Origin of the sequence: Pseudoalteromonas sp. J010 (genome assembly GCF_003934235.1) — a bacterium.
Taxonomy (GTDB): domain Bacteria; phylum Pseudomonadota; class Gammaproteobacteria; order Enterobacterales; family Alteromonadaceae; genus Pseudoalteromonas; species Pseudoalteromonas peptidolytica.
This window is the reverse complement of sequence record NZ_RDBW01000026.1, coordinates 1-57671: the sequence shown is the minus strand read 5'-3', so window position 1 is coordinate 57671 and position 57671 is coordinate 1. Positions and strand designations below refer to the sequence as shown.

The following is a 57671-nucleotide window of genomic DNA, read 5'->3' as shown; positions in this document are numbered from 1 at the left end:
AAAGCTGCTAAAAAAGCAGGTAACATCGCTGCTGAAGGTACTATCATCATCAAGCAAAGCGAAGGCGTTGCTGCACTAGTTGAAGTTAACTGTCAAACTGACTTCGTAGCAAAAGATGCAAGCTTCCTAGGTTTTGCTAATGAAGTTGCTGACGCTGCACTAGCTGAAAAGCTAGACATCGAAGCGCTTAAAGCTAAGTTCGAAGAAACGCGTGTTGCACTAGTTGCTAAAATTGGTGAGAACATGAACATCCGCCGTGTTGAATTCATCGAAGGTGCAAAGTTAGTTGCTTACCGTCACGGTGAGCGCATCGGTGTTGTTGTTGCAGGTGAAGCTGACGAAGAAACACTTAAGCACGTTGCTATGCACGTAGCTGCGTCTAAGCCTGACTACCTAAACCCAGAAGATGTACCGGCTGAAGTAGTTGAAAAAGAAAAAGCGGTTCAAGTTGAAATCGCAATGAACGAAGGCAAGCCAGCTGAAATCGCTGAAAAAATGGTTGTTGGTCGTATGAAGAAGTTCACTGGTGAGATCTCTCTTACTGGTCAAGCTTTCATCATGGAACCTAAGAAATCAGTAGGCGACTACCTTAAAGAGAAGAGTGCATCTGTTTCTTCATTCATTCGCCTAGAAGTAGGTGAAGGTATTGAGAAGAAAGAAGAAGACTTCGCAGCTGAAGTTGCAGCACAAATCGCTGCGGCGAAAGGCGAGTAATCACCAACGGTGATGCCTAATGACGTAAAAGCTGACATTAGCTTTGCGTCATTGCTGAAAATTCTCTAAAATAACCGCGCATTTATGTCTAGCATAAGCGCGGTTATTTTTTACCTCACTTTTAATTGGCCCGGATATTATGACTATCAATAAAAAACCTGTTTTTAGACGCGTTCTTTTAAAGCTTAGTGGTGAAGCTTTAATGGGAGATGAAGGCTTTGGTATTGATCCAAAAGTTTTGGATCGTATGGCACAAGAAATCAAAGAGTTAGTAGAGCTCGACGTAGAAGTGGGTTTGGTTATCGGTGGCGGTAACTTCTTACGTGGTGGTTCACTTGCTGAAGCGGGCATGAACCGTGTTGTTGGCGATCACATGGGAATGCTAGCAACGGTTATGAATGGGCTTGCGATGCGTGATGCGCTGCATCGTGCTTTTGTAAATGCACGTCTGATGTCTGCTATTCCATTAAATGGCGTGTGTGATGCTTACAACTGGGCTGAAGCAATCAGCTTGTTAAAGTCTGGCCGTGTGGTTATTTTCTCTGCAGGTACGGGCAACCCATTCTTCACAACCGACTCGGCTGCATGTTTGCGTGGTATCGAAATTGAAGCTGATACGGTAATTAAGGCCACCAAAGTTGAAGGTGTATTTAGCGACGACCCGGTGAAAAATCCAGAGGCAACGTTATATCGCACGTTGACGTATAACGAAGTTATCGACAAAGAATTGAAAGTGATGGATTTAGCCGCTTTTACATTGGCACGTGACCACAATATGCCAATTAGCGTATTCAACATGAACAAACCAGGTGCATTGAAAAATGTCATCATGGGTGAAGAAGAGGGGACGCTGATCTCTTCTCAGGCTGCAGAATAATCTAACGTCGATTTTGGCAACGCATAGTTTAGATGACGGAGTCTAATTAACCGACGTGAAGGTGAAGTAGCGAATCTCTAAATTGCGAGTATAATCTGGCATAACAAGAACAGACTAGGAAAGTATTGTGATCGAAGATATTAAAAAAGACGCTCAAGAGCGCATGAAAAAAAGTGTGGCAGCCCTTGCAAGCCAACTTTCTAAAATTCGTACGGGTCGTGCACACCCTGCGCTATTAGATGGTATTTCTGTTTCTTACTACGGTGCGGATACACCATTAAACCAAGTAGCAAATGTAACCACAGAGGACTCTCGTACACTGGCTATCAGTGTGTTTGACAAGTCTCTAGCTCAAGCTGTAGAAAAGGCAATTTTATCGTCTGATTTAGGTTTGAACCCAATGTCTGCTGGTACTGTTATTCGTGTTCCGCTTCCTCCACTTACTGAAGAACGTCGTAAAGATCTGATCAAGATCGTACGTGGTGAAGTCGAAGGTGGTCGTGTTGCTGTTCGTAATATCCGTCGCGATGCTAACGGTGATGTAAAGTCTTTACTAAAAGACAAAGAAATCTCGGAAGATGAAGCACGCCAAGCTGAAGATGAAATTCAAAAGTTAACAGATAAGTTCATCAAAGAAATGGATACACAGCTAAGTGCTAAAGAAGCTGAGCTAATGGAAATCTAAGCGTCTTTTACCTAGCAGGTGTGTACAGAGTTCATTAAAACAAAGTAGAAAAATCTGTTTTGTTTCTGAGCAGTTAGCGCATTTTTGCCTAGGTACAAGGACAAATTTATTAGGTTTGAAGCGCCGCCTAGGGTATACTAGGCGGCGTTTTTTTTCACTAAAATTGGAATTATGGTTTTAAAAGCAGAGGTTATTTCTCAGCAGTCACTGCCAAAACATGTTGCGATAATAATGGATGGCAACGGTCGTTGGGCTCAAGCTCGTAGGCGCCCTCGTGCCTTTGGGCATAAAAAGGGTGTGGACTCTGTCCGAAGTGCTGTGCAATTCTGTTCCAAACTGGGTATAGAGTCTTTGACACTATTTGCATTCAGTAGTGAGAACTGGCGTAGGCCAGAAGACGAAGTAAGCACATTGATGGAGCTATTCATTTATGTGCTGTCTAAAGAAGTTAAAAAATTACATAAGAACAACGTAAAGCTAACCATTATTGGCGATCTTTCTCGTTTTCCAGACGCGCTACAGCAGCGAGTTCATGAAGCTCAAACATTGACCCAAAACAATACTGGGCTTAACTTAAACATTGCTGCAAATTACGGTGGGCGTTGGGATATCACACAAGCTGCACAACAACTCGCTCAGCAAGTCGCCTCGGATGAATTGCAAGCCAGCGATATAACCGAAGATGCACTCACCAAGCAAATGACTATGTCTGACCAAGCAAGTCTTGATTTGTTGATCAGAACGGGAGGTGACTTCCGCATTAGCAACTTTTTGCTTTGGCAAGCAGCGTATGCTGAACTCTATTTTACCGACACGCTATGGCCTGATTTTGACGAGCAAGCATTCTCTGAAGCCATTGCTTGTTACGTGTCTAGAGAGCGGCGCTTCGGATGTACGGGAGAGCAAATTAAGCAACTCCTTGCAGAGAAAGACGCAACAAGTTAAGGGTTCAAATTTGTTAAAACAACGCATTTTAACGTCAGCTGTGCTTGCACCTCTGGCACTACTTTTGGTGTTTTATACGCCGTTGGCAATGTTTAGTACCATTGCTGCACTTATCGTTTTACTGGGTGCATGGGAGTGGTCAGCGCTTGCTGGTCTGTGTCAAAAGCGTCAGCGAATTGCTTTTGTAGGCGTCATGGCTGTATTGATACTAGTGCTTAATAGCCATTGGCCGATACAAGAGTTATGGCAACAAGGGCGCTTAGTTGCAGATGCAAATTACGTTTTTACGTTAGCGTTTGCATGGTGGCTAGTCGCAACTTTCTTGGTGGTAAAGTACCCTCGTGCTGCGAGAGCTTGGAACGAAGGTATTATGATGCGTTCAATCGCGGGAGTATTAACATTGATCCCGCTTTGGCTGGCGCTGAATGTAATGCGAAGTGCGGGGTACCAAGAAGGCGAGCATATTGGCTCGGTGCTCATTATGGTCGTACTAGGGATTGTTTGGAGTGCCGATATTGGTGCTTACTTTGCTGGCAAAAACTTGGGCAAGCATAAGCTTATGCCCAAAGTCAGCCCAAACAAAACCATTGAAGGCTTAGTTGGCGGCTTGGTTACCGCTGTGGTATTTGTATTGATTTTCTGCCATTTTGCAGCGATTGATATGAATATGTGGCCGATATATGCGGTCATGACAGTGGTTATTGCACTTTTTTCCGCGGTAGGTGATTTACTAGAAAGCATGTTCAAACGTGAAGTTGGCCTTAAAGACTCTGGTCGTTGCTTACCAGGCCATGGTGGCATTTTAGATCGCATAGACAGTCTTACTGCCGCAGCGCCGATTTTTGCATTTTGCTACGCGTGGACGGTTGTACTATGAATCAACAAAGCTTGGTCGTACTTGGTGCAACAGGCTCCATTGGACTATCAACACTTGATGTTGTGAGCAGAAATGCACATCAGTATCGCGTTTTTGCCTTAGTTGCTGGTCAAAATGTTGAGAAAATGGCAGAGCTTTGTTTAGCATATCAACCACGCTATGCAGTAATGAATTCTGAGCTGGCCGCTCAACAGCTTGCTCAACACTTAGCTCATACTTCTACCGAGGTGCTCAGTGGTGTTAGCGCGATGGCAGATATGGCGCGACATGATGATGTTGATATTGTGATGTCCGCTATCGTCGGTGCAGCGGGTTTACTACCTACCCTAGCGGCGGTTGAAGCAGGTAAAAAGGTCCTGCTTGCAAACAAAGAATCTTTGGTTATGAGTGGTCAGCTATTTATGGATAAAGTAAAAGCGCATGGCGCGACTTTGCTCCCTATAGACAGCGAACATAATGCCATCTACCAATGTTTACCAAACTCAATACAAACTGGGCAAAGCAACACCCTGTGCGAAAGTGGTGTGAGTAAAATCTTATTAACCGGGTCTGGTGGACCATTCTTGCAGCGACCATTAGAGACGCTACCGAATGTTACTGTTGAAGAAGCTGTAGCCCATCCAAACTGGTCTATGGGTCGAAAAATCTCTGTTGATTCAGCAACTATGATGAACAAAGGGCTTGAGTTTATTGAAGCTAAATGGCTCTTTAATTGTTCTGCGGATGATATTGACGTGGTGATCCATCCTCAGAGTATGATCCACTCTATGGTGCAATATCGTGATGGTTCTGTTATTGCACAGATGGGGCAACCTGATATGCGTACACCCATTGCCTACGGGTTGGCATACCCAGAGCGAATTGATGCGGGCGTTGAGCCTTTGGATTTTTCACAAATAGTTGATTTCACTTTCACAAAACCAGACTTTGAACGTTATCCAAATTTGCGATTAGCAATTGATGCTTGTCGTAGTGGTCAAGCTGCGACAACGACGATAAACGCTGCTAATGAAGTAGCGGTCGCAGCCTTTTTAGATAAACAAATAGGCTTTTGTGACATCTACCGAGTGAACGCCTTAACACTTGAGCAAACCGCGCTTGGCGTATTAGAATCCGTTGAGTCTATTATGGAAGCAGACCAAGCCGCACGTTATCGAGCTAAGCAAATTATTACAACATTGAGGTAACTATGTTTGAATTTTTCTGGCACTTAGGTTCATTTATTCTTGCTCTAGGGATTTTAGTTACGGTGCATGAATATGGCCATTTTTGGGTTGCCAGAAAAGCCGGTGTTAAAGTTCTACGATTTTCTATTGGTTTTGGAAAGCCTTTGCTTAAGTGGTATGACAAACACCAAACTGAATATGTCATCGCAGCAATTCCACTGGGCGGCTATGTCAAAATGCTCGATGAGCGTGTTGATGATGTCGCAGAGCAGGAAAAGCACTTAGCTTTCAACAATAAGCCGGTCTTGTCACGTATTGCTGTGGTAGCAGCAGGTCCAATCGCTAACTTTTTATTTGCCATCATCGCATTGGCAGCCATGTACATGATAGGAGTGCAGTCAGCTAAACCCGTCGTAGGTGCCGTCACATCAGCAAGTATCGCCGCAGAAGCGGGGTTTAGATCTGGCGACCAAATCATTGCGCTTAACGACGAGCTAGTACATTCATGGCAAGATGTCACCTTTGAACTGATGGCACATCTCGGTGAACCTAGCTTAGTTGCAAAAGTACAAGATGAAAAAGGTAGCTTGGCAATACGCACATTAGCCTTGTCCAACTGGAAGCTAGATAAACAAGATGAAGCGCCGTTAACGTCAGTTGGTATATCGCCATATCGGCCACCACTAACATTGCAGTTGGGTTACATTGAACAGGGTGCCGCTGCAGATAAAGCCGGTTTTAAGGTACAAGACACCGTTGTTGCAATTAACGGTGAACAGTTAGAGACCTGGCAGCAGCTGGTGAGTCGGGTGCAAAAATCTGCCAATCAGTCATTGGTTGTCGATATTCTTAGAGATGGTCAGACTCAAACCTTAACTGTTATTCCACAAGCAAAAACATCTCCCGATGGTATTGTCCAAGGTTATCTTGGTGTAGTGCCCGTGATGGAAAAATGGCCGAATGGGTATATTGAAACTAGACAATACGGCATTCTAGATAGTATGGTGCTTGGCATTCGTAAAACTTACGATCTCATTGCCCTTAGTTTTGATATGATTGGTAACTTACTAACCGGTCAAGTCTCAGTTAAAAACCTAAGTGGGCCGGTGGGGATCGCGGTAAGCGCTGGAAATAGCGTTAGTTACGGATTAGTTGCATTTTTAGGCTTCTTGGCGCTTATTAGCGTTAACTTAGGGGTTTTTAACTTATTACCGCTCCCTGTCTTAGATGGTGGGCATTTAATGTATTACTTAATTGAACTAATTCGTAGAAAACCAGTCTCTGAAAAGACACAAGAGTTTGGGTTTAAGATAGGAGCTGCGCTTCTGCTTGCCTTAACGTTTTTTGCACTATTTAATGACGTTTCCCGGCTTTAAGCCGTGCGGTGCTAAAAAGCGCACATAACATACAGTTTAAATGTTTGCAGGTTTGGTTAAACATACAACGGAAAACACAATACACAAGCTGTAACGTTTGAATGTTGTGATGTAATGGGCCTTAGCGTATCGCGCCAAAATTGTTGTAAAGGATAAAGATAATAAAATGCCTATAAAAAAACACATTGCAGTAACCAGTTTACTGGGCGCTAGTTTTGCTGCCTTAGGGCAAAACTCCTTTATCGTAGAAGATTTAAAAGTAGAAGGGTTGCAGCGTGTAGCATTAGGTGCTGCATTAACACACATTCCGATCAACGTTGGTGACAATATTGATCAGTTTACGATTTCACGCACAATCAAGGCGCTGTACAAATCAGGGCATTTTGACAACATCGCGGTATTTCGTGATGGCAACCAAATTATCTTTAAAGTCAAAGAGCGTCCTACAATCAGCTCTATTGAGTTTGATGGCAACAAAGACATTAAAGATGAACAGCTCAACGAAAGCTTAGAACAGCAAAACATTCGCCAAGGTGAGCCGTTAGATAAGACGGTGCTTGATAGCATTGAAAAAGGCCTCACAGAGTTTTTCCACAGTATTGGTAAGTACAATGCGAAAGTGGAAGTAAGTATTGTTGAGTTACCTCGTAACCGTGTAAAGCTGAAGCTTAAATTTGAAGAAGGTGATGCCGCGTCTGTACGTCAAATCAACCTTGTTGGTAATGAGCTGTTTTCAGATGAAGAGTTACTTAATCTCATTGAGTCACAACAAGATTTACCTTGGTGGCGCTTTTTATCTAATGACCGTTATCAGAAGCAAACCATTGAAGGTGATTTAGAAAAAATCCGCAGCTACTATCTAGACCGTGGTTATTTGCGCTTTAATATTGACTCGACACAGGTTTCAGTAAGCCCAGAGCGTGAGTCGGTATACGTGACCGCGAATATCACTGAAGGTGAAAAATATACTGTCAAAGGGTTTGACTTTATTGGTGACTTACTTGGGCGTGAAGATCTGATTAAAGAAATCGTGCCTCTGCGTGCCGGTGAGCTTTACAATGGCTCGGTAGTGACCGCAACGGAAGATTTTATTAAGAGCTATCTTGCGCGCTTCGGTTATGCCAATGCGGAAGTTCGCACCGTGCCTGAAATTAACGATGAAGATAAAGAAGTACAATTAACGTTGTCTGTCGACCCTGGCAAGCGAGTATATGTACGTCGCATCGTAGTAAACGGTAACCAAAATACTGCGGATGAAGTACTTCGTCGTGAAATGACTCAGCTAGAAGGTGCTTGGCTTTCTAATCAAAACCTTGAACGCTCTAAATTACAAATACAACGCTTGCCATATATGGAAACGGTTGAGTTTGAAGTTAAGCCAATTCCGGGTGTAGAAGACCAAGTCGATGTTGACTTTACCGTAAAAGAGCAGCCTGCGGGTAGCTTCCAAGCCGGTGTTGCGTATGGCTCCTATGCGGGTCTGCAATTTAACATTGGTGTCAGTGAATCAAACTTCCTTGGCTCTGGTAATCAAGTGGCGTTCAATATCAACACGTCACGTGGCTCTGAGCGTTATAGCGTTTCCTACACAGATCCATACTTTACGCCAGATGGTGTGTCACAAGGTAGTAGTATTTTCTACAGTAAGTTTGACGCCAGTGAGTTTGGTATCGTCGACTATAAATCAACGAGCTATGGTTTAGGTACTAATTTTGGTTTCCCTATCAATGCCATAAACCGTGTTAATTTTGGTATTCGTTGGATAGAAGAAAGCCTATCGCAAATTTCAGACTTTGAGCAAACTCGAGTACTACGTGAAAGCTTCTTAAACGAAAGTGACCCAGATGCTGATTATGACTTTACGAAATATGAGCTAAGTGCCGGTTGGTCACGAGTTACGGTTAACCGTGGTATGTTCCCAACCGCTGGTTCTCGCCAAAGTGTGAATCTAAGTGTGACTACACCAAATTCGGATCTGAACTTCTTTAAGATCAACTATGATTCTCGCTTTTACTGGCCAATTAGTAACGACCACCGCTGGGTATTCTCAGCAAGAGCAGGCTTAGGCTATGGTAATGGTTATGGCGAAACCAATGGTTTTGAACAAGTATTACCATTCCAGGAATTCTTCCGTATTTCTGAACAAGAATTACGCGGTTTTGATCGTAATACTATTTTACCTAGAGCGGTTCAGCGTGCGCCTAAATGTCTACCAGGTACAGCTAAACCAGACGGTAGTGCTGGTAGCTGTATCGGTGCTGATCCTGAGTTCGACACGTTATCTTTAGGTGGCCGTATTGGTGGTAATGCCAAAGCGCTTGCAGGTCTTGAGCTAATTGTGCCAACGCCATTCTTAGATGAAGAAAACACCAGTTCAGTAAGAACCAGCTTCTTTGTTGATGCGGCCAACGTTTGGGACACCGAATTTGATGTAGACCGCTACAACAACTTGACGGAAGATCAATACAAATTACTTTCTGATTTCTCTGATCCAACGAGGTTCAGAGTGTCAACGGGTCTATCGATTCAGTGGATCTCACCAATGGGACCTATGCTGATCAGTTTCGCCTACCCGCTTAAAAAAGAAGAAGAAGACGATACGAAGACGATCAGCTTCAACATCAGTAATACATTCTAAGGAGTTTTATTGTGAAAAAATTTATCAAATCATCAACACTAGCGATGACAGCAGCACTTATGATGGGTGCATCAGGTAGTGCGTTTGCACATAAAGTTGGAGTTGTAGATATGCAAGAAGTGTATAAACAAATTCCACAGATGGCGAAAATTGAGCAAACACTTCAAGCCGAATTTGCTGAGCGTCGTCAAGAGCTTGAAAAAATCCAAGGTGACATTCGTTTTGAAGCAGAAAAGTTCAAGCGTGAGTCAACAACGATGAGCGAAGAGCAAAAAGAAGCGCTACGCGAAAAAATTCAAGGGATGCAGAAAACACTGGCTGAAAAAGGTCGTCCGTTAGAGCAAGAAATTAAAGTTCGTCAGAACCAAGAGCTTGCAAAAGTACAGAAGCTAATTGTAGATGCAATTGAGTCTGTTGCTAAAAAAGGTAAGTTTGACGAAGTTAAAGTAAAAGATACGACAATTTACTTTAATCCTGATAAAGTAGCCGACCTTTCTGATGAAGTGGTAAAAGCGGTTAGCAGCAAGTAATGACAAAACTTTACACCTTATCTCAACTAGCTGAGTCCTTAGGTGCTCAGCTACAGGGTGATGGCGATAAACCAATTAGGAATATTGCCACCTTGGCGATGGCGCAAGAAGACCAAATCGCATTCTTAGCCAATAGTAAGTACCGTAGTCAGCTCGATAGTACAGCTGCTGGTGCCGTGATCCTGAGCGAAAAGGATGCGGAATATTTCTCCGGTAACAAACTTATTATTGCGGATCCCTATGTTGCATATGCAAAGCTGGCGCAAAAGTTAGATTCTACGCCACGCTCGGCAGATGGTATTCATGATTCAGCCATTATTTCAGCTAAAGCAACCCTAGGCAAAAATGTCAGTGTGGGTGCAAATGCTGTTATTGAAGATGGTGCAGTGATTGGTGATGGTGTTGAGATAGGGCCTGGTTGTTTTATTGGTAAATATACCAAAATAGGCACAAGGACTAAACTCTGGGCGAACGTAACCGTCTATCATGAGGTTCAGATTGGTGAAGATTGCTTATTCCAATCTGGTTCTGTTATCGGAAGTGATGGCTTCGGCTACGCAAACGAAAAAGGCGAGTGGGTTAAAATTCCACAAGTTGGCACAGTAATTATAGGTGACCGCGTTGAAGTTGGTGCAAGCACCTCTATAGATAGAGGGGCACTTGAAGATACCATCATCCACAGCAATGTTATTTTAGATAACCAAATTCAGATTGCTCACAATGTTGAGGTCGGTTATGGCACGGCAATAGCTGGCTGCACGGTACTTGCAGGTAGTGTAAAAATCGGCAAATACTGTCAGATAGGTGGTATGTCAGCGATAAACGGCCACAATGAGGTCTGTGATGGTGTTGTTATTACCGGTATGAGTATGGTGACCAAAAGCATTACGCAGCCTGGGATCTACTCTTCTGGTTTGCCTCACCAAACGAATAAAGAGTGGCGTAAGTCGATTGCACACTTACGCAATTTATCTGACTTTAAGTCGCGTCTGAAGGCACTTGAGTTGCTAACAGCACAGCTTAAAGATACTGATGTAGAATAAGGAAGCTATTTTGGCTAACGAATTAAACAGCTTTGATATCCAAGAGATTTTAAAACTTCTTCCACACCGTTATCCCATGTTATTGGTTGATAAGGTGGTGGACTATAAACCGGGTGAGCATCTTCATGCGATTAAAAATGTGACCATCAATGAACCTATTTTCACCGGTCACTTCCCAGAGCAGCCTATTTTTCCTGGAGTACTGATCCTAGAAGCAATGGCACAAGCGACGGGCTTACTTGGTTTTAAAACTGTCGAGAATCGCAGTGAAAATGAACTATACTTATTTGCAGCGATCGACAATGCACGTTTTAAACAGCCAGTACTTCCTGGCGATACAATGCATTTGCACGTTAATTTTGTAAAAGAACGCCGTAATATCTGGAAGTTTAGTGCTGAGGCTAGAGTTGAAGGTAACATCGTGTGCTCAGCTGAAATCATGTGTGCTAGAAGAGAGTTTTAATGTCTATTCATCCTACCGCAATTATCGAGTCAGGCGCGCGTTTAGGCGAAAATGTATCCGTAGGTCCTTATAGTTACATTGGCAACGATGTTGTCATCGGTGATAACTGTAAAATTGAATCACATGTTGTGATTAAAGGGCCATCTGAGATTGGTTCAGGTAACCACATTTTCCAATTCGCGTCAGTAGGGGAAGCCTGCCAAGATAAAAAGTACAAGGATGAACCAACCAAGCTGATCATTGGTGATAATAACGTTATTCGCGAGTGCGCCACGATTCACCGTGGCACAATCCAAGATGAAGGGATCACCAAAATCGGCAGTAACAACTTATTCATGGCCTACACTCACGTAGCTCATGATGCTGTAATTGGCAGTAATGTTATTTTTGCCAATAATGCCAGTGTGGCAGGGCATGTACATATTGGTGACTGGGTTATCTTAGCTGGTAATTCAGGGGTGCATCAATTTTGTAAAGTAGGATCACATGCTTTTGTTGGTATGTACTCTGGCGTTAATCAAGATGTCCCGCCTTTTGTCACAACCACAGGCACGCCAGCGAGACCTGTTGCGATTAATACTGAAGGTTTAAAACGTCGTGGTTTTGAGTCAGATGAAATAATGGCTACTCGACGCGCTTATAAAACGTTATTCCGTAAAGGTTTGCGCCTAGAAGATGCGCTAGAAGCTTTAAAAGAAGAAGCTTCACAGTTCTCAGCCGTACAGCAAATGATTGACTTTATTGCGACCTCTAACCGTGGCTTGATCCGCTAAACTTGAACCGCAATAAGAGTTATACTTACGCCATACAAATTGTATGGCGTTTTTTTATACTGAAAGACAATAATGGCTAACGAAAAAAACATTACCATTGGCGTGGTTGCAGGGGAATTATCAGGCGATATACTCGGCGCAGGCCTTATTAATGCTCTAAGAGTTCATTACCCCAACGCTCGATTTGTGGGCATTGGCGGACCTAAGATGCAACAAGCAGGATGCAACAGTCTATTCGATATGGATGAATTAGCGGTCATGGGGCTAGTCGAGGTACTTGGTCGCTTACCTCGGCTGCTAAAAATCAAAAAGCAATTGGTGAATTATTTCATCGATAATCCACCTGATGTATTCATAGGTATTGATGCTCCAGACTTTAACCTTAGAGTTGAAAAGCCATTAAAAGCCGCTGGGATAAAAACCATTCAATATGTAAGCCCTAGTGTTTGGGCGTGGCGTCAAAAGCGTATTCACAAGATCGCTGAAGCGACTAACCTAGTGCTCTCCCTGTTGCCTTTTGAAAAAGCCTTTTACGACAAACATGAAGTACCTTGTACATTCGTAGGCCATACGCTGGCGGATGAGATCCCTCTTGAACCGGATACCGAAGGTGCAAGGGCGCAGCTACATATCAGCCCTGACGATACAGTATTGGCTTTACTGCCTGGAAGTCGTGGCTCGGAAGTGGGATTATTAAGTCGTACTTATCTTGCAACGGCAAAAAAATTAGTTGATAAAATTCCCAATTTAAAAATAGTTGTGCCACTGGTAAATGAAAAGCGCAAAGCACAGTTCTTAGATGCGCTGCAAGAAGTCGCACCAGAGCTTAATCCAATTATGCTAGATGGCCAGTCTGCATTGGCGATGCAAGCGGCTGATACCGTTTTATTGGCGTCAGGCACAGCGACACTAGAAGCGATGCTCTATAAAAAACCTATGGTTGTGGGCTATAAACTAAATCCGAAGAGCTATTGGATATTTAATACCTTTTTTACCTTTAATATCAAATACTTTGCTTTGCCAAATCTACTAGCCGATGCGCCGCTCGTGCCGGAGTTTTTGCAGGCAGAATGTAACCCAGATGCGCTTGCTGATGCACTGTTTCCGATGTTAAAAGGTGATAACAGCAAACTTATTAGAAAATTTTACGAAATACACGAAAACATACGCTTAGATGCCAGCAAGCAAGCGGCTCAAGCAGTGATGGAGTTAATAGATGCAAATTGAACGTCCTGATGTGCAGTATATTGCAGGCGTTGACGAAGTCGGGCGCGGCCCATTAGTGGGCGACGTTGTGACAGCAGCCGTTATTTTAGATCCAAATAAGCCGATTGCGGGTTTGACTGACTCTAAGAAATTGTCAGAAAAAAAACGCATCGCATTGGCACAAGAAATAAAAGAAAAAGCGCTGTGCTACCATATTGCCAGAGCAACGGTTGCCGAAATCGATGAGCTAAATATTCTCCATGCAACCATGTTGGCGATGACTCGAGCGGTGGAAGGCTTGGAAGTTCAGCCTCAGCATGTATTTGTAGATGGTAATCGATTGCCCAAATTGAATGTTGCAGCGACCGCAGTGGTCAAAGGTGATAGCCTTGTGGCGGAAATTAGTGCAGCTTCTATCTTGGCGAAAGTGACTCGAGACAACGAGATGTTAGCACTGGATGCTGAATATCCTGAGTTTGGTTTTGCAGGCCATAAAGGCTATCCGACGAAAGCCCACTTTGCTGCGCTTGAAGCACATGGGGTAACACCCCATCATCGCACAAGCTTTAAGCCTGTGCAGCGCATCATAGCTGGGAAGGAGTAAGTATGCCAGCCCCGCAGTTTGTCCACTTACGTGTACACAGTGATTTTTCAATGGTGGATGGCCTAGCCAAGACTAAGCCGATTGTTGCAAGAGCTGAAGAGCTTGAAATGCCAGCCCTGGCCATTACCGATCAAATGAATTTATGTGGTTTGGTACGCTTTTATGGTGGCGCACATGGGGCTGGGATCAAACCAATCATCGGAGCGGATTTTTGGTTGAAGTCAGATCAGTTTCCTGATGAGCCTAGCAGGATCTTAGTGCTAGCTAAAAACAACCAAGGATATAAAAACCTTACCTTACTCATTTCGGACGCCTATCTTCGTGGTCACGTATTTCACCGTCCGGTTATTGATAAAGCGTGGTTAGCAAAATATAAAGAAGGCTTGATCTTGATCTCAGGTGCCAAAGACGGTGACTTGGGAAAAGCCATCTTAAAAGGCAATCCGAAACTTATTGAAGAAACACTCGAATTTTACGAAACACACTTTCCCGATCATTTTTATATCGAGTTACAACGTACCTCCAGAGCACAAGAAGAAGAATATCTCCATAGCGCTGTAGAGCTTGCAGCGGCAAGAAACTTACCGGTTGTAGCGACTAATGAAGTGGTGTTTCTCCACGAAAAAGATTTTGATGCCCATGAAATCCGAGTAGCTATTCATGACGGCTACACATTAGAGRACAAAAATAGACCTAAGCGCTTTTCCAAAGAGCAGTATCTAAAAACGTCTGAACAAATGCAGGCGCTTTTTAGCGATATACCCGAAGCGCTCGAAAATACGGTTGAGATCGCCAAGCGATGTAACGTTACCGTACAACTTGGTACGTATTTCTTACCTGACTATCCAACCGGCGATCTAGCCATTGAAGACTTCTTGGTAAAAGTGTCGCGCGATGGTCTAGAAGAGCGATTACAGTTCTTATTTCCTGAAGAAGACGAACGTAAAGAAAAACGCAGTGAGTACGATGAGCGCTTGCAAATTGAGCTAGACGTTATCAACCAAATGGGATTTCCAGGTTATTTCTTAATCGTAATGGAGTTCATTCAGTGGAGCAAAGATAACGGTATACCTGTAGGCCCGGGTCGTGGTTCTGGTGCTGGCTCTTTGGTCGCTTATGCGCTGAAGATCACTGACCTTGATCCGCTTGAGTTTGATCTGCTATTCGAACGATTCCTCAACCCAGAACGGGTATCTATGCCTGACTTCGACGTCGACTTTTGTATGGATAGGCGCGATGAGGTAATCGATCACGTTGCAAAACTTTATGGCCGTGACGCAGTATCCCAGATCATTACCTTTGGAACTATGGCGGCAAAAGCCGTGATCCGTGATGTTGGCCGTGTACTCGGGCATCCCTATGGCTTTGTAGATAGGATTTCTAAGCTGGTACCGGGTGACCCTGGTATGACCTTGGCAAAAGCGTTTGATGTTGAGCCACGTTTACCTGAAGCGTATGACAGTGATGAGGAAGTTAAAGAGCTAATTGATAAATGTCGTATTCTTGAAGGTTGTACGCGTAATGCCGGTAAACATGCCGGTGGTGTTGTTATCTCGCCTACGACGATCACCGATTTTGCGGCACTGTATTGTGACGAAGAGGGTAAGTTTCCGGTTACTCAGTTTGACAAGAACGATGTAGAGACCGCAGGCCTTGTTAAGTTCGACTTCTTAGGATTGAGAACGCTGACTATTTTGCAGTGGGCGCTCGATATGGCAAATGAACGTTTAGCCAGAGAGAACCGTGAACCCGTTGACATTGCAGCAATCCCTTTAGACGATCCGGCAAGCTTTAATGTACTACTCGATGCCCAAACTACGGCGGTCTTCCAGCTAGAATCTCGCGGGATGAAAGACCTCATTCGCCGCTTAAAACCTGACTGTTTTGAAGACATGATCGCATTGGTTGCGTTATTCCGCCCAGGTCCACTGCAATCGGGAATGGTAGATAACTTTATCGACCGTAAGCATGGTCGAGAGGAAGTCTCTTATCCTGATGCACAATATCAACATGATAGTTTACAACCTATTCTAGAGCCGACTTACGGGATCATCCTGTACCAAGAGCAGGTTATGCAGATTGCACAGGTACTTGCAGGTTATAGTTTGGGTGGCGCTGACTTACTACGTCGCGCAATGGGTAAGAAAAAACCCGAAGAAATGGCAAAACAGCGTGCAACGTTCGAAGATGGTGCCAAAAATAATGGTGTTGATGGCGAACTGGCCATGAAGATCTTCGATTTGGTAGAGAAGTTTGCAGGTTATGGTTTTAACAAATCACACTCTGCTGCTTATGCCTTAGTGTCGTATCAAACGCTGTGGATGAAGACCCACTTTCCGGCTGAATTTATGGCCGCAGTAATGTCCGCCGATATGGATAATACTGACAAAATTGTTACCTTGGTGGATGAATGCGAAAACATGAAGTTGACGCTACTACCACCAGATGTCAATGCCGGAGTTTACAAGTTTACGGTCAATCTTAAAGGTGAGATAGTTTATGGAATTGGCGCCATAAAAGGTGTCGGTGAGGGACCGGTAGAGGCAATTCTTGAAGCGCGTGAAGCAGGTGGTGAATTTAAAGATTTATTTGATTTCTGTGCTCGCGTGGATTTAAAACGTCTTAATAAACGTGTAATTGAAAAACTCATTTATGCAGGCGCGCTCGATAAACTGGGGCCAGATAGAGATCAACCTGGACGTGCGACTTTACTGGCAAGCCTACAAGATGCAATGAAGTCTGCTGAGCAGCATCACAAAGCTGAATCGCTAGGACAAAGTGACTTGTTCGGGTTATTGGCTGTCGAACCCGATGAAGTAGAGCAGGCCTTTATTAAAGCGACGCCACTGAGTGATAAAGAGTGGCTGCATGGTGAAAAAGAAACGCTGGGCCTTTACCTTACTGGTCACCCCATTAACCAGTATCGTAAAGAATTAAAATACTATACCTCTGGTAAGTTGGTTGACTTGCAACCGGGTAATCGTGATACGGTAGCTACCGCAGCAGGATTAGTTATTAATGCACGTACGCTAATAAATAAAAAAGGTGCGCGCTGGGGACTTATCACTTTAGATGACAAAAGTGCCCGAATTGATGTACGCTTATTTCCTGAACAGTTTGAAATGTACCAAGAATTGCTGCAAATTAACCAAATCTTGGTAATATCTGGACAGGTCAGCTTTGATAACTTCTCTGGTGGCATTACAATGACCGCAAGAGAAGTCTCTACCATTGCTCAAGCGCGAGAAAAACGCATTAGTGCAATAAAAATGACGCTAAATATGGCTCAAATTGACGCGAACTTCTTTGATAATTTCAAAAAAGTACTAGAACCATATAAATTTGGAACATGTCCAGTAATCATAAAATATCAGCGTCCTGATGCATTAGCAGAGTTAACATTAGGAACACAATGGTGTGTGACGCCCAGTGATGAACTTTTAACTCGTTTGTCACTGTTGGCGGCGCAAGAATTAGAATTAGAATTTAACTAAACAGGTAGTTTAGAGCATGAGCCTCAATTATCTTGAATTTGAACTTCCAATTGCAGAATTGGAAGCAAAGATCAAAGAATTACAAAACGTTAGCCGTTCGGGTGACTTAGATCTTAGCCTTGAAGAAGAGATCAGCCGCCTAAAAGACAAGAATGTCGAGTTGACCAAGAAAATTTTTGATGACTTGGGTGCATGGCAGGTGTCGCAGTTAGCACGCCATCCGCTTCGTCCATATACTCGCGATTATATCGAACGCATTTTTACCGAGTTTGACGAATTTGCAGGTGACCGCACATTTGCCAATGATCCAGCTATTTTAGGTGGTGTGGCACGGTTAGACGGTAAACCCGTGATGATCATTGGCCAGCAAAAAGGCCGTGATACCGCTGAGAAAATTAAGCGTAACTTTGGCATGCCAAAGCCAGAAGGTTACCGAAAAGCACTGCGCCTTATGGAAATGGCTGAGCGCTTTAAAATGCCAATCATTACTTTTATTGATACTCCGGGAGCATACCCAGGTGTTGGTGCTGAAGAGCGTGGTCAAAGCGAAGCTATCGCACGCAACCTTAAAGTAATGGCTGCACTAAAAGTACCGACTATTTGTACGGTAATTGGTGAAGGCGGCTCGGGTGGTGCATTGGCTATCGGTGTCGGTGACAGAGTAAACATGTTGCAGTACAGCACATACTCAGTTATATCACCAGAAGGATGTGCTTCTATACTATGGAAGAGCGCAGAAAAAGCATCGTTGGCAGCAGAGGCTATGGGTGTATCTGCATCTCGCGTTAAAGAATTAGACTTGATTAATAACATCATCGAGGAGCCACTAGGTGGCGCACATCGCAATTATGATGCGATGGCGAAAAACCTTAAGGCACAGCTAAAGCGTGACCTTGCGGATCTTGAAGCGTTAAGCTCAGAAGAGATGCTCGATCAGCGATACAAGCGTTTGATGTCGTTCGGATATTGTTAATACAAATTGAGTTGTGTATTGATAAGCAACGGGATTTAAGATAAAAAGCCGCTATTAAGCGGTTTTTTTATTGGGGTTATGGCTGAGGATATGAGAAAGAGCCACGTGTACCATCAAGTGCAGCGAAATCTGGAGCAATTTATTGCTACTTCGCCTGGGCTTTGTGTAGCTTTATCTGGTGGCGTAGACTCCGTGGTGTTGCTGCACCTTTGTAAGCTTTATGCAGATAAGCATGGTCTTGCTCTACAAGCTGTGTATGTTAATCATGGGTTATCTGAACATGCTCAAAAGTGGCAGCACTTTTGTCAATCATTATGCCATTCGTTGGCTGTGCCGTTTACTGCTAAATCTGTCTTTATTACCCAAAAAAGCCGCACTAGTTTGGAAGCTCAGGCCCGCGATGCTCGCTACCAAGCATTAGATGAAGCCGCGCAGCCGGAATATATTCTCGTGTTAGGCCAACATGCTGATGATCAGGTTGAGACGTTTTTGCTGCGATTAAAACGCGGCTCAGGTTTATTGGGTTTAGGTGCAATGAAGCCATACACTCAGCTTAAAAGTGGACGAGCGTGTATGCGGCCTTTACTCAACACGACACGGGATGAAATCGAGGCATTCGCCCAGCAGTTTGGCCTTAGCCACATTGATGATGAGTCTAACAAAGATGATGTATTTGATCGTAACTTTCTACGTAATCAAGTTATTCCGTTGTTGAAGTCGAGATTTAATGGTTTTGTTGCCAGTGTGCTGCGAACTGTTGAGATTTTACAAAGCCAGCAAGCTATCATAGATGAAATAAGCGCAGAAGATTTAAAAAAATGTCAGTACCAAAACACATTAGACATTACTTCTTTGTCTCAATTATCGCCGGCGCGGCGAGATAACGTCATACGCCGGTGGCTGGCACATCAGAATGTTGATATGCCTAGTCAAAAGCAACTAGATCAAATAGTGCAGCAGGCGTTTTCAGCAAAGCAAGATAACCAACTAAAAATCGCGCTTTCACAAGGTGCTGTGCGTAGCTATCGAGGCGCTCTACATTGGGTTACACCGGTTAAAAAGAAGCAAGATATCGTTATTGCAGACCACAGTGTACTCAATGAACATAGTCACCCTCTAGCGATGATGTCAGGTAATGGCTGTCGGTTACCATTGTCAGATGAGGTAGTCAGCGTTCGTTATGGTAGGTTAAAAGATAAAATTAGGCCAAAGGGCAAGCCTGGCTCAAACACATTAAAGCATTGGCTAAAAGACCTACGTATCCCAAGCTGGGCGCGTGAATCTATCGCGGTAATTTATTACAATGATACACCGGTTGCAGTAGTCGATTTGTTTGTTAATGCTGAATACGCTGACAACGATGGAATTAATTGGATAATAAATGATGACAGAAAATCTGAAAATAGGTAGACAGCTTGCAAGAAAAGCGCCTTACGCTTTGGCAATCACATTCATTATTTTTGCCTTACTGTTTGTATTTGGTGAAGTAGTGTGGGTGAATCAAGTGTTTGCATCAGCTTCAGGGGTGATGAGCGTAGTTTTTTTATTGCTTTACTGGCATGAGAAAGGTGGTCTTTACTTTATTCTCGGCTTACTGTCGCCTTTATTTGCAGTCGTATTTTCGACACTACCCGACTTCCTTGCATTGGCGTGGGTTGTGAATGGGTTTTTTAATGGAGCTGCTTTCACTTTAATCGCTTATCTGTATGTAGATAAAGACGCTCAGCGCTCGTGATAACGCTGAGCAAAAGGGGAAAGCGTGTTGTTTATACTGCGCGTGCGCAGTTTCGTCCGGCGGCTTTAGCGCGGTAAAGCCCGCTATCGGAACGCGCAAATATATTGTCGGCATTGTCATGGCTTGATGCTAAGGTAAAGCCAATACTTGTCGTTACAGTGTATTTAGCCAACATCGTCGACTTTCTGACGGCATCCATAATTCTTTCTGCGATCACTTTATTAGTGGTAAACGCAGGATCGTCGATTAAGATGGCAAACTCATCACCACCAAACCTAAACACAGCATCTGTCGCTCGCGTTGAAGTTTGTAAAATACGTGAAAATTCGATCAACACCTCATCACCAGCTTTGTGCCCATAAACGTCGTTGACCTGCTTAAAATTGTCTAAGTCCAAAAGCATCAAACTAAAGTTTCTGTGCTGACGACGACAACGCTCAAGCTTTTCTTCAAGGTTGTCTGTAAATTGACTACGATTATACAAGCCCGTTAGTGAATCCTTGGTTGCTAATTGTAATACCCTATTATACATCAAGGCATTACGCATTGGGTAGATTAGGCAAGCATGTAACTTGATCAGTTTGGCTTTAATCGCCTCACTAAAAGGAAACTCACTAAAATATACCAATTGCCCCAAGTGCTCTTTTCCTAGCTCCAAATCAAAGCTATTTGCAGGGTAGTGGCTATCGCTATTTTTCATCTGAAAAACACCGAGATTACAGTGAAACTGAATACCAGCAATTTTCGATATTTTAGCAACGTGTTCTGCATAGATTGTAAGTAACTCTTCTATGTCCAACGTTGTTTGTAGTTTATCTACTAAGCGAGCATATTGCTCACCGTTTTGCTTATTATACTGCTCAGAATTGAACGGCAAATAATCGCCTCTGATCGGCAGTCTTTGTGTCAAAATATGGACGTTTTCCATATTTCTTCCCCCTAAATACAACAATACGCATAGACTATGCGAACTTTATGCCAAAAATCTAAACTGGCTTAAAAACAAACGCTTGCTATATTTAATAGGGAGAAAAATAAATCCACTTAAATTTCCCGTCATTTTTTTGCTCAGGAGGTCGATTGCAAAGTATCTTCGCGCAAGTTTTTGCCTTGTTGTTATGTGCTGTTATTTTAGTCTGGTGCTTTAAGAGGATTGGATTGCCGCCTATTTTGGCATACTTACTAACAGGCGTAATCGCGGGTAGTCATGGTATCGGTTGGATGAGTGATAGCCATGAAATTCACTTTATGGCTGAGCTTGGGATCGTATTTTTGCTGTTTAGTTTAGGTCTTGAATTTTCGGTTCCAAAATTAATGGCAATGCGTAACGTGGTTTTTGGTTTAGGTAGTTTACAAGTCATTCTCACAACGGTAATTGGTATGTTAGTGTTGCGTTTTATGCAACATGATTGGGTTGCCGCGTTTGTTATCGCAAGCTTAATCGCACTTTCCTCAACAGCCGTAGTGGTTAAACTATTGAAAGAGTTGGGGATGCTCAATGCTCGGCACGGCCAATTGGGGATAGGCATGTTACTGTTTCAAGACATTGCCGTCGTGCCGTTATTGATTGCCTTTCCACTCATTTCTTCAGCAAGTAATTCACAACTGGCGTCAGCATTAGTTTTTGCTTTTGCAAAAGGCGCGATTGTTTGCTTTGTTCTATGGGCTGTTGGTAAGTGGTTGCTACCTAAAATATTCAACGAAATTGCGCTTGTTAGAACGGATGAGTTATTCGTATTGTCAACTTTGGTGGTGGCCTTGTGTGCCGGCGCATTGACCTACTCATTTGGGTTATCTATGGCTCTTGGGGCATTTTTGGCCGGTATGATGCTTGGAGAAAGCCAATACCGTCATCAACTCGAAGCGGAGATACGACCCTTTAGGGACATTCTAATGGGGTTGTTCTTTGTCACTGTTGGGATGCAATTAAACATTCCCTATGTGCTTGACCAATTCATCTACATTGTCGCCGCACTTGCTGCTGTGCTGGTAATTAAAGTATTGGTTATTGCTGCTATTGCGCAGCTCATGGGTGAGCGTAAAAAAGACGCGTGGGGAGCTGGTATTTTGATTTGGCAAATGGGTGAGTTTGGATTTGTTTTACTTGCTTTGGCGAGCAAGCACCAACTATTGGCGCAACACGTTGTGTCATTTTTGATTGCGGTAGGTGTTTTATCTATGGCGCTCACTCCTTATCTTATCGGTAAAACGGCACAAATACTTAATATCTTGCGTATAGAAAAAGACTGGCAACCAGAAGTGCCCAGTGGTTATAAAACTTCAGATTTAAAAAACCATGTGGTGATATTTGGCTATGCTAGAGTTGGCCAGACCATTGCCCGCTTCTTACGACCAGAGGCCATCCCATATGTAGCAATTGAGCGTAATCCACAAATAGTTCAGGATGCACAGCTTGCCGGAGAGCCTGTTTTATTTGGTCATGCGGCGCAAAAAACGTTACTAAAATCAGCCCATATAGACAAAGCGCGTTTGGTGATCATCACATTTGACGATTTTGAGCAGACCCAAGTTATCGTGGATGCGATTCGTCGCCGTACAGAAGAGGTCAAAATTTTAGTACGAATGAAAGATGATAATCATATGGAACAGTTAAAAAGTATGGGAGTAGCGGAGGTTGTACCTGAAAGCTTAGAGGCTAGTTTGATGTTGGTTTCCCACGTTCTTTATATGTCGGGCGTGCCGATGCGCAGGATCTTTCGTCGAGTCAGTCAAGAACGAGAAAACCGTTATCCTTATTTACATGGATTTTTTGCAGGTGAAAGTAGTGACTTACATGAAATGAAAGGAGAGCGGTTAGAGTACTTGCATGCGCTAGCACTACCAGACAATGCTTATGCCGTAGATAAGTCGATAGCTGAGCTTGGACTTAGTGGTAAACGTGTCGATATCACCGCGCTCAGGCGAGACGGCGAGGAAATTGAACAGCCTGATGAGCATACTGTACTGCGAGTGAACGACGTTTTACTGCTGCGTGGGAAACCCCGGCGCGTTGAAAGGGCAGAGCAATTCTTGCTCGACGGCCTTCCGTAATGATGTTGCATCAGCGTAATACATGGAGTAGGAGCAAGTTTACCCTTCGATCTTGTGTTTTTTCTGTTTTCACAGTTCGCTGCATAAAGCGTCTCCTACTAAACGGAGTAGGAGCAGGTTTACCCTGCGATCTTGTGTTTTTTCTGTTTTCACAGTTCGCTGCATAAAGCGCCTCTGACAACACGAAGTAGGAGCAAGTTTACCTTGCGATCTTGTGTTTTTCTGTTTTCACAGTTCGCTGCATAAAGCGTCTCCTACAACATGGAGTAGGAACAACTTTACACTGCGATCTTGTGTTTTTCTGTTTTCACAGTTCGGCGCATAAAGCGCCTCCTACAACACGAAGTAGGAACAGCTTTACCCTGCGATCTTGTGTGCTTTTCTGTTTTCATAGCTCGCCACATAAAGCGCCTCCTACAACACGAAGTAGGAACAGCTTTACCCTGCGATCTTGTGTTTTTCTGTTTTCATGGCTCGGCGCATAAAGCGCCTCCTACCACACGGGGAGGTGCAGGTTTATCCTGCGATCTTGTGTTTTTCTGTTTTCACAGCTCGCCGCATAAAGCGTCTCCTACCACACGGGTAGGAACAGCTTTACCCTGCGATCTTGTGTGCTTTTCTGTTTTCATAGCTCGCCACATAGAGCATCCCCGACAACACGAAGTGGGAGCAGTTTTTCGCCGCGATCTTTATGCTTTTTCGAGTTACTTGTCGAGTTTACTCAATAAATGCTGCTTAACGGTGGGCCATTCTGAGGCGATAATCGAATACACTACGGTGTCTCTTAACTCACCATTTCTACCAATTTGGTGGCTGCGTAAGATACCATCTAGCTTAGCACCAAGGCGCTCAATAGCACTTCGAGAAGCGTGATTAAAAAAGTGGGTTCTAAACTCGACTGCAATGGCATCAAAATCTTCAAAAAGCTGCTGTAACAGCAAAAGTTTACACTCCGTATTTACCGCCGTTCGACGCACTTTATCGCTGTACCAAGTATAGCCCAGCATGGCGCGGCGATTAGCGATATCTGCATTGTAATAGCGGGTGGTTCCTACGATTTCGTTGCTGCTATTTAGCTTCACCGCGTAGGCAAGATTGCCTTCAGGTGCTTGACTTATTGCTGTGTTAACATAGCGTTCCATATCTTGTGGCGTGGGGACATTAGCATACCAAAGCTTCCACGCTTCACCGTCTTGTACAGCCCGTTCCAGCGCATCAATATGTGTTGTTGATAATGGTTCAAGGGTGACATGGTGTCCTATCAGGGGGTTATTAGTTGGCCACATGCGTTACTACTTCCTTATTTTGAGTATTTTGATGGTATCTTGTTTTGCAAGAGGTACAGCTAAGAGATTTGTTTTAGCCATAAAAGCCAAGGCTGATATATTGGCTAAGGGATTGGTCAAATCATCAAAATTTTCGATATGTGTGAGCTTGCCCGTCGCGCTAACGCTAAACACAGCAATGCCAGAGCTACTTTCAGAGGCTGCGTACAATCTTTTGCTATCAGCATCAAGTAAGATGCTAGATACGCCATTTAGAGGCTTGCCTACTTGGCTTGCATCAATGGTTTGGAGCAAATGGTATTGACCGTTTTGTTGACGCTCAAACACTAAAATGCTGCTACTGCCTGCTGCTGCAACATAAAAAATAGTAAAGTTTGGGCTTGATGCCAAGGCTTGTGGTTTACTGAGGGCGCGCAGGTTACTGTCGTTTTTAACGATGCGCTGCTTCATCGCATAAGTGCCGTTGGTTTGATGCCACAGCGTAATGACATCACCTTCGTACCCTGCAACGATAAGCTCATCAACCTTTTTATTTATTAACACATCTACAGGCCCACCCATATCAGTCTGCTCAGCGCCATCGATAGGGCCGAGCCACGTCACTCTGTTTGCTGAGGTTATCTTAAAAGCAGTGACTGTATTACTTTTATAACTTGGGATAAAGGCGTCGTTTTTGTCATCACTTAAGCTAATTTTCCAAGGTGCAAATAAGCCCAGGGTGTCTTGGACAGAGGTGTTCTTGGTCGGATCAAACACCACTTTGTAAGACACTTCATCAGAAAAGCTTTGCACAAGGTTAAACTTACCCGCGTTATCTTTTGCAAACACATTCAAGGCGCCATCGTAAAAGCTAGTGTTAAGAATGAGGTTGCTATTTACAAATACCGCATCAGATGCGCCAGTAAGTAATAGTGGCTGAGTATCGCTCGATTGAAAGTGTTGATCTTGGAACAAGAGCCCATTTTCGTTGAGTGCAAATGTAACCAATGCGTTGTCATCGCCACTGACTGCAACAGCCCGCGTACCTTGAAGGTTGAAACGCAGCGTTCTAGGGTTATCTAAGCCACTAAACCCTGCCGTGTTATTTTGGATGGTCTGAACCACATCGAATGTATTGCTAATCGCGCTAAATGGCATGGCTCCGAGTGCGATAAATGCAAATGCGCTTATTGCAAATTTATACATTTTACTACCTGTTTTTATTATTTTAAATCTTACTGGAGTTCCAAAAATGCTCTGATTTCATCCAAACGATTCATGCCGTCTTCAAACCCAAGCTCAATAAGTTTTTGGGTGTATGTTCTCTCAAAAAGCAAGTAACTGGTTAAACTCGACGGTGAGTGTTTTTTAACCCCCATAGTCCTGAGCAATAGCTTTATGGCCAATGGCATATCATCATAATAATGATCAGCGACTTCGCTAAAGTTGAGCTTAGGGTTGATTATCAGGTGATCGATCCGTTTGAGCTCTTTATGCTTTTCTCGGGCTGGTAACAGGCTCACAGTTCGGTTGACTCGTTCTAGCCGCTCAATATCTGAGTTTAAGGTATCGCTAAATACGCTATCGAGGAGATGACCCGCAACCACAGACATTCCAGGGAAATGCGGCTCGTACCCAAGCGGCTGAGGCAGTTTAGGCTGTTCTACGCCAATCACAAAGATTTTATCTGCCCCCAAGTGAATTGCGGGACTTAATGGAGAAAGTTGGTGAATAGAACCATCGCCATAATAATGGTGTTTAACCCTAACACTTGGGAATACCATAGGTATGGCTGAGCTTGCCATGAGCAGATCTAGAGATATATTGCCAGGCACACCAACTCGTTTTGAGCGTTGCCAAGGAGTGGCATTGTTTGCCTGATAAAACGCTACGGACTTACCAGTTGAATAGCTTGAAACTGTAATTGCGACGGCGTCAAGAAAACGGCGATGTAAATTATGGTCAATGCGATTTAAATCAAGTACATTAGCCAGCAGTTTTCGAAGCGGTGAATTGTTTAGTAAGCTTGCTGGTGGCTGATTAAGATATTGCGCTTGAAAGCTTCGCAACATGTTTACTAATAAGTGACCATACGCACCTGAAAATGAACTTTTATAGACCATATCTGTGCTGAAGTTTTTCCAGATATACTCTACTTTCTTTACGGCTAAATGAAAGCAAGAGGCATAGCATGCAATACCTGCCGAGTTTATCGCACCTGCCGAGGTGCCCGTAATGATGTCAAATGGCAAAGGGGAGGTGCGAGGCATACTTTGTGCTAATGCTTTGAGTACGCCGACTTGATACGCGGCTCTTGCACCACCTCCGGTCAGAAGTAATGCAATTTTTTTATCACTCGTTCTATGCTTTCTCAAAAGAGGCTATCCTGCTGTTCAAATTGGTCTTTTTATGCGTTATTTATCTTTGTTGATGTTGTAATGCGATAGATACAAAGAGTTGATAACTCCAGTAAATACGTTATTTTTAGTAGTAAACTGCCACTGTGTCCTTAAGTCGCCTGTAGATTGTATTATTTATTCTAGTTGAACCAAGCTAAAACCCAAGTTGTCTGAAACACTCGCTCCTAGATTATTATTTTGAAGGTAAAGCACTAAAACGCTAAGGTGGCACAAACAAATTTTAACAAACTAGCGCGTTAATTTGGTCGCTAATTGGCGCGATTTTGTATTTAATGAAGTGGCGATTTAGTTTAACTTCAATGTACTGAACTTAAGTTCGGTGCTCAAGTATTTTTATTCAGATCAAATGTTTGAACAAGGTGTAGTCAGAGTTTGCACCACAACGCATTTTTTTAGGGTTTCAGCGCGCATTAAGTTATTAGTCAAGTATTTGGTGATAGTTTTACATTAACGCGTATCAACAATGACGAAGAGGGAGTCCCCATGTCAGAGAATCATCGAGAAGGCAACAAAAAACCTTCTAACAGCCAATTACTGTTTGCCGCAGTAGTTGTATTAGCATTAATTATTGTGGCTGTTTTTGTGCTCGCACAAAAAGATACTCCGCCATCGGAAAATCAAAAGGTTAAACAGGATATTGTGGTACCAGAACCAGCACAAACGTCAGTTGTGAATACTGCAACAGAAGTCGAACCAGAAGTGCTGGTAGAGCCCGAGGCTGAGCGCGAAATACCAGACACTCGTGAGCCAGAAACACTTGCACCCACCGCAATCGCAGAGCCTGAAGCACTAGTTTTACCGCCGTTATCACAAAGCGATACAGAAATAAAAGCAGCCGTTGCTAATTTTATGTCAAATCAAGCGGTCAAGTTATTAGCTGATGATGATGTAATTCGTCGCACTGTGGTGTATGTGGATAATTTAGCTAAAGGAAAAATTGCAGAAAAACACTCACCAGTAGTAAAACCACAAGATAACTTTAGTGTGATAGATGACGATATAATTATTACAGATCCAAATAGTTATGAGCGTTACACCCCTTACGTTGCAATGTTTGACACGATGAGCACAGCACAGGTTGTAAGATTATATGACCAATACAAACCATTGTTTGAAGAAGCATACGAAGAAATTGGCTATGAAGGGAATGAGTTTAATGGCACCTTAGCGGATGCCATCGACGAGCTACTTGCAACACCTATTCCGGATACTGCCTTACCGCTCATTAAAGAGTCGGTGACCTATAAATATGCCTACGCAGAATGGGAGCAGCTGTCGGCTGCGCAAAAGCAGTTTTTACGAATGGGTCCAGAAAATATGAAAAAAGTGAAAAAGCGCTTGGAAGAAATCAAAAGCGCGTTGAACAAATAATCAAATATCCTCTTAACAAACATAAAAGCGTGGCTAACTGTTTAAACATCACTCAGTTAACCACGCTTTTTGACTTTTCCCTTGCATCCTTTTGTAATCTTCGAGATAATTCACCCCGCGCCAAACAAGGCCCTCAATGGTAGTCTTATTGGTCCTCTCGCAACAATAGTTCGTGAACCTGGTCAGGTCCGGAAGGAAGCAGCCACAGCGGATGACTTGTGTGCCGGGATGTGGCTGGTAAGACTGCCACCCAAATCTCCTCATGTTGTTTGAAGTGTAAGTCTTATTTATAGTACTCAAAAGTATACTAAAACATACTAATTCCTATCTTTTTAAATTTAAAAACTAAATCAAATAAAACACTCATTCTGTGCTCGTTAGATCAATAACACTTTATTAGCGTGTTCCCGTAGATTGGAAAAGTCGTGGGCGCTTTTCAACAGAGTTACGAAAAAAGTGTAACTGCTGTGCAAAAGGTTTGTCGGATGGCGGCGTTGCACGCTTTATTCGACCTACAAATCAACAAAGTAAGTCATATTAATAAACACTTTGTCGCAATCCGCTTCCTCAAGTTTGGCTACTTGTATACCTAAAGACGGAGTTGTGGTCGAAACTCGCGCATACCGAACCTTATTCACGGCAGTTGTTCGTTTAGAAAAGAGCATGAAGGCAATAAGCAAGATCTGACCCTAATAGTTACTACAAGATTGACCCTCTGTCTTAAAGTGTTTACCCATATGGCATCAGCGCCGAATACCAAACGCGATGGGTTTAAGACCCTAATAGAATATAACGTCGACGCTTCATTTGCCGACGCTCTCAAATTGACTATTCTATAGAGCTTCTTTTCATCAGCACTTCTAACGCTTGCGAGAGTGTTTTGGTTGCGTTATCTGTATCGCCATTTACTGCCGCAAAATAAGCGTTATTTTGACTAGGATAAAGCAGGCTACTGACCGAAAATGCGCCCGTAAAACCGGCATGACCAAAAGCCGTTTTATCTGACTTGACATACCAGCCCATCGCATACTCAGAACGGCTGTCTTCAATTTTACTATAAGGCGAGAGCAACATTTTGTAACTCTCTTTATTCACAATATTGTTATCTCCCTGCATTCCCTCTAATACCGAAGAAAAATAAACAGCAAGCTCAGGTAAACTGATATTCACCGTACCGGCAGGACCATATACTTTTGGAGCAACCTTTTTTTCTTCAGTCACCCCATGCCAGTGACCATTTTCGTAAATATGCGCTTTGGGCTGCTTCGCGCGCTCAAAGCTCGGTTCACCAAAACCATAATTAGTGATGCCTAATTGCCCAAAGACTTCTTCGCCAATAAGCCACTCCCAAGTCTGATTGCTGACTCGCTCTAACATATGTCCTGCTATCACGTAACCAACATTGCTATACCAAAACTCGCTTCGGGTTTTCACTGCAGCGGTATTAAGCACGTCTTTTGTTAGCTCATATCTTAATTCGGTTAAAGGCTTGGTATTGTCGTACCACTGCTGATTTTTTACATCTATGTCCCTTTTTAATCCGGATGTCATGCTCAACAGATGCTGTAAAGTAATTGTCTCATGTTCTGGTCGAATTTGGCCTTTCAGTTCAGGAAATATATCTATGACGTTAGTGTCAAAAGTAATGAGGCCTTGTTCAACTAAACGAGCGGCGAGCAAAGCGGTCATAGATTTTGCGACAGAGCCGATCGCCCAACGATCATTATCGCTTACAGGCTCAAGGCTTTATATATCACGATAGCCTGTGCTGGCAATTTCTTACACTAAGCCATCTTTTACTGTCATAGCCGTAATTGCAGGCACATTATATGCCTGTCGAATACTTTCTAAATGCTGCTTTAATGCACCATCTTGTGCAATACCCACTTCTTTAGGGAGCTCAGTTTCATTAACTAAAGGCGAAGTTTGAGTTATATCCGAACCACATGCGCTTAATAGTAAGGTTAATAACGCTAAATGAGCGAATTTAAATGATGATTGTAAGTTTGTTATAAGCAAAGCAAAATCCTTTATTTTGGTTGTTAATGCTCCACTGTAGACTCAAATATTATTGAATTACTCAAAATTAATTTGTTTAAAGATGTATAGTTAGCTAATTTGTGTGGCCTTACTAATCCTACCGTTCACTCCTTGAAAAGAGAATTTAAATAATTTTTAAAATTAATATTTAGGCAAAACACTCAAGGTTTTAGCATGAGGAGGCCTGCGGTCAAGTCGTGTCTTTTTCTAAAAGAAAATAACTGAAACCCATCATTATTAATATCCAAGCTGAGGAAGTGAAGTAAAAAAAGTATAAAAATACTTCAATTATTGAGTACAAAAACGTTTTTCGATAGGCCAATTTTTAGCACTCGAGCGTATCTATTCACTAATAATGGGATATCGCGCACGAAAACGCGCTGCGAATGCAACAGTAAGAAAATTCTAGAATGGAGGATGTGAGTTTTGCTAAGCCAGCAGGCGCTCGCAGTTTGTTAGATTCGTCCGCCGCCGCTTTTGAAGTGCTTCGCAGTAAGTGGTTGTTGTTCGCTATCGGCCAACTGCACCATGAAAATTGCGTAGTAAGTTTTATCCAGTTTCTGGCTCTATATTTAATCGAGAGTGTATGGGTTGTGCTTCGTTGATATAGCCATATTTATCGGCCCGAATACATTGGCCTGTGAGTCCAACCAATTCAATATAGGATTTGAGCTCAAATAGCAGACCCTTATGCAAAAGGCATGACGAACTAGGTTATCTTAGAAACCTTTAAAGAGATATACTCAAGTTTTATGATGTGCAGACTTGGATCAATTCATTAACTGCTCCCCAATGATTTCAGTTATTCAGCTTAGGCAATATGAGTAGTATATTTAGCATATTTTTGTCTAGTCATGGGGGCTTGGAACATGGCTAAAGAAGAGCGCCCATAATAAGTCCCACTTTGATCAATTTGCTTGTGCATATTTATATTTCTGGGTGTTTTTCATGTATCATGGTTGTGCGATAGTCGACACACTTTTACTATTTCTGATTTGGTGACACCTGATTAAGTTATTGTTATGGTTGATAGTAATAGAGTGGGTGTATGAGTAACCGTTGTTATGCAGCGGGGAATACGCTATTGTTATGCGACATTTTTCGTCGATAAAAATGTCAGCCATTGAGGGAGTCAAATGAAGTATAAAATAGTACCTGTAAGATCGGATTTCTTAGATAAAGTTAGAAATGTAGGTATAGACGATCAAAACCAGCCTGTAGAAGTATTGGAAGCTAAAGGTGGTGAACCATGTCGAGATGTGCTTCGTGGTGCAAAGGCTGGTGAGAAACTAATATTGGCCAGTTATTGTCCTTTCACTAAAACAGGCCCGTATAAAGAGTATGGGCCCATTTTTGTGTTGGCTAACTCAAATAGTCAGGAATTTGATGTTAATAAACTGCCATTGCCAAATGGGTCAGCAACCGATTATTTAGGTCACACATTTGTATTAAAAGCATACTGTGAAAACGAGCGTATATTAGACGCAAAATTGACATCACCAGAACATGCAGAAACAGATCTTGAGGAATTTTTAACCAATAAAAAGGTCAGCTTTGTAATTGCAAGATATGCAGCCTATGGTTGTTACAGTTTTAGAGTTGAACGTGTTTAATAGATATTAAGGCGTTAGCTGCCTTTCCATGGTGCTGTTGGTCGAGAGCGAGTACTCATCGCTTATTGTGAAACCCTTAAAAGACGAAGGCGCACAAATCTAGCAAATTGTGAACATTTGCTGGCTTAACCAAATAGATTCTGTAGCGATAACCCTCAAGCTGCGTTAACCACAGTACCTTTATGGTGTGCGACACACTGGCTTTAGTGTCAGGAAGTACTTAAATGCCAGCAAGAACCTTATTTTCTTAAGCACTTTTGATACGAGTAATAAATAATTCTTTGTAATTCTAACGAGAAACTACCATAACTTGGTGAGTAGGTAACAGTGGGTGTCATCGTTGTTCCCTGTGTTATAGGTAAGATTTTCTCGCCTCAAATTTGACCGCTTTATTAAGGTAAATGATATAACACGCGCGCCGAGGGAAGTGAAGGCTGCCTCACAAAAAAGGTACGGCTGATGCCGTACCTAAGGTCGTCAGGAAATAATACATAACTCGCTTAATCTACGGTGGTTATAACCGTATCGATTAAATGCACCACGCCATTGGCGGTGTAAATGTCTTTTTGGATAACGTTGCTACCTTCTATCTGCAAACCAGACGTAGGAAGTGTGACTTGCCACCAAATATTGTTCACTCCATTACCATTGTTTTGACCTTGCTCGGTGTCACCACTAAAAAAGTAAAGCGGACGGCCTAAATACGCTGCTTGCATAGTGCCGTCTTGCCTAGGTATCAAAGATAATCCTGGGATGTTGCTTATTTGTGCCTCGTTGGCGATGACCGGTGGCCAAGACGTGGCACAGCTGTCGTTACACTGACTTTGATCTGCGGTTAGGTCATTGTCGAAAACATACAAAGTGAAGCCAGCTTTGTTTAGTGCTTTACCCGCAACTAGCTTTTGCCCGCTGATGTCGTAGGCAACTGCATCTGATGATGTGTTTGCTGAACCTGCAAAGTCGACCACATTAATATCGAGCATGTTACCTGCTAGCGTTTCCACTTGTTTGCCATTTAGTTTTAACGCCGTGGTTGCCGACGCTTCAATCCCTAGAACGTGCTGTGTAAGTACGTTCGTAAGTGCTGGCACATCTGCAAGCAGTGCGTTTAAGGTGGTTGCTGGGATCTTCTCAAAGGCACGGTTGGTTGGTGCAAATACCGTGAATGTTTTGCTGGTGTCAGATAGCGTATCAACGAGATCGGCAGCCGTTAGCGCAGTCACAAGCGTAGATAAAGTGTCAGTTTCCACTGCAACATCTACTATCGTTTTGGTGGTTTGTGTTTTATCAGCAGGTGGCATGATGACTTTATCTAATACGTGTATAACACCATTATCAGCACTGACATTGGCCGTTCTTATAACAGCGTCATCAATGAATAGCTTGCTGTTTACGGTGCTCAACGCCGCGTTATCTGAATTAGCCATGGTTACCATATTAGTGTCCGAGGAGGCTACGGCAGCCGCTGCATCAGACATAATACTTTGTCCAGTTACGACGTGATATAACAAGATATCAGAAAGCTTTTGTGGATCTGCGGCGAGCGCATCCAGAGTTTCCTGCCCAAGTGCCGCAAACGCTGCATCTGTTGGTGCGAATACAGTAAACTTAGTGGTGGGATCCGCAAGCGTCTGATCCAGTCCTGTAGTGCCAAGTAAGCTTACCAGTGTGTTGAACGACCCTGCGTTTTGTGCAACTACGGGGATCAATCCAAGAGACTCTGGAACAGCAATATCTGCGACCACAACGGCGTCCAATACATGGATCACACCGTTTGACGCCTTGATGTCTGTTTGCGTAACGGTTACATCTGCATATTTGAGCGTATCACTAGCAGCGTCTATGGTTACAAGTAGCTGGTTGTTTAACAGTGTTGTTGCACGCTCGCCGTTAAGTGACATTGCCGTGACTGAATCAACACTGCCAGGGAGGATATGCTGCTTTAAAATGTCACCAAGCACCTCTGGATTTGCCAACAGCGTGTTTATCGTATCTGTGCCAAGGGCTGCAAATGCTGCGTCTGTTGGTGCAAAAACAGTAAGCGGGTCAGAGCCGGTTAGTGCACTGGTGAGCCCTGCGGTTTCAACTGCTTTAAGTAAAGTTGTGAAAGTTCCCGCATTGGTAGCAATCTCAGCAATATTTTGAGTTGATGCCATGTCAGCTGGTGGCATTAGTACGGCATCAATCACGTGAATAATCCCGTTATCGGTTATTATGTCTGTTTGCGTAACCGTTGCTGTATTCACTAATAACGTATCCCCGCTGAGTGAGAGCGCTATTTTGGCACCATTTACAGTTTCAGCTGTTTGGCCGGCCAGCGACAGTGCAGCTTCAGCATTCACCTCTGCGCCTATCACATGATACGTCAAAATGCCGCTTAGCGTGTCAGTATCTGCCAGTAAACCGTTGATGGTTTCCGCTCCGAGCACGTCAAAAGCGGCGTCGGTTGGTGCAAACACAGTGTATTTATTATCAGTATTGTCTAGTGTCGCATCAAGGCCTGTTGCTTCTAATGCTGCTACTAATGTAGTAAATGAGCCTGCTGCTTTTGCAGCGTCATAGATTGAAGTTTCGGTAGGTTCTGGTGCGGGGGTTATAACAGGGTCATCGTCACTAGAACATGCCACGAGTGTGCTAAACGAAGCCACAAGAGCGAGCTTTACAATGATATTCACGGTCATCTCCGTTGGGTGGTTAGTTTTTCGGCAATACGCTGAGGGGGAAAGTTAAGATCAAAGATTTTTTAATAGCACGTTTATGAACTGTTACGGTAATAACGCTGAAGCAACCTCAACTTGTTCATGCTTAATACCAATTTGACTTAATACTTGCTCAATTTGAAGGAGTAAATCTGACGCTAACAGTGTTAAAAATTTCTCATTTAGAACAACTAAATAGCAAAATTTTTGCCTAGTTATCGACAAGGTTTTCTCGCCTCAAAATAGACCACTTAATTAAGCAAATTGGTATAAGTTGTCTGAGTAAGCCAAGTACTAACTGTGATAACCGCTTTTTGTGTGTCTGAAAATCATGCAATAAAGTCGCCAATAGGACGGTATATTATCATTGGTTAATATATACTTTGGTCGGCTAATAGGGTGAGTAAAAGAGATGATCAGCTGCGACAAACATGATTATATAGAAATGGTTTGTGTATTTAATTACATGGTAAAACTGACGTTGAAGACGGGAGAAGTGATAGAAGGTCAAGCCATTGATACTGCGAGAAACACGGCTGGTGAAGAGTGTATAAAACTACATGTAGGAAATGAGCCGCTATTGGTATGTTTAGAGCTAGTAAACAGATTAGAGGCTATAACTAAAAACCCTCATTTTAATGAAGTGTATTTAAGCGAATGACCCTGCAATTTTGATTCAGTAATCACTCAACCGCAATAGTACTTTTTCAACAATCGAGCGAACAAGCAAAAAAACGAGGATGTGATGACACTATCATTTCAAACTATGCGGCTAGAAGTTAATGAGATTGACAATTCGGCTTCAACAGCGCAAATACAACAACTGATAGCAAAGATACCCTATATTTTGACCGCTGATGTAGTAACACACCTGCCTGCTTATTTTCATCATATTGACTCGGCAAGTAAGGCTGAACAATGGTTAACTAGGATGTGCTCTGAAAGTCGTTTGTTGCAAATTACGTTAAAAGATAAAGAAACCATTGGATTTTTGTTCACTAATACTGAAAATGAAATTAACACGCATATTGGTTATGTGATAGCACAGCAGCATTGGGGTAAAGGTTATGCCAGTGAATTACTTCAAGGTTTTATTCATACCGCAAATACAATAGGCTCTTGGCACAAGCTCATTGCGGGTGTAGACAAATCAAACTTTGCTTCTGTTCATTTATTAAAAAAGCAAGGGTTTTCAGAGCAAGGCTGTGCAAACGGCAATATGTACTTTTTTGAATATGCACTGTCCAAAGCCGATTAGCCTTAATACTTGCTCAATTTGAAGGAGCAAATCTGACGCTAACTGCGTTAAAAGTTTTTTATTTAGAGCAACTCAACTAAATAGCAAAATTTTTGCCTTGCCTACATGTCGACTCAAAATCACAAGCGTGACGACAAGGTATTATCACAAATAGTCTTACTGGAAGCTTTATAGCAGTAGGTGTGGGGAAGTGCTCAAAGCGTATGACTCCAAGCACTGTTCTTAGCAAATAGGGGGGAGCTTGGCTGCGGGTTCTCTTTTCATGTGTAAAATTGGGAATGGTTTGCCCATATCATCGGTTGGTGAGCGCGATATAATGTTAAAACCTAAATGCTGATAAAAGCCAACAGCCAACGGGTTTTGTTCATTAACATCCACTTGAGTCGCCCCCAGCTGTTCAATGGCATACATGAGCAAAGCTGTGCCGATACCTTGCCCTCTCGCTTTGTCCAAAACAAATAGCATTTCAACTTTACCTTCATGGACACCAATAAACCCCTGAATAGCACCACGTCTGTCTTTCACACAGTGTAATGTCACGTTTGGAAAAGCTTGCTCTAGTATGATGGGCTTAAAAAATGCGATGTCGTCTTCTGTGATGAAGTCATGTGTCGCGCGAACTGAGTTTTCCCAAACCTCCAATAGTGCTTGGTGCTCCTCTGGAATTACATGTTCAACATTCATTTTATTTCCTTATATTTATGAGTCGCGACTTGGAGTCCGTCGCTAGATTACAGCTTAAAAATTTAGCAGCTTGAGTTTACCACATACGGCTACAAATGGTCAGAGTGCACGGCGCTATATGCTACCGAAAGCTGGATTTAATAAAGGGTCACGATGCAACTGAATAACTGTAATGAGTTGTAATTCTTTTATCTAGGTTGCTTTGCTATCTTTTGTAATTAAAGGTTTATTTAATGTGAATTTACTGGTTTTGAGACTGCTCCTAATTTCAGCGCTAGCTTGCATTAATTACATTATGGAGGCTGTAAGCAATTTTGAACCCTTGCCACTAAATAAATCTAGAACTCGCTTATAGCTAGGGAAATGACAAATATTTTCACGACTTTATAACCATCTTAAATGGTGAATAGAGCGCAATACAATCCTAAATTAGGGCGCTAGGCGATCACCCCAAAGCCGTAGACTGAATATAAATGAGAGCTACTTAAATGAAAATGATGATTATATCCACCGCATTGGCCTTAGGGCTAACCTCACATTATGCCGCTGCTACTCCTGCCAAGGGGAGTTTTATCGCAAGCCAGTCATGTGATATGTACCAGTCTAAGCGTAAAGGAACCAACCCCGGTTCACTGGAATCAAGTCCAGGAGAAACGTACCCTATTATTGAAGTCGATGCCCAAGAGGCGCATCAAGTAAATTGGGTAAGAGTGAAGACAACATATAACCCTTCACCTGATCGCTGGGTGTCGGCCAGTTGTGGAGATTTAAGTAATTTAGTCGTAGATAGCCGAGGAGGGGGGCGTCAAGGTGGCGATCCACAGTGTCATTACCCGGGTATTTTTGACTCACATGTATTGGCCATTAGTTGGCAACCAGCATTTTGTGAGTTTACCGGTCGTAATAAACCTGAGTGTAAGTCATTGACACCAAATCGATGGGATGCGTCTCATTTTACTTTGCACGGTTATTGGCCTAATAAAAAGTCATGTGGCAGAAACTATGGTAGCTGTGGCCGAGTGAAAACCAAGCCCGCTACATTCTGTGATTATCCAGCGCTGGATTTGGCAGCCGATGTTAGAGCGAGATTAGGCAAGGTGATGCCCAGCGAAGCCAGCGGTACTTGTTTGCAACGACACGAGTGGTGGAAACATGGTACTTGCTCTGGATTAAGTGAGGATAATTACTTTACGTTGGCGATGAATTTATTGCAGCAGGTGAATGAGTCGGGCTTTGTGAGTGACTATATTGATCAAAACATTGGCAAGCAAACTGACCGTAGTGCCTTTCAAGCCGCGTTTGATAAAGAGTTTGGTGAAGGTAGTTATCACCGCGTAGCACTACAATGTAAACAAGGTATTTTAACTGAACTACAAATTGCATTACCCAAAGACGTTACTGACACAGATAAAATGAAAGATCTACTGTCTGCGCCAGGCGTAGTTGGTAATGGTCAAGGGAATTGTCCTGATACTTTCGGAATTGACGCTGTAAACTAAATTGATCATTTTACGTGTAACCTTATACAGCAAGGTTACACGTTTGCTCCCTTCATAACTGAGCAAGCGAACTATTTTAGGGCAGGTGTTAAATTTAGTGAGCATGCGTTTTCAACTTATTATACCCACAGTCAAAAAATCAACTGAAATAATTCGAGATAGCCATCTAGAGAGTTGAATTTTATTTAACTTGATTTGTTTTTAAGATAGTGTGTTTGCATTTTAATTGTCATTTTTAATTTTATAATGTTAATTTTTATGGTTTTGTTTTTATGTCTTTATAATTTAATTTATTTCAAATTAACGGGTTGGGTGAAATTTAGAAACAGGGGGAGCCCCCTGTTTCTAAATTATAATTGATATAAATAAACTAATCGTTCGTTAGTACACCGTTGTGTAGCTTACCAATACATCTGCTTCTTTATACACAATGATCTCTTGATTGTAGTTTATATCTATTTTAACTGTCGCATAATCAGTCTGAAGTGAAAAGTCACCACCTGAGCGCATTGAGTACAAGCACTCAGCTTGCGCATATCTATATTCTGCTTGTGTTGGCGGTGCAAAATAGTTAATAACTTGTGTATTGCACTCGTGGAAGCGATAACCAGCATCTAACAGCTGGGTATCGACCGCTTGATACTTTCGACCATATTCCAACACTTCTTGCACACTTGCATAGCCCGGCTCTGAAGGGAGTGGTTCAGCTGAGACATTTGCAATTGTAGCAGTAGCAATAAGTGTGAATAATACGCCAATTTTCATGATTATTTTCCTTTTCTATAGAATAAATAGCCTTTTAGGCTGTTGATGAAATATTTATCTTTTACCGTGCAAATACCAACTTCACCAATCATTTAACTAATTAACAGATTGCTTTTACTTTTTGAGTAAATTTCTAAACTGGAGATGAAAAATTACTTTCTTACCAGTTTTACCTAGTTAATTTGGTTTTATAATTGATGCTGTTGATATGGTTCCTTCACAGCGCTGAGAACGATAATCTATCTGCTCTCTGCTTGGCTATTATTTAACGACTTTATTAAAGGAAAATTTATGATTTAGGTCAAAAATATTAAAGTTATATTTTTAATTAGGCCTGTGTTGTTTTGGATATAAAAACTTTCTGTTTAAAATTTGCTCTGATATGTTTTTTAATAATTTCATTTACCAGCAAAGTGTGTAAGAAAAAGAACAGTAAAAAAGTGGGTAATGTAGCATTTGCGCCTGAAGTACTCTGAATAATATATTTGGAGCTTTGCTCTGCATTGTGCTGAAGATTGCTCTGAGCAGATATGAGTAAATTAGATGATAATACACTTACCGAAGCTAAGTTATTAAACGTTCAGTCTCATTTAATCGGGCTTTTTGATGAAGCCCAGCCAACACAAAGCGCTTGATGTGTATAAATTCAGGTTTAGATGTAGCATCTTGAGCCGAAAGGTGTTGATTTTACTGTTGTTATTTTTGGTACTAAAAACTCCAACGCTCTTGTTTTTTTGATATAAATTGCTTTTTATCACTGCGTTTTTGTATATAATCAGCAAAATTGTGTTGTTTTTTTAAACGTCTGAGTGGTGTATAGACAGATAAAGAATTTGCAAATATCGAGAATGACAGAGGAGGGCCCCAGTAGCGGGTAATTTAGTGTGTTTTTCCTTTTCAAAGACTTCAAGGTTTGTCCACGCTTGATGCATAAACAGTACTCACACTGAGATAAGTACCAATCTTACGTTAGGTTTAGCTTTCGACAGCTATTAGCCAGGCTGCTTGCCGTCCGCGTACTGAGACAGTGGGGCGAACTGTGGTGGGCGAATATCAAAAAAGCTTGGTTTTGTTACAGCGCCAGCAAGTAACTTCGATTGTCAGATAGCCAAAATTCACCAACTTATTTTATCTCATGTTTACAACACTTTAATATTTTTTAGGCTGATGTGGTCAGTGTTATCGGCCTTGTATTTATTTTATTATTGTCAATAGGTAATTTGATGTCTCTGAAAAGTGAAAGTATCAAGAAAAAAACTAAGATAACTCAGCATATCCAAGCGATATTGCTAGGTGGCGTGGCACTACAAGCTGGTTTTCAGGCCAATGCCAGCAACGAGGTTTTTGCATCCGAAAATTCTGATGCTGTCACAGTGCGCAGTATGTCAGATACGATGCCAGTATTAACATCATCTAATAATATTACGGTAGAAGAAGGTCACTGGAGTCCTTATATTGGACCTTACGAGTTTGCAACGCCAAACCCAAATGATAACGAATACTTTGACTATGTGGTAAGCGGAGGTGCAGATAAAGGAGTTTTTAATTTTATACCTGATAGCACTGGATATTACGTATATGTAGATAAACAGCTTGATTTTGAAGACCCTTTTGATAATAACAAAGATAATGTTTACGAGTTTACTATTACGGTAAAGAATACAAGTACCAATGAGTCTAGTTCACACAATATAACGTTTACGGTACAAGATGTTGGTGAGTTGGCACCTTTACTTTCCTTTGGGTCAATATTTGCGGATGAAGGTAAGGCGTTTCAATTTAAGCCAGAGCATATTCAATTTAGTGGTACGACCGATTTACTCAACGCAATACAATTTAACGTTGCAATGAACGCATCTTTCCAAGCGTATCACGACGCTAATACAGATGGCCAGCTAACTGAAGATGAAAAAATTACCCAAGTTACCAATGTGTCTTATCAACAACTGACAGCGGGAAATTATTACTTTTTACACAATGGCGATGAAACTACAACGGAAGCAAGCTTCACTATCACGACCCGCGTTAAAGCTGACAGTGAATTTAGAGACTATTACTCTCGTCAAGAAACTAAAACTGGCAAAATGTTAATTAATCCTACCGATGATGCTTCTGAAGCGAAAGTAGGTTTTATACAAGCAACTTTACCTGTGTTGGCTGATGCAATTGGTAGCACGAATATTGTTTATAACTCGGACGCAAACGGTAAGATGTACGCAGCTTTTTATAAAGCAGGTGCAGTACATCAGTATGCGTTAGTGAACGATGTATGGAATGCAATAGGTACGGCTACGGCAAAAGATACGACTAAGGGTAAAATAAAAATCGCATTTGCCCCAGATAACACGCCATATTTTGCCTATTTGGTTGAAGACAACACTCAAGATACTACCTCCATTGAGGTGTTAAAGTATAACTCAAGCACACAACAAGTTGAGCCATTGCCAGCCCTTGCTGAACAGGGGATAGGGTTTCAGATTATGGCATCTCTTAGTCGCGATTTTGGGTTTGCATTAGATATTAACGGTGTTCCTTATCTGTTTTATCAATCCAAGCAAAACGGCTTAATGCAGCTAGTAAAGTACAGTATTGCCAGTGGCTGGTCGCAGAGATTGGTATATGATGGCAATGTAGCCAAAGCTGTTCATTTTGCAAAGTCAGTTGAGATGATCAGAAATGGTGACAAACTTCACTTTGTATCATCTCATTTAGGAGACACAGGTGTTAATTTGGGTATGCTAACAGGGGGTTACTCACATGGTATTCTGGCAGATGGAGAAGAGCCAAGTTATCAATATGGAGGCTTCACAAGCAGCGGTAACGCTGTGGACTACTATGAATTTGCACTCTCAGGCGCAAGTGAACCAGAGAACTATAATCTGTTCATTACTACCAAGTCTAGTGTTCCGGAATATAACAGTAATTGGTTTAGTTACTATGCAAATAAATCAGGGTCATATCTTGATGGCGGTACGTCAAGTAATATTCGGTTAGCAGAAACATTAAGGTCAGTTGAGGTTGGCAGCACATTACCGTACACCGTTGAAGTTACCGATATTAGCGCAGGGTCAAGTACAGTTCTGGTCAAGAGCATTGTTGAAGGGCAGTGGCAAGAAGCGGCGAGTTATCAGGTGCCGTTTGAAGTTAAAGTCGATCCTGTGTTATCGGTTGATGAGCAAGGTCATTTGCAAGTCTATCTAAGTGGTACGGATGCGCATGATTTTAGAAAAATTAGTAAGCTGAATAAAGACAGTATGTCCCGCGTGGTCACTGAGCCTTGGAATGCGCAACAGCTATTTAGGGCGTTGCGTGTTGAAGACGTGGATTCTGAGCAAGTGACGATAACAATTCGCAACAATACTCCAAACGCGGGTGCGCTAAGTGTTGCAGGTGGCTTTGATAGTTCAGGGCTACATATTACTCAAAACGATACTGCGAATTGGACAGCAACGGGTAGCTTATCAAATATTAACCGCTTGATAGAAAACCTGCGGCTACAATCGACCTGTGACTTTTCTAGTAAGGCTTCGGTGACATTAAGTGTCAAACATTTAGGTGATTTTACTGAACTTGCGACAGTTGAGCTTGATTATACCGACGCACAAAACGCTTCACAGATCTGCCTAGCTAGTTCATTGCTAGTAGACCAAGGTAACAGCAGTACGATTTTAACCACTAACTTAAATGCAGTTGAAGCCAGTACAAATGCTGAGCAACTCATCTATACAATCAATGCGGCACCACAGTTTGGTACATTATTTTTAGACCTAAACCTTGATGGCACCCTAGAAGATAGCGAAAAACTTACAGCTGGTAGTCCATTCTCACAGGCTGCGGTTAATAGTGGACAGCTAGTATATCAACATGATTCTAGCAAAAACGCCTCTGATGCTATCAATTTAAGCTTGCAAAATAGTTTAAGTAACATGCAGTTGGCAAAAGAAATTATGCTCCCAATTAGCATAACGCTTGCTAATGAAGCGCCAGTTGCTACGGCACAAACGGTCTTTGCTAATGAAGATAGTTCTGTGCTGGTCACGCTTACTGCGATCGACATTAACAGCGACGGGCTAACATACCAAATTTCACAAGACGCGAGTTCGGGTTCATTGGAAGCACAAAGCGGTGATACTTGGTTGTATACACCAAACGCTAACTTTAACGGTGAAGATAGCTTCTTGTTTGTGGCATCTGACGGTCAGTTACCTTCGGAGCCTGCTGAAGTTAAGGTTACAGTGCGCGCAGTGAATGACGCACCAGAGATCAGCGGCACACCAGTAACACAAATTGATCAAGATAGCGCATATCAATTCACACCAGCGGGAACAGATGTAGACGGCGATACTCTGACCTTTAGCATACTTAACGCACCAAAGTGGGCTAAATTTGATAAGACTACTGGAACATTATCAGGTACGCCTCGTGGGAGTGATGTGGGTCGTTACGAGAACATTGTGATCAGTGTCTCTGACGGTAATAGCGTTAGCGCTTTATCTGCGTTCTCAATTGCAGTGAATGCTGTGGCTCCGGTGAATACAGCCCCTACAGCCAGCACAGTCAATACTTCCGTCGATGAAGATGCGACAGTAAGCTTTGGCGCATCGGCTTCAGACCCAGATGGTGACAGCCTTAGCTTATCTGTGACCACACAGCCTGCCAATGGCACAGTCAGTGTTCAAGGTGATTTATTCCGTTACACACCAAATAAAGATTTTAATGGTGTCGATAGCTTCAGTTACCGAGTGAGTGATGGTGAGCTTAGCTCCGCAGAAGCAAGAGTAAATATTACAGTCAATGCGGTGAATGATGCGCCTGTTGCTAGGGCGATAAGTACTTTAGTGGAGGAAGACGCATCAGTCAGTATTACTGGGGTTGGATCAGACCTAGACGGTGATAAACTGAGCTTCTCCGTTACCCAGCAACCTGCAAATGGCACGCTCAACTTGCAAGGCAATGTATTTAATTACACGCCAAATGCAGACTTTTTTGGTGCCGATAGTTTTAGCTATGTGGTGAATGATGGTGAGCTGAACTCGGCTGAGGCGCAAGTGAGTATCACTGTGAAGCCAGTGAATGATGCACCAGTGGCACAAGATGACGAGTATACCTTTACAGATGCAGCTGGCCGCTATGTGTTAGATGTACTAGCGAACGACAGCGATGTTGATACAAATGATACGCTCACACTTGTGGCAGCGAATACAACGCTCGGTAGTGTAAGTATCGAGAACAACCAGTTGATATACCAGCCTCAAGCAAATGTACAAGACGCTGCGGTTATCAGTTATATGCTAACAGATAGCCAAGGCATGCGTGCGCAAGCGACAGCAAAAGTAACCATGAGTGCTGCACAAAGTGGCGCACCAGAGATAAGCGTACCAGAAGATAAAACAGTCAATGCAACAGGGCTGTTCACTAAAGTGGACTTGGGTAATGCAACGGCAACAGATGTCAGTGGTAATCCACTGGCAGTATCTTTGGTAGATGGAACCACAGTATTTGCACCGGGTATTCATGAAGTATTTTGGACAGCCACAGATAGTAATGGTGAGTCTGCGGTGAAACAACAAACGGTGACTGTGCACCCGTTAATTTCACTAAGCAAAGACAGCCAGATAGCAGAAGAGCAGCGCCATACGGTAAAAGTCTTCTTAAATGGTACCTCGCCAACTTATCCTGTGACGGTACCTTACTCAGTAAGCGGTACGGCTGATGGTAATGACCATGATTTAGTAGCAGGTGAAGTGGTAATTGAATCAGGGGTTGAAGGTAGTATTACCTTTAATGTGTTTGGTGATGGCGAAGTAGAAGGCTCTGAGAGCATTGTCATCACGCTTGACGATACGCTCAACCGTGGTGCAAAACAAACTTCAACCGTTACCATAGTGGAAGATAACGTAGCACCAGCATTAGCAGTAAAAGCAATACAAAGCGGCCAAGTACGCACATTGATTGGCCAAGATGGTGGTGTGGTTTCGGTGGTGGCAGAAGCAACCGATGCTAACCCACAAGATAGCGTGACGTTAAATTGGAGAGCTGAGGGGGTAGAAAATACCAGTACAGAGTCCAGTCGCTTTGAGTTTGACCCAGCAGGGTTAGAGGTGGGCACTTATAAACTGAGCGTTACCGCCAGTGACAACGGAACGCCCAGCTTATCATCAATGCAAGATATGTATCTTGAAGTGGTGGTAAGTTTGCCAGCGCTCAGTAATCAAGACAGCGATGGCGACCTTATCCCTGATAACCAAGAAGGTTATACCGATGCAGACAATGATGGTATTCCAGATTATTTAGATGCCAACAACGAGTGTAATGTGATCCCTGGCCAAGTTAAGGATGTAAGTCAATATTTGGTTGAGGGTGAGCCGGGCGTGTGCTTACGTAAAGGCGCTACGGTTTCACAAAATAGCACAGGCGGTGCGCAGCTATTAGAAAGTGAACTGCCAACGGATAGTGAAGCAACCAACATAGGTGGCGTGTTTGACTTTATTGCCACAGGTTTACCGAAAGCTGGCGATGTTTACGGTATTGTGATTCCGCAGCGAAAGCCTATCCCTGTCAATGCGATTTATCGTAAGTTCAGAGATGGAGAGTGGACAAACTTTGTGACAACAGACGGTAACAAGATATTGTCGGCAGTGGGTGAGCCGGGTTACTGTCCACCGCCGGGCAGTACGCAGTGGCGTGACGGCTTGAATGCGGGTGATTGGTGTGTGCAACTGCAAATTGTAGATGGTGGTGCAAATGATGATGACGGGATTGCTAACCGTAGCGTTATCGATCCCGGCGGGATTGCAGTAATGAAAACCACTAACACCCAACCACAAGCTCAAGCCGATGCAATAACCAGTGCTGTTGCGCAGCCAGTGTTCATTGATGTGCTGAGTAATGATACGGATGCTGATGGTGATACATTAACCATCACTGGAGCAAGTGCAGATTTTGGTGTGGTAGAGGTAGTTGATAACCAATTACGTTTAACACCACCGCTTGATTACATTGGTATAGTCCAAATCACGTATGGTATAGCAGATGGTCAAGGTGGGACGTCAAGTGCTGAGGTGACGGTTGAGTTGGTTGTAAATGGTGCCCCAGTAACTCAAGCAGATACCGCAAAAACCAACGACAAAACCAGTGTTGTGATAGATGTACTTGTCAATGACAGTGACCCAGATGGCGATGCGTTGAGTTTAGTAAGTGCAGCAGCAGAGCATGGTCAGGTGAGTATTACTACTGAGGGCACGCTACGTTATGAACCTAAACCCGGGTTTAGTGGTGAGGACAGCGTAGTGTATCAGGTTAAAGATACAAAAGGAGCGGTGAGTGAGGGAGTGGTTAAAATTACCGTTAGTCTTGCGACCGTGGTTGAGCCAGAAAAGCCCGGCACGCCAGACATTAAGCCTGAAACGCGGTCATCTGGCAGTGTAGGTGGCATACTGGTGGTGATGGTGTCGGCATTATTATTACGTCGTCGCAAAAAAACACTGCCAAACTATGCAATTGCGACTGCCAGTTGTCTCGCGAGTGCAACAGCAGTGGCACAGTTACCTCACGCTCAAAACGAAGCACATTACGCCAGTTATACGGTAAGTGCGGTGAAGCAGGTTGGGGTGCCTTCATCTTTTGCGACCCTACGCTACCTAGATTTAGGTGAAGGTAGGGTGGCGCTAAACTCATAGTGCAGTAATAAGTAATAGCCCAGCCATTTGGTTGGGCTTTGCTGAGGTAGCTTTATACAACTTACTTAACCTATTGTATCAGCCTTGCTAGGCTAGGTAATAACGGTGTCCTTAATAGATATGTAAATTGAGGGAATAGGTTTGACGTTAATCACGTTAAGCACTTTTCATTTAGGGCCGCTCACTAAATAAGCTTCTCTTGCCTCAAAATAGATGGCAGGGTTAAGCTAATTGGAACCTTAAAGTGTAAAGGATAGCCATGTTCACACCTCGCAAGTTGGCAGAAAATTATCGAGAACTGGTAAGTAGTATCGGTTTTTACCCCTCTTTACTAGCTATTACTTTCTTTATTTTTGCGTTAATTACCACAGCTATTGAGTATGCAGCTCCTATTCGTGACTTCAAGGCGTTTATTGGAATTGTACTGGTCGACAGTGAAGAAAATGCTCGTACAATTTTAAGTACACTCGTTGGTAGTATTATTTCGTTGACGGTATTTAGCTTTTCTATGGTGATGATTGTGCTTAACAATGCTAGCGCAGGGTTGTCACCTAGAGTTTTACCCGGTCTGATCACCAGAAAGTCTCATCAGTTGGTACTGGGGTTTTATCTCGGAAGTATTATTTATGCCATTATCATGCTGATAAATATTCGTGGTATGGGCAATGGTGAAACCGGGATCCCCGCGTTGGGTGTCCTCTTTTCACTGCTTTTTGGTCTGCTCTCTTTAGGCTTTTTTGTGTTTTTTATCCATTCAATATCCCGAGCTATTCAGGTTGATAATGTACTCAATGACTTATTTAAGAATACCAAAAATGAAATGCGGGATATTGTTACCAAACAGCAAGAGCAACCTATTGAGCAATTTCCTGATTTTTCTGGCTGGTATCATTTACCTAGTACAGAGGAGGGATATTTTAAGGGTGTCCACAGCGATAAACTGTGTCAATTATGCGAGCAGCATGAGCTAAAAATATATATTGCAGTGAAGCAGGGGTTTTTTACCGTTAAAGGTTACCCATTTCTCAAGTGCGATAAAGATCTCAGTGCGCAGGAAGCATTACGTAATGCGTTACTTAGCTGCTTTATTTTTTATGTTGAAGAATATATCAGTGACCACTATCGCTATGGTTTAACACAAATCTCAGAGATTGCAGTGAAGGCTATGAGCCCTGGGATTAATGATCCTGGCACGGCGGTAAAGGCGATTGATATGCTGAGTATTTTACTTATCCAACGTTTAGATATTTATGATGTTAATTACTCCTTGAAACACGCTAAACATGAACCACTTTTATATATTCATGAAGCGTCTTTTGATGAGCTACTGCATGACAACTTTACTCCAATAAGAAACTATGCGAAGTCAGACGGCTACGTTATGGTCAACGTATTGGAAGCATTTAAAAATATCCTTTTTCGTTCTAGCGGCAATCGACAAGCAACTGAAAGTTTATTCAAGTACTTAGAGGCCATCGTCGATGATGTCCGAGGTACTATTACCAATCCATTTGATCGACAACGAATCGTTGAAATGCTCGAAGCCATTAAGAAAATCGATGGCGCAAGGGGAGAAGCGCTTATTATCCAGTTTAAACAATAACAAGCGCAAATCAGTTTCGTTAACCTTAGCTGCGGATAATGAATGCCTTTCTAGCAGCCTGCTTTAACGCTAACTGCGTTAATTCACTTCCAATAGCGGGCTATTGGTGTATAAACTCTCCTTGCCGAAAAGGTGTTGGCACCTTAGCGAGAGCAGAATGCGGTGTTTTCCCTAAAATTCTCTGACTAAACAAGGAAAAGGTAAGCTGTGCTTTAGCAACAATAAGTTGGAACATTCTTTGATCCAAACATCAGGTTAGTTAAGCGCAAGCTTAGCAAGACTTGCGGCGATAGCAGAAAGGGAGAGTAATCGTAATAAAATGATAGCGATATCTGAACTGCCACCTGCAGATGTATTGCGATAAACTAAGGGATAGTCGAAAAATACCATTAAGTAGAGTAAGTCGAAAAATCCGATTCTGGTGCCATTGAGCTCTACTTTTGTTCCATCTTTTAATAAGATTTCAGCAAAGCATAAATTGGCTGTGGTTTTGAGTTTCCCACTTTTTTTGTCCTTTAACAATAAATAGTGAAAAACAACCTCGCTAATGTTTTCTCTGGCAATTTTTTGCGTGCCACTTGCTCTTCCTTTAATTGCTTGAGGTGAGATAGTTAACTGTTCTTTTGATACATCCATAACCCATTGAGAGCCAAACCCGAACTTTTTATACAGCATGACTCTTTTGGTAAAAAAGATAATTAAAAATGCAAATAAACATGCTGGAAAAGCAATATAGCGTGGGTATGCTCCATCAACAACCGACGCTGTGATAGCTAAGGCAAAGACTAGTAAGGCAAATAAAAACTCAGCGCGACCACTTAGCATACCCAGAGCAGCTATAGAATTGAGCGACACTTCAGACTTATCAGTCAATTCGTTTTTGTTTTTTAAAGAAACGTATTTGAACCAAACTTTATCCGTCAGTGATAAGTCTAGTGTGTGCTTGGCTAATGACATTTGGCACCTCCTTGATGTTAATAAAAGCAATACTTTTACGTCATTTATATCGTATTTCCATGAAACTTGGAAACTTTTCATATTATCGCGTTGTGTTGAGGACAACAAATTGACAGTTTCTAGACCATCAACTGGTACATGTTTAGGAAAGCGATAGGTATAGTCCAAAAGCTAAAGAATCACGCTTCTGTGATGGCGGGCGAATTTTAATATGTTCCAAATTGCAGAAAAATTGAAGCAGAGTTAGTAAAGGCCTGCAACTTTCCTGCCTTTATCTCGAACCATAAAAGATATAAGTGGTGCGATAAGTCATTTTTATGGATATCTTGAAAATCAAAGCCTTGCCGCTGTCATTGAAGTTACTATTTTTAAAATAATACTCGAAGTAGATAGTCTGACCGTTGACCCCCGTTATTTTCGTATAGGGGTCGCTGGTAAATTGCTGTACTTTGTATAGCAACGTTTGATACCGAAAAGTTATTGTTGAGACAACAACGACAAACGCACATACCATAAAGCTGCACCACCAACATGACTTTGTCGAGTACAAACAAATCTCGAAAATATACTGCGGTTACGCAAAGGGGCAAGTACACGTCACTGCCCCTAGTGTTTCGGTGCAACGTCAACAATCAGTTAAAATACACCTTGATTAGTATCCCCTGATTTTGTCGCTAAACATTCAGTATTAACCAAATGAACAGTACCTTTTTAACTACATTAACCGCATTTGTTTAATAAAGGTGGTAAGGTCATCAGCTATATTTTGATGCTCTGTGGCGGTTGGATGCCAAATACAACCCTCTAAAGGGGTATCAAAGACGTGACTAAACAACATAGACATGTTTTGCTGCTTGAGTCTTGCTATTGCCTCATTCGTTGCTGGAATAATAAAGTTATACGGGTAGGCAGGGCGTGGCATATAAATAATAGGCACAGCAGGGTAGCGGGCTCGTAACTGTTTAGTAAATGCAACCATAGTGTCCACCCATTGTGTTTTAACCTCTGAGATATTCTCCCATGGCTCGTTAGGGGTTGGATCGGTACTAAAGTCATTAGTACCCACTTCAATTACAATGAGTTGAGGAAATTTATCTTCAAAGCTGCTGTTATCAGTAAATACAGCAGACATTTTATCATAGTAGTGTGTCAGCGTATGATGAGGCTGGTTGCCTCCCCAATTTCGGATCAAACCTAGGCCAGAATATGAAACTTGGGTGAAACTTGCATTCAACTGCTGAGCACTTATATAGGGAAATGCGTGGCGCGCGTTACTTAAGTCGACAATTTCACTCCATTCACATTGCCTTTGGGTAGATTCACTACCAAATCCAGCGCTAATTGAATCGCCAATAAACAAAATGTGAGGCTTAGCCGTTTGTATTGGTGTTAATCTTCCCTCTACGTCGACACTTACGATCTGTGCATTATTTGAATAGTTTTCCCAGCGTTTGACCAACTTAATGGTAACGGTTTCTTCTGTGGTACTTTCAAAAAGCGTAAAAGTTTGAGTAGCGCCACTGGGATCCGTCAGTAATTTTTTCGAGAACTCTCCATTGATCAACACGTCAAATTGGTCGCCGAAACCCTTTAGTGCAATATGAAAAGCCCGGCCGGTCAACTTTGTGTGAAGCTGCGTGCCTGGCCAGTTAAAACTGACATGCCCATTTTCATAGTTTTTATTAACACGCCCTTCATAGTGAATAGCGTGGTGTGTTGCGCTGAGCGATGAGGCAACTGCGAGATTTAGGGATGCAATCGCAGCAACAGTCATTAAGGTTTTAAACATGTTGTATTCCTTGTGAAATTATTTGCCTATTACTGTAACTGCTTTGTGTTCATTTTAAGTGGTGAAGAGGTTGAATTTTATTCAACAGAGCTTTGTTTTTTGTACCTAAAACATGGTATAAATCCATCTGTGATTGTAGATTAGCTTGTATTGACACAGATCCGATAAGGAGTTTAGGGTGGTAGGGGGAATATTACTCAATGTATTAGTGACACTGTTGATTGTCACATCACTGGCTTGGACACTTTTCCATTGGAAAGTCGTTTTACTGGGCGTACAAAAAAATAGCAGTAATAGCTTTTATCAGCTGGGTCGAGCAGCGTGGTGGTTTATCATTTTTATCCACCCTGTATTATTAGTTGGCATTTGGTTTTTGGCGCTTAACTTAAGTATATTGATCTTTTGCCTGATAGTGATGCATGGCATGTTTGAACGTATTTTTGCTACTAATATTGACGCGCGTTAACGGCCATGTAACGCTACAAAATTGCACGAGTGATGAGTAATATTAAAAATATCATAGCGCTTCAAATACAGCTACACTAAAACCTATTGGTGTTGTCAGCTTTTTGACAAAGCTGACAGCTCTCAAACACAATATAAAAATAACACAAGCCAAATCATGCCCTAAGGAACGATTATGCCAAACTCGCAACCCGGTACTGTACTAAGTAATGCACAAATAAGAGCGGCAGCCTTAACCACAACAAATACCAATGAAGTACCTGCTACCAAGCAGTTTGCCGTCAATGCTACCGGTAATTTATTTATCGCAAGCACGCTCAATAGCACCGCAGGTGGCAGTGTGTTGCCACAAGAAGCTGAAAGTGCCTTTGGTGAGGTGAGTGTGTTTTTTGCCGCACTCACTAAAGCCATGGCGCAGGCAGGAACTAGCTTGTATGACTATGATGCGCTGAATAAATTGGTGTCAAGCTCGGGGCTGTTTGTCAAAGTGACAGAGAGCAATATCGAGTTTGAAAGCAAGCAAAGCGGTGTAACTTTATCGGGTCAACTTATCCAAACCTTATTGGGGCTCAGTGGTAACCTTGCTTCTATCGGTAAGTCGTTGATGGATATGATAGCGGGTATGGGGCAGGCCTCGGTCAGTATTAGTGCAAACTCAGATAGTCAGGACAAAAAGGTCGGCACCATTATTTTTGTGTGTGAATATTTGCTTGGCGCTATTTCTATCTCACCAATTATTATCTCTGCGAATGCAAGTGATGTTAAATCTATTTGGCAAGCGGGTCCCTGTTTAAAAGGCGGTCATACAGAAATACAATTGACGCTCTGCAAGTCAGTCTATTTATTTGTGCCCCCCGCTTTTGTGAAACAGGCGGCGTCGTTGAATGAAGCAATGTCAGATCCTGAATTTAATAATCTGATTGAGTCTATGCGTAGCGTGATTGCGCCGCCTTCAAAAAGCGCTCCTGTGGACAACGCGGCTAAAAAGGGCAACTAATTTTGGGAGAAAGCAATGTTCTCAAAATGGTTTAGTAAAACAGCGCCGCCGATACAGGCAACACAGCAACCAATTTACACGCCAATCACTAAACATTATGTGTTTAATGAAACGGGTAACATTATGTTATGCGCAACGGCAGATAGCATTCAAAGCTTTGACGTCGACTTAAAGAGTGCGTTTGTTGATATTAGTGTGTTTTTTGCTGCCATGACAAAGGCGGTCACATCAACTATAAATCCAGTGACTCGGAAACCATTTTCGATATTTAACTATCAAGCGGTAAAAAATATCTTGGCCGGATCCGGTTTATTTATAGAGACAAACGTGGAAGAAGGAACCTTCAGCCATGATGGTGTGGGAAACTCTCTTGGAAAAGCCTTGTTCCAGCATATTTTGAATCGAGAGTTTTCTGAAAAACAATTACCCTTTGCGAAGTCGATGTTTAATGGCATGCAGTACCAAAGCGCAAGGGCGGCAGAGCAATCTTCCATGTCTGAAGAGCAGAAAAAATTATGCCGCAGCGGCAGCATTTTTTTTATCGGTGAATTATTAATGGGGGTGCCGCAAACGTCGGCTATTTTGTTGAGCATTGAGCCACAAAGTGTTGCAGACACACCCTCTGACACGCAAAGTGACTGGCAGGATTTGTTTTCATTGGTTGGGCTAGATGAAACAAGGCATCAAGCAAAGCACATTGTACGCCACTGGAAATTTAAAAAACGTACTTACTTGTTTGTCCCACCTCAGTTTATTGCTCACGGTGTGGCAGGGCTTGGAGATCTAGCCAACGCTGATTTTGAAGAGTATAGCCGCACATTAGCACAGAGCATCTCTAAATAATCTGAGCAAAAAAACGAGAGTTAGCCCATTCCTTATCCAAACTTCAGGTTAAATAACCCGAAAAATTGGTATTAAAGTGCTTTGATTATCTCAGTTAAGGCGCTTTTTGCTATATCTATATCAACTTGCTCAGTTTGCCAATTGCTCAAGGCTGCGCGGATCACCTTTTGCCCTTGCCAGCTACCCGGGCTGACAAAAATGCGGCCATCTGCGTTAATTGCTTGGAGTAATCGTTTGGTGGCGCTATCGTCTTGACCTTTAGGTTTGAATAACACCACGTTGAGCTTGCCGTAGTACACCAATTCATAGTCAGGTGAGCATGCAAACCAGTCAGCAAGTTGCTGGGCTTGGTCGATATTCTTACCCACCCATTGGCGAATTCCCTGTTTACCGTAAGCAAGTAACGACATCCACACCGGCAGTGCTCTAAAGCGACGCGAGTTCTCGACTCCCATTGAAAAGAAATCAGGCTCACACTTTGAGGTGACTAAATAAGGTGCTGGCACGTCACAGCTGGCAACTAAATAGTCAAGATGGCGAGTTAAAAACACACCGCAGTCGTATGGGACATTGAGCCACTTATGGGCATCAAGGGTAATGCTGTCAGCCAGCTCAATCCCTTTAGTGCGTCCATTTGCGCCATTGATAATTCGCTCAAAAATACCAAAGGCGGCATCGACGTGGAGCCAAGCTTGATGTTTGTCGCATAAGGCGCGGATTTGTATTAAGTCATCAAAATCCGTTCCTGTCACGGTAGCGGCACTGGCGATCACAATCTTGCTTTTAGCTTGACTGTTGTCTAATGCTAATTCTAGTGCGCGGATGTCGGTGGCTTCATTATTTGGCTGGGTTTTTATACGAATAAGTTGATTGCGCCCAAGTCCTGCAAGGCCTAACGCTTTCAACATGCTGGCATGTGGAGTTGCGCAAAAGACGGCAACATCTAAACCAAACACACCATCTTCTGCGACATTAATATCTTGCTGGTGGCCTGCAAATTGCCTAGCGACAACCGCCCCTAAATAATTGGCAGCAGTTGCTCCTGTGGTAAAAAGGCCATCAAAACTTGAGGGTAGCTCAAATAACTCGGTTAACCAGCGAATGGTTTGCCTTTCAATATTCGTTGCAATTGAGCCATCACCTTTAGACACATTTTGGTCATAGGTCGAGACCAACCAATCGGCAAAAGTGGCAATTGGGGTTGCTCCACCTGTAACAAATCCCCAATATCGCGGTCCTGTACTGACACTTAGGTTCGGGACTATGTGCTCACTAAATTGTTTAACAAGTTGTTCAATTGTCATGCCGGAGTCACTCAGGCAGAGCTCAGGCGGCGCAATATTTTGTCCTACGACGGGGCGATTTTTACTTGATTCAATAAATGCAGTGGCGAGTTCAGAAAATGCAGAGAGTAACTGCGGCAATTCATGCCATGCGTTTGGTGCTGCTTTCATGTGTGTTCCTTGTGTGAAACGGTTACTGGAATTTCAGTGTAACTTACGCAAAAATAAGGTACAGATACAAAAAGGTGAAAGTTAAGGGGTACAGATGGCGAGAAAGTTTATCGCTTTGAGTGAGCAGGTGATTACTGACATCAACAATGGTGTGCGTCAGCAGGGAGAAAAAATGACTTCACTTCGCACGTTTGCAAGTCAACATAAGGTGAGTATGAGTACCGCCATACGAACGTATGAAGAGTTACAGGATAAAGGTTTTTTGGTCGCGCAGGCCAAGTCTGGGTTCTATATATGCAAACCGAGTTACACAAATAATCATATTGATTTTGCTCAATTTAATAGTGAAATCAAGCCGCCCAAACGTATAGATGACAGTGCTTCTCTTACCCTAAATACGATGCTGTCTACCGCACAGGTAACTCCGGAGTTTATGCCAACTCAGCGGCTCACCAAATTCGTGAAACAGGCTTTTGACTCACCGCAACTTCACCACTTTCATTACCCAAATGCAAAAGGGCTTACGGCATTAAAAGACAGTATAGAAAACCACTTTAAGCAAAAAGGCCTGGCAATAAAATCAGAACAACTTGTCGTGACCAGTGGTTGTATTCAAGCTGTCATGGCTGCGCTCAAAGCGGTAACGGTGGCGGGGGATTGTGTGGTGGTATCATCTCCTTGCTATCAAGGTTTGTTGCAATTACTCGGTGCATTGGGACTCAACGTGATTGAAATTCCGTCGACCCCTGAGGGACTAGATCTAGCAGAGCTTGAGCGTGTGGTGAAGGAACTGCCTGTCTCCGCGTGCTTGATCACTGCAAATCATCAAAACCCAACTGGGCATAATCTATCTATTACACAGAAGAAATGGTTGGCACAGTTTGCCAGTGACAATCAGCTTGTCATTATAGAAGATGATGTGTTTGGTGAGCTTAGTCACAACCATACAATGCCATTGCCCATCAAAGCGTGGGACAAAGACGGCTATGTGATCTGGTGCAGCTCGGTATCGAAAACTTTAGCACCGGGTTTGCAGGTAGGGTGGTGTGAAGCTGGGCGTTACAAAAATCAAGTAAGTAGAGTTTTACAAGCATTCCATGGGATCCCAAATCCTTGCTTACAATTAGCGGTGTCACGTTTTATCGAAACCGGACATTATCAACGTCACTTGAGAGAGCTCAATCGAGTGCTTGCATCACAATGCCACGCGTATCGAGACTATCTGAAGTTACATTTACCGAGTACGTGCAAAATCTCATCGCCACGAGGCGGAATGGCGCTTTGGTTAAAATTGCCTAATATTGATTGTGAGCAACTGGTCGTATATATGGCAACACTCGGTGTGGAAATACGCCCTGGTAGCGCTTTTACTAGTCGAGATTTATACCAAGATCATCTTCGTATAAATTGTGGTTGGCCACTGGCGCAGGTAAGACCCTGGTTAGATAAGTTATGTGACTATGTCCTCCATAATTGAGCCAAATTACCGCGTTAGGATATGGCTAAAATTACAAGGAAAAAATACAGATGACACCATTACTTAATGCGAACTCAACTATCACGCAAGCAGTACTTAACGCAATTGCACATATGCCAACTCAAAGTCTTGGAGTATTAATCAATGATGAGTTGGCTCGTAAGTTTGAAGATAGTGATTTTATGCGTATAGCCGTGTTACTCGCACAAAAAAGCTATGATGAGGGGGGATGTCCAATTGGCGCTGTGATTGTTGACAACAATACGAATCAAATTGTTGGTAAAGGACACAACACCTTGGTGCAAGAGAGCCACCCCTACAATCATGGTGAAACCTCAGCGATTAGAGATGCAGGCCGTATGGACTTTAGCAAAACAACCTTGTTTACCAGCCTCAGTCCTTGTGATGTGTGTGCTACTTTACTCTATATGCGTGGCTTCCAACGTGTAGTAGTTGGAGATATTACTAACGCATCAGGCAATGAGCCATTATTAGAAAGTAAAGGCGTGCAGGTGGATATTCTCGAAGATCAGCTGGGGATTGAACTATATGGGCGGTTTCGTGCCGAAAAGCCAAATCAAGATCTAGAAGATTGGCAGGGAGTGGCCGCAGTAAAAAGCGCGAGTTGTGAGTAGTCGCTGATGTTAAAAGGCACCAGTGTGAGGAGGTTGCGCTTTATGCTGGTTGGATGAGCAATGTTAGGGTTCACTCTAAATTGAATTACAAGGTGAATACAGGCACACTGATGATATGATTATTCAGCTTATAGAGATAAAATGACTCGGGTCGCATTATTGCTTATCGCGCTGTTTGTTTCGGCTCAATGTATAGCACAGAATCGTGCTGTGGTTCGTTTTGTGGCGGAAGATTTGCCTCCTTATCATTTTATTAACGCTGAAGGTAAAGCGGATGGTGGTTTAGTTGTCCTTGCTCAAGCACTTGCAGCACAGGCGAATTTAGTTGCTGAAATAGAAATAATGCCGATGGCTAGAGTGCGTCATCAATTTGAAAGTCAGTCAAATGTAGCGCTGTTATCTTGGTTAAAAACCCCCACTCGTGAGATGCACTATAGATTTTTGGGGACTATGTGCCATGCGTCTGCCTCGCTCATAGGACTAAAAAAGTCACCAACACTTATCCAAAACCTGGATGCCGCGAAACGCTACCGAACTGGCACAATTCGGGGCTATTATAGCGAGACATTTCTTAAACAACATGGTTTTACTGAAGGGTATGAATTAGTACTAGTATCGAATTATGAAAGCCTGTGGAACCTTTTGTTTAAAGGGCGAATTGATTTCGTCTTAACGAATACCCTAACGTTAGAAAAAGAGCTGAGCGCCTTAAAGTTGGATCCTTCAGCGATTGAGCATAAGCTTATCTTAGCGCAGTTTCCAAGTGAGCTGGCGCTTGCTGTAAATGCAAAGTTTCCAGATGACTTAGCAAAACGTTTGCAAGACTCGTTGGCAGAGCTTCGTCAAAATGGCCAACAACAGGCTATCCTTGAAAAGTGGAAAATACGTTCAGTAATACCAATTTGACTTAATACTTGCTCAATTTGAAGGAGTAAACCTGACGCTAACAGCGTTAAAAATTTCTCATTTAGAACAACTAAATAGCAAAATTTTTGCCTCGTTATCGAC

At 42.7% G+C, this 57671-nt stretch carries 43 protein-coding genes, 1 other RNA gene and 3 pseudogenes (1 of these 47 running past the window's edge); 34 read left to right on the top strand and 13 right to left on the bottom strand.

Annotated elements, in window-relative coordinates; genetic code table 11:
* The 18 genes from tsf to EAG18_RS14495 all read left to right on the top strand — a co-directional run.
* Window positions 1–714: the 3' portion of a translation elongation factor Ts gene (gene tsf / locus EAG18_RS14580; protein WP_125253110.1), read on the top strand. 138 nt of this gene lie to the left of the window's left edge; the window shows 714 of its 852 coding nt (coding positions 139–852); its start codon lies beyond the left edge, outside the window; it ends in the stop codon at window positions 712–714.
* Window positions 715–853: 139 nt separating this feature from the next.
* Entirely contained in the window at window positions 854–1591 is a 738-nt protein-coding gene (gene pyrH / locus EAG18_RS14575) for a UMP kinase (RefSeq protein WP_125253109.1), read from the top strand.
* Between the two features lie 127 nt (window positions 1592–1718).
* The gene (frr, locus tag EAG18_RS14570) at window positions 1719–2276 is read left to right on the top strand and encodes a ribosome recycling factor (RefSeq protein WP_125253108.1); all 558 of its coding nucleotides are present in this window, start codon (window positions 1719–1721) and stop codon (window positions 2274–2276) included.
* A 171-nt stretch (window positions 2277–2447) separates the two neighbouring features.
* Window positions 2448–3221 carry an isoprenyl transferase gene (locus tag EAG18_RS14565; protein WP_125253107.1) on the top strand — a complete coding sequence of 258 codons (774 nt, stop codon included), beginning with the start codon at window positions 2448–2450 and terminating at the stop codon, window positions 3219–3221.
* Between the two features lie 10 nt (window positions 3222–3231).
* Window positions 3232–4098 carry a phosphatidate cytidylyltransferase gene (locus tag EAG18_RS14560; RefSeq protein WP_125253106.1) on the top strand — a complete coding sequence of 289 codons (867 nt, stop codon included), beginning with the start codon at window positions 3232–3234 and terminating at the stop codon, window positions 4096–4098.
* Window positions 4095–5285 (top strand): 1-deoxy-D-xylulose-5-phosphate reductoisomerase, encoded by a 1191-nt coding sequence (gene ispC / locus EAG18_RS14555; protein ID WP_125253105.1) that lies wholly within the window; start codon window positions 4095–4097, stop codon window positions 5283–5285. Before EAG18_RS14560 ends, ispC begins: the two co-directional genes overlap by 4 nt.
* A 2-nt stretch (window positions 5286–5287) precedes the next feature.
* Window positions 5288–6640, top strand: coding sequence for a sigma E protease regulator RseP (gene rseP, locus EAG18_RS14550; protein ID WP_125253104.1), 1353 nt, complete (start codon window positions 5288–5290; stop codon window positions 6638–6640).
* 166 nt (window positions 6641–6806) lie between these two features.
* The gene (gene bamA / locus EAG18_RS14545) at window positions 6807–9278 is read left to right on the top strand and encodes an outer membrane protein assembly factor BamA (protein WP_125253103.1); all 2472 of its coding nucleotides are present in this window, start codon (window positions 6807–6809) and stop codon (window positions 9276–9278) included.
* Window positions 9279–9289: 11 nt separating this feature from the next.
* A complete protein-coding gene (locus EAG18_RS14540) occupies window positions 9290–9808 on the top strand; it encodes an OmpH family outer membrane protein (RefSeq protein ID WP_125253102.1) in 519 nt (172 codons plus the stop codon).
* Complete coding sequence (gene lpxD, locus EAG18_RS14535) at window positions 9808–10851, top strand: UDP-3-O-(3-hydroxymyristoyl)glucosamine N-acyltransferase (protein WP_125253101.1); 1044 nt, start codon at window positions 9808–9810, stop codon at window positions 10849–10851. The genes EAG18_RS14540 and lpxD overlap by 1 nt, the downstream gene beginning before the upstream one ends.
* Before the next feature lie 10 nt (window positions 10852–10861).
* A complete protein-coding gene (gene fabZ, locus EAG18_RS14530; protein ID WP_125253100.1) occupies window positions 10862–11314 on the top strand; it encodes a 3-hydroxyacyl-ACP dehydratase FabZ in 453 nt (150 codons plus the stop codon).
* Window positions 11314–12087 carry an acyl-ACP--UDP-N-acetylglucosamine O-acyltransferase gene (lpxA, locus tag EAG18_RS14525; RefSeq protein ID WP_125253099.1) on the top strand — a complete coding sequence of 258 codons (774 nt, stop codon included), beginning with the start codon at window positions 11314–11316 and terminating at the stop codon, window positions 12085–12087. Before fabZ ends, lpxA begins: the two co-directional genes overlap by 1 nt.
* Before the next feature lie 72 nt (window positions 12088–12159).
* Complete coding sequence (lpxB, locus tag EAG18_RS14520; RefSeq protein ID WP_125253098.1) at window positions 12160–13314, top strand: lipid-A-disaccharide synthase; 1155 nt, start codon at window positions 12160–12162, stop codon at window positions 13312–13314.
* Entirely contained in the window at window positions 13304–13897 is a 594-nt protein-coding gene (rnhB, locus tag EAG18_RS14515; protein WP_125253097.1) for a ribonuclease HII, read from the top strand. Before lpxB ends, rnhB begins: the two co-directional genes overlap by 11 nt.
* A 2-nt stretch (window positions 13898–13899) precedes the next feature.
* The gene (gene dnaE / locus EAG18_RS14510; protein WP_125253096.1) at window positions 13900–17391 is read left to right on the top strand and encodes a DNA polymerase III subunit alpha; all 3492 of its coding nucleotides are present in this window, start codon (window positions 13900–13902) and stop codon (window positions 17389–17391) included.
* A 16-nt stretch (window positions 17392–17407) separates the two neighbouring features.
* Window positions 17408–18364 carry an acetyl-CoA carboxylase carboxyl transferase subunit alpha gene (accA, locus tag EAG18_RS14505; protein ID WP_125253095.1) on the top strand — a complete coding sequence of 319 codons (957 nt, stop codon included), beginning with the start codon at window positions 17408–17410 and terminating at the stop codon, window positions 18362–18364.
* 90 nt (window positions 18365–18454) lie between these two features.
* Window positions 18455–19774: a tRNA lysidine(34) synthetase TilS gene (tilS, locus tag EAG18_RS14500; protein WP_125253094.1), complete on the top strand. Its 1320-nt coding sequence runs from the start codon at window positions 18455–18457 to the stop codon at window positions 19772–19774.
* A complete protein-coding gene (locus EAG18_RS14495) occupies window positions 19746–20099 on the top strand; it encodes a hypothetical protein (protein ID WP_275557305.1) in 354 nt (117 codons plus the stop codon). The genes tilS and EAG18_RS14495 overlap by 29 nt, the downstream gene beginning before the upstream one ends.
* A gap of 31 nt (window positions 20100–20130) precedes the next feature.
* Here EAG18_RS14495 and EAG18_RS14490 read toward each other — a convergent pair whose 3' ends face one another.
* Entirely contained in the window at window positions 20131–21027 is an 897-nt protein-coding gene (locus EAG18_RS14490; protein ID WP_125253093.1) for a GGDEF domain-containing protein, read from the bottom strand.
* Window positions 21028–21179: 152 nt separating this feature from the next.
* Between EAG18_RS14490 and EAG18_RS14485 the strand changes: the two genes are divergently transcribed.
* The gene (locus tag EAG18_RS14485; protein ID WP_125253092.1) at window positions 21180–23150 is read left to right on the top strand and encodes a monovalent cation:proton antiporter-2 (CPA2) family protein; all 1971 of its coding nucleotides are present in this window, start codon (window positions 21180–21182) and stop codon (window positions 23148–23150) included.
* 704 nt (window positions 23151–23854) lie between these two features.
* Here the strand turns inward: EAG18_RS14485 and EAG18_RS14480 are convergent.
* Genes EAG18_RS14480 through EAG18_RS14470 form a run of 3 tightly spaced genes read right to left on the bottom strand, consistent with a single transcriptional unit; the run spans window position 23855 to window position 26790 of the window.
* On the bottom strand, window positions 23855–24436 hold the full coding sequence (locus EAG18_RS14480) for a GNAT family protein (RefSeq protein WP_125253091.1): 582 nt from the start codon (window positions 24434–24436) through the stop codon (window positions 23855–23857).
* A gap of 6 nt (window positions 24437–24442) precedes the next feature.
* On the bottom strand, window positions 24443–25621 hold the full coding sequence (locus EAG18_RS14475; protein ID WP_125253090.1) for a beta-propeller fold lactonase family protein: 1179 nt from the start codon (window positions 25619–25621) through the stop codon (window positions 24443–24445).
* Between the two features lie 29 nt (window positions 25622–25650).
* Window positions 25651–26790 carry a patatin-like phospholipase family protein gene (locus EAG18_RS14470; RefSeq protein WP_125253089.1) on the bottom strand — a complete coding sequence of 380 codons (1140 nt, stop codon included), beginning with the start codon at window positions 26788–26790 and terminating at the stop codon, window positions 25651–25653.
* 528 nt (window positions 26791–27318) lie between these two features.
* Between EAG18_RS14470 and EAG18_RS14465 the strand changes: the two genes are divergently transcribed.
* Complete coding sequence (locus EAG18_RS14465) at window positions 27319–28206, top strand: DUF3014 domain-containing protein (protein WP_125253088.1); 888 nt, start codon at window positions 27319–27321, stop codon at window positions 28204–28206.
* A gap of 146 nt (window positions 28207–28352) precedes the next feature.
* Window positions 28353–28449: signal recognition particle sRNA small type (gene ffs / locus EAG18_RS14460), an RNA gene on the top strand.
* Between the two features lie 585 nt (window positions 28450–29034).
* Here ffs and EAG18_RS14455 read toward each other — a convergent pair.
* The 3 genes and pseudogenes from EAG18_RS14455 to EAG18_RS22480 all read right to left on the bottom strand — a co-directional run.
* A pseudogene (locus EAG18_RS14455) lies at window positions 29035–29931 on the bottom strand (serine hydrolase domain-containing protein); the annotation flags it as partial.
* Between the two features lie 54 nt (window positions 29932–29985).
* On the bottom strand, window positions 29986–30225 hold the full coding sequence (locus tag EAG18_RS14450; protein ID WP_125253086.1) for a hypothetical protein: 240 nt from the start codon (window positions 30223–30225) through the stop codon (window positions 29986–29988).
* A 450-nt stretch (window positions 30226–30675) separates the two neighbouring features.
* Window positions 30676–30942, bottom strand: a pseudogene (locus EAG18_RS22480) (transposase); the annotation flags it as partial.
* Between the two features lie 440 nt (window positions 30943–31382).
* Here EAG18_RS22480 and EAG18_RS14440 point away from each other — a divergent pair.
* Together EAG18_RS14440 and EAG18_RS22390 are read left to right on the top strand one after the other, a co-directional pair.
* Window positions 31383–31859 carry a DUF1203 domain-containing protein gene (locus EAG18_RS14440; protein WP_125253085.1) on the top strand — a complete coding sequence of 159 codons (477 nt, stop codon included), beginning with the start codon at window positions 31383–31385 and terminating at the stop codon, window positions 31857–31859.
* 24 nt (window positions 31860–31883) lie between these two features.
* Window positions 31884–31988, top strand: a pseudogene (locus EAG18_RS22390) (transposase); the annotation flags it as partial.
* 371 nt (window positions 31989–32359) lie between these two features.
* Here EAG18_RS22390 and EAG18_RS14430 read toward each other — a convergent pair.
* The gene (locus EAG18_RS14430; RefSeq protein ID WP_125253084.1) at window positions 32360–34540 is read right to left on the bottom strand and encodes a fasciclin domain-containing protein; all 2181 of its coding nucleotides are present in this window, start codon (window positions 34538–34540) and stop codon (window positions 32360–32362) included.
* 430 nt (window positions 34541–34970) lie between these two features.
* Between EAG18_RS14430 and EAG18_RS14425 the strand changes: the two genes are divergently transcribed.
* Both EAG18_RS14425 and EAG18_RS14420 read left to right on the top strand, forming a co-directional pair.
* Window positions 34971–35219, top strand: a complete 249-nt coding sequence (locus EAG18_RS14425) for a Rho-binding antiterminator (protein ID WP_125253083.1) — start codon at window positions 34971–34973, stop codon at window positions 35217–35219.
* Between the two features lie 84 nt (window positions 35220–35303).
* Entirely contained in the window at window positions 35304–35816 is a 513-nt protein-coding gene (locus EAG18_RS14420; protein WP_125253082.1) for a GNAT family N-acetyltransferase, read from the top strand.
* Between the two features lie 222 nt (window positions 35817–36038).
* Here EAG18_RS14420 and EAG18_RS14415 read toward each other — a convergent pair whose 3' ends face one another.
* Window positions 36039–36500 carry a GNAT family N-acetyltransferase gene (locus tag EAG18_RS14415; RefSeq protein WP_125253081.1) on the bottom strand — a complete coding sequence of 154 codons (462 nt, stop codon included), beginning with the start codon at window positions 36498–36500 and terminating at the stop codon, window positions 36039–36041.
* A 488-nt stretch (window positions 36501–36988) separates the two neighbouring features.
* On the opposite strand from EAG18_RS14415, the gene EAG18_RS14410 reads away from it, so the two are divergent.
* Window positions 36989–37999, top strand: coding sequence for a ribonuclease T (locus EAG18_RS14410; protein ID WP_125253080.1), 1011 nt, complete (start codon window positions 36989–36991; stop codon window positions 37997–37999).
* 381 nt (window positions 38000–38380) lie between these two features.
* On the opposite strand, the gene EAG18_RS14405 is transcribed toward EAG18_RS14410, so the two are convergent.
* Window positions 38381–38764, bottom strand: coding sequence for a hypothetical protein (locus EAG18_RS14405; RefSeq protein WP_125253079.1), 384 nt, complete (start codon window positions 38762–38764; stop codon window positions 38381–38383).
* A 1223-nt stretch (window positions 38765–39987) separates the two neighbouring features.
* Here EAG18_RS14405 and EAG18_RS14400 point away from each other — a divergent pair.
* Both EAG18_RS14400 and EAG18_RS14395 read left to right on the top strand, forming a co-directional pair.
* Window positions 39988–46443 carry an Ig-like domain-containing protein gene (locus EAG18_RS14400; protein ID WP_125253078.1) on the top strand — a complete coding sequence of 2152 codons (6456 nt, stop codon included), beginning with the start codon at window positions 39988–39990 and terminating at the stop codon, window positions 46441–46443.
* Window positions 46444–46702: 259 nt separating this feature from the next.
* Complete coding sequence (locus EAG18_RS14395; RefSeq protein WP_125253077.1) at window positions 46703–48046, top strand: DUF2254 domain-containing protein; 1344 nt, start codon at window positions 46703–46705, stop codon at window positions 48044–48046.
* A 255-nt stretch (window positions 48047–48301) separates the two neighbouring features.
* On the opposite strand, the gene EAG18_RS14390 is transcribed toward EAG18_RS14395, so the two are convergent.
* Together EAG18_RS14390 and EAG18_RS14385 are read right to left on the bottom strand one after the other, a co-directional pair.
* The gene (locus EAG18_RS14390) at window positions 48302–49003 is read right to left on the bottom strand and encodes a hypothetical protein (protein ID WP_125253076.1); all 702 of its coding nucleotides are present in this window, start codon (window positions 49001–49003) and stop codon (window positions 48302–48304) included.
* Window positions 49004–49718: 715 nt separating this feature from the next.
* Window positions 49719–50792 (bottom strand): SGNH/GDSL hydrolase family protein, encoded by a 1074-nt coding sequence (locus EAG18_RS14385; RefSeq protein WP_125253075.1) that lies wholly within the window; start codon window positions 50790–50792, stop codon window positions 49719–49721.
* Between the two features lie 178 nt (window positions 50793–50970).
* On the opposite strand from EAG18_RS14385, the gene EAG18_RS14380 reads away from it, so the two are divergent.
* From EAG18_RS14380 to EAG18_RS14370, 3 genes are all read left to right on the top strand, one after another.
* Entirely contained in the window at window positions 50971–51258 is a 288-nt protein-coding gene (locus EAG18_RS14380; protein ID WP_125253074.1) for a hypothetical protein, read from the top strand.
* 174 nt (window positions 51259–51432) lie between these two features.
* Complete coding sequence (locus tag EAG18_RS14375; protein WP_125253073.1) at window positions 51433–52254, top strand: hypothetical protein; 822 nt, start codon at window positions 51433–51435, stop codon at window positions 52252–52254.
* A gap of 15 nt (window positions 52255–52269) precedes the next feature.
* Complete coding sequence (locus EAG18_RS14370; protein ID WP_125253072.1) at window positions 52270–53097, top strand: hypothetical protein; 828 nt, start codon at window positions 52270–52272, stop codon at window positions 53095–53097.
* Between the two features lie 71 nt (window positions 53098–53168).
* On the opposite strand, the gene EAG18_RS14365 is transcribed toward EAG18_RS14370, so the two are convergent.
* Window positions 53169–54551 carry an aminotransferase class I/II-fold pyridoxal phosphate-dependent enzyme gene (locus tag EAG18_RS14365; RefSeq protein ID WP_125253071.1) on the bottom strand — a complete coding sequence of 461 codons (1383 nt, stop codon included), beginning with the start codon at window positions 54549–54551 and terminating at the stop codon, window positions 53169–53171.
* A 94-nt stretch (window positions 54552–54645) separates the two neighbouring features.
* Between EAG18_RS14365 and EAG18_RS14360 the strand changes: the two genes are divergently transcribed.
* From EAG18_RS14360 to EAG18_RS14350, 3 genes are all read left to right on the top strand, one after another.
* Window positions 54646–56028: a PLP-dependent aminotransferase family protein gene (locus tag EAG18_RS14360; protein WP_125253070.1), complete on the top strand. Its 1383-nt coding sequence runs from the start codon at window positions 54646–54648 to the stop codon at window positions 56026–56028.
* A 50-nt stretch (window positions 56029–56078) separates the two neighbouring features.
* The gene (locus tag EAG18_RS14355) at window positions 56079–56663 is read left to right on the top strand and encodes a nucleoside deaminase (RefSeq protein ID WP_125253069.1); all 585 of its coding nucleotides are present in this window, start codon (window positions 56079–56081) and stop codon (window positions 56661–56663) included.
* A gap of 141 nt (window positions 56664–56804) precedes the next feature.
* Window positions 56805–57569, top strand: coding sequence for a transporter substrate-binding domain-containing protein (locus EAG18_RS14350; RefSeq protein WP_275557304.1), 765 nt, complete (start codon window positions 56805–56807; stop codon window positions 57567–57569).
* Window positions 57570–57671 lie beyond the last annotated feature (102 nt).

Bases quoted from the DNA above. Each gene is read 5' to 3' on its own strand.
- pyrH (WP_125253109.1), top strand. From the start codon at position 854: ATGACTATCAATAAAAAACCTGTTTTTAGACGCGTTCTTTTAAAGCTT.
- EAG18_RS14565 (WP_125253107.1), top strand. From the start codon at position 2,448: ATGGTTTTAAAAGCAGAGGTTATTTCTCAGCAGTCACTGCCAAAACAT.
- ispC (WP_125253105.1), top strand. From the start codon at position 4,095: ATGAATCAACAAAGCTTGGTCGTACTTGGTGCAACAGGCTCCATTGGA.
- rseP (WP_125253104.1), top strand. From the start codon at position 5,288: ATGTTTGAATTTTTCTGGCACTTAGGTTCATTTATTCTTGCTCTAGGG.
- bamA (WP_125253103.1), top strand. From the start codon at position 6,807: ATGCCTATAAAAAAACACATTGCAGTAACCAGTTTACTGGGCGCTAGT.
- lpxD (WP_125253101.1), top strand. From the start codon at position 9,808: ATGACAAAACTTTACACCTTATCTCAACTAGCTGAGTCCTTAGGTGCT.
- lpxA (WP_125253099.1), top strand. From the start codon at position 11,314: ATGTCTATTCATCCTACCGCAATTATCGAGTCAGGCGCGCGTTTAGGC.
- lpxB (WP_125253098.1), top strand. From the start codon at position 12,160: ATGGCTAACGAAAAAAACATTACCATTGGCGTGGTTGCAGGGGAATTA.
- rnhB (WP_125253097.1), top strand. From the start codon at position 13,304: ATGCAAATTGAACGTCCTGATGTGCAGTATATTGCAGGCGTTGACGAA.
- accA (WP_125253095.1), top strand. From the start codon at position 17,408: ATGAGCCTCAATTATCTTGAATTTGAACTTCCAATTGCAGAATTGGAA.
- tilS (WP_125253094.1), top strand. From the start codon at position 18,455: ATGAGAAAGAGCCACGTGTACCATCAAGTGCAGCGAAATCTGGAGCAA.
- EAG18_RS14495 (WP_275557305.1), top strand. From the start codon at position 19,746: ATGATGACAGAAAATCTGAAAATAGGTAGACAGCTTGCAAGAAAAGCG.
- EAG18_RS14490 (WP_125253093.1), bottom strand. From the start codon at position 21,027: ATGGAAAACGTCCATATTTTGACACAAAGACTGCCGATCAGAGGCGAT.
- EAG18_RS14480 (WP_125253091.1), bottom strand. From the start codon at position 24,436: ATGTGGCCAACTAATAACCCCCTGATAGGACACCATGTCACCCTTGAA.
- EAG18_RS14475 (WP_125253090.1), bottom strand. From the start codon at position 25,621: ATGTATAAATTTGCAATAAGCGCATTTGCATTTATCGCACTCGGAGCC.
- EAG18_RS14465 (WP_125253088.1), top strand. From the start codon at position 27,319: ATGTCAGAGAATCATCGAGAAGGCAACAAAAAACCTTCTAACAGCCAA.
- EAG18_RS14440 (WP_125253085.1), top strand. From the start codon at position 31,383: ATGAAGTATAAAATAGTACCTGTAAGATCGGATTTCTTAGATAAAGTT.
- EAG18_RS14430 (WP_125253084.1), bottom strand. From the start codon at position 34,540: ATGACCGTGAATATCATTGTAAAGCTCGCTCTTGTGGCTTCGTTTAGC.
- EAG18_RS14425 (WP_125253083.1), top strand. From the start codon at position 34,971: ATGATCAGCTGCGACAAACATGATTATATAGAAATGGTTTGTGTATTT.
- EAG18_RS14420 (WP_125253082.1), top strand. From the start codon at position 35,304: ATGACACTATCATTTCAAACTATGCGGCTAGAAGTTAATGAGATTGAC.
- EAG18_RS14415 (WP_125253081.1), bottom strand. From the start codon at position 36,500: ATGAATGTTGAACATGTAATTCCAGAGGAGCACCAAGCACTATTGGAG.
- EAG18_RS14410 (WP_125253080.1), top strand. From the start codon at position 36,989: ATGAAAATGATGATTATATCCACCGCATTGGCCTTAGGGCTAACCTCA.
- EAG18_RS14405 (WP_125253079.1), bottom strand. From the start codon at position 38,764: ATGAAAATTGGCGTATTATTCACACTTATTGCTACTGCTACAATTGCA.
- EAG18_RS14400 (WP_125253078.1), top strand. From the start codon at position 39,988: ATGTCTCTGAAAAGTGAAAGTATCAAGAAAAAAACTAAGATAACTCAG.
- EAG18_RS14395 (WP_125253077.1), top strand. From the start codon at position 46,703: ATGTTCACACCTCGCAAGTTGGCAGAAAATTATCGAGAACTGGTAAGT.
- EAG18_RS14390 (WP_125253076.1), bottom strand. From the start codon at position 49,003: ATGTCATTAGCCAAGCACACACTAGACTTATCACTGACGGATAAAGTT.
- EAG18_RS14385 (WP_125253075.1), bottom strand. From the start codon at position 50,792: ATGTTTAAAACCTTAATGACTGTTGCTGCGATTGCATCCCTAAATCTC.
- EAG18_RS14375 (WP_125253073.1), top strand. From the start codon at position 51,433: ATGCCAAACTCGCAACCCGGTACTGTACTAAGTAATGCACAAATAAGA.
- EAG18_RS14370 (WP_125253072.1), top strand. From the start codon at position 52,270: ATGTTCTCAAAATGGTTTAGTAAAACAGCGCCGCCGATACAGGCAACA.
- EAG18_RS14365 (WP_125253071.1), bottom strand. From the start codon at position 54,551: ATGAAAGCAGCACCAAACGCATGGCATGAATTGCCGCAGTTACTCTCT.
- EAG18_RS14360 (WP_125253070.1), top strand. From the start codon at position 54,646: ATGGCGAGAAAGTTTATCGCTTTGAGTGAGCAGGTGATTACTGACATC.
- EAG18_RS14355 (WP_125253069.1), top strand. From the start codon at position 56,079: ATGACACCATTACTTAATGCGAACTCAACTATCACGCAAGCAGTACTT.
- EAG18_RS14350 (WP_275557304.1), top strand. From the start codon at position 56,805: ATGACTCGGGTCGCATTATTGCTTATCGCGCTGTTTGTTTCGGCTCAA.